Origin of the sequence: Actinomadura physcomitrii (genome assembly GCF_008923205.2) — a bacterium.
GTDB classification, from domain to species: Bacteria; Actinomycetota; Actinomycetes; order Streptosporangiales; family Streptosporangiaceae; genus Spirillospora; species Spirillospora physcomitrii.
Genome location: NZ_WBMS02000025.1, coordinates 79,066 through 123,457 on the forward strand (window position 1 = coordinate 79,066; position 44,392 = coordinate 123,457).

General features: G+C 73.5%; 40 protein-coding genes. 16 read left to right on the top strand and 24 right to left on the bottom strand.

All coding sequences use genetic code 11. The features are described from left to right. Positions 1-23 precede the first annotated feature (23 nt). On the bottom strand, positions 24-533 hold the full coding sequence (locus tag F8568_RS51150) for a TIGR03086 family metal-binding protein (RefSeq protein WP_407924491.1): 510 nt from the start codon (positions 531-533) through the stop codon (positions 24-26). Here F8568_RS51150 and F8568_RS48685 point away from each other — a divergent pair. Then, entirely contained in the window at positions 429-722 is a 294-nt protein-coding gene (locus F8568_RS48685) for a putative quinol monooxygenase (RefSeq protein WP_328601055.1), read from the top strand. The genes F8568_RS51150 and F8568_RS48685 overlap by 105 nt on opposite strands. 6 nt (positions 723-728) lie before the next feature. On the opposite strand, the gene F8568_RS28360 is transcribed toward F8568_RS48685, so the two are convergent. After that, a complete protein-coding gene (locus tag F8568_RS28360; RefSeq protein WP_151596748.1) occupies positions 729-1,316 on the bottom strand; it encodes an NADPH-dependent FMN reductase in 588 nt (195 codons plus the stop codon). Positions 1,317-1,405: 89 nt separating this feature from the next. Between F8568_RS28360 and F8568_RS28365 the strand changes: the two genes are divergently transcribed. Next, positions 1,406-1,864 carry a MarR family winged helix-turn-helix transcriptional regulator gene (locus F8568_RS28365; protein ID WP_151596749.1) on the top strand — a complete coding sequence of 153 codons (459 nt, stop codon included), beginning with the start codon at positions 1,406-1,408 and terminating at the stop codon, positions 1,862-1,864. Here F8568_RS28365 and F8568_RS28370 read toward each other — a convergent pair. Then, positions 1,851-2,648 carry an aminotransferase class IV family protein gene (locus F8568_RS28370; protein ID WP_151596750.1) on the bottom strand — a complete coding sequence of 266 codons (798 nt, stop codon included), beginning with the start codon at positions 2,646-2,648 and terminating at the stop codon, positions 1,851-1,853. The genes F8568_RS28365 and F8568_RS28370 overlap by 14 nt on opposite strands. An 85-nt stretch (positions 2,649-2,733) precedes the next feature. Between F8568_RS28370 and F8568_RS28375 the strand changes: the two genes are divergently transcribed. Beyond that, positions 2,734-3,081, top strand: a complete 348-nt coding sequence (locus F8568_RS28375) for a MerR family transcriptional regulator (RefSeq protein ID WP_151596751.1) — start codon at positions 2,734-2,736, stop codon at positions 3,079-3,081. Between the two features lie 50 nt (positions 3,082-3,131). Here F8568_RS28375 and F8568_RS49840 read toward each other — a convergent pair whose 3' ends face one another. Next, positions 3,132-3,335 carry a TetR/AcrR family transcriptional regulator gene (locus tag F8568_RS49840; protein WP_160573788.1) on the bottom strand — a complete coding sequence of 68 codons (204 nt, stop codon included), beginning with the start codon at positions 3,333-3,335 and terminating at the stop codon, positions 3,132-3,134. Between F8568_RS49840 and F8568_RS28385 the strand changes: the two genes are divergently transcribed. From F8568_RS28385 to F8568_RS28395, 3 genes are all read left to right on the top strand, one after another. Continuing rightward, on the top strand, positions 3,334-3,483 hold the full coding sequence (locus F8568_RS28385; protein ID WP_160573789.1) for a nuclear transport factor 2 family protein: 150 nt from the start codon (positions 3,334-3,336) through the stop codon (positions 3,481-3,483). The two genes, F8568_RS49840 and F8568_RS28385, sit on opposite strands and share 2 nt — an antisense overlap. Positions 3,484-3,569: 86 nt before the next feature. After that, the gene (locus F8568_RS28390) at positions 3,570-6,209 is read left to right on the top strand and encodes a DUF4132 domain-containing protein (protein WP_151596753.1); all 2,640 of its coding nucleotides are present in this window, start codon (positions 3,570-3,572) and stop codon (positions 6,207-6,209) included. Positions 6,210-6,360: 151 nt separating this feature from the next. Next, positions 6,361-7,746 (top strand): DUF6882 domain-containing protein, encoded by a 1,386-nt coding sequence (locus F8568_RS28395; protein WP_151596754.1) that lies wholly within the window; start codon positions 6,361-6,363, stop codon positions 7,744-7,746. 138 nt (positions 7,747-7,884) lie between these two features. Here F8568_RS28395 and F8568_RS28400 read toward each other — a convergent pair whose 3' ends face one another. Beyond that, positions 7,885-8,370: an Lrp/AsnC family transcriptional regulator gene (locus tag F8568_RS28400; protein ID WP_151596755.1), complete on the bottom strand. Its 486-nt coding sequence runs from the start codon at positions 8,368-8,370 to the stop codon at positions 7,885-7,887. A 131-nt stretch (positions 8,371-8,501) separates the two neighbouring features. Here F8568_RS28400 and F8568_RS28405 point away from each other — a divergent pair, with 131 nt between their 5' ends. Beyond that, positions 8,502-11,987: an indolepyruvate ferredoxin oxidoreductase family protein gene (locus F8568_RS28405; RefSeq protein WP_151596756.1), complete on the top strand. Its 3,486-nt coding sequence runs from the start codon at positions 8,502-8,504 to the stop codon at positions 11,985-11,987. Positions 11,988-12,143: 156 nt separating this feature from the next. Further along, complete coding sequence (locus F8568_RS28410; protein WP_151596757.1) at positions 12,144-12,683, top strand: hypothetical protein; 540 nt, start codon at positions 12,144-12,146, stop codon at positions 12,681-12,683. A gap of 36 nt (positions 12,684-12,719) precedes the next feature. Here F8568_RS28410 and F8568_RS28415 read toward each other — a convergent pair whose 3' ends face one another. Both F8568_RS28415 and F8568_RS28420 read right to left on the bottom strand, forming a co-directional pair. Further along, complete coding sequence (locus tag F8568_RS28415; RefSeq protein ID WP_151596758.1) at positions 12,720-13,064, bottom strand: YciI family protein; 345 nt, start codon at positions 13,062-13,064, stop codon at positions 12,720-12,722. 155 nt (positions 13,065-13,219) lie between these two features. Further along, positions 13,220-14,641 carry an MFS transporter gene (locus F8568_RS28420; RefSeq protein ID WP_151596759.1) on the bottom strand — a complete coding sequence of 474 codons (1,422 nt, stop codon included), beginning with the start codon at positions 14,639-14,641 and terminating at the stop codon, positions 13,220-13,222. 67 nt (positions 14,642-14,708) lie between these two features. Here F8568_RS28420 and F8568_RS28425 point away from each other — a divergent pair, with 67 nt between their 5' ends. Further along, positions 14,709-15,206 carry a winged helix-turn-helix transcriptional regulator gene (locus F8568_RS28425; protein ID WP_202125441.1) on the top strand — a complete coding sequence of 166 codons (498 nt, stop codon included), beginning with the start codon at positions 14,709-14,711 and terminating at the stop codon, positions 15,204-15,206. A gap of 74 nt (positions 15,207-15,280) precedes the next feature. On the opposite strand, the gene F8568_RS28430 is transcribed toward F8568_RS28425, so the two are convergent. Beyond that, complete coding sequence (locus tag F8568_RS28430) at positions 15,281-15,958, bottom strand: GTP-binding protein (protein ID WP_151596760.1); 678 nt, start codon at positions 15,956-15,958, stop codon at positions 15,281-15,283. After that, positions 15,939-16,415 (bottom strand): DUF742 domain-containing protein, encoded by a 477-nt coding sequence (locus tag F8568_RS28435; protein WP_328601056.1) that lies wholly within the window; start codon positions 16,413-16,415, stop codon positions 15,939-15,941. The genes F8568_RS28430 and F8568_RS28435 overlap by 20 nt, the downstream gene beginning before the upstream one ends. A gap of 445 nt (positions 16,416-16,860) precedes the next feature. Between F8568_RS28435 and F8568_RS28440 the strand changes: the two genes are divergently transcribed. Next, positions 16,861-18,390: a transposase gene (locus F8568_RS28440; protein ID WP_236009258.1), complete on the top strand. Its 1,530-nt coding sequence runs from the start codon at positions 16,861-16,863 to the stop codon at positions 18,388-18,390. A gap of 16 nt (positions 18,391-18,406) precedes the next feature. Here F8568_RS28440 and F8568_RS28445 read toward each other — a convergent pair whose 3' ends face one another. The 11 genes from F8568_RS28445 to F8568_RS28495 all read right to left on the bottom strand — a co-directional run bounded on the left by F8568_RS28445 (position 18,407) and on the right by F8568_RS28495 (position 30,042). Further along, positions 18,407-18,826, bottom strand: a complete 420-nt coding sequence (locus tag F8568_RS28445) for a roadblock/LC7 domain-containing protein (protein WP_151596762.1) — start codon at positions 18,824-18,826, stop codon at positions 18,407-18,409. Continuing rightward, the gene (locus F8568_RS28450; protein ID WP_151596763.1) at positions 18,823-21,480 is read right to left on the bottom strand and encodes a sensor histidine kinase; all 2,658 of its coding nucleotides are present in this window, start codon (positions 21,478-21,480) and stop codon (positions 18,823-18,825) included. Before F8568_RS28450 ends, F8568_RS28445 begins: the two co-directional genes overlap by 4 nt. A 77-nt stretch (positions 21,481-21,557) precedes the next feature. Then, positions 21,558-21,905 (bottom strand): hypothetical protein, encoded by a 348-nt coding sequence (locus F8568_RS28455; RefSeq protein WP_151540642.1) that lies wholly within the window; start codon positions 21,903-21,905, stop codon positions 21,558-21,560. A gap of 150 nt (positions 21,906-22,055) precedes the next feature. After that, positions 22,056-22,568 (bottom strand): ATP-binding protein, encoded by a 513-nt coding sequence (locus tag F8568_RS28460; protein ID WP_151596764.1) that lies wholly within the window; start codon positions 22,566-22,568, stop codon positions 22,056-22,058. A gap of 204 nt (positions 22,569-22,772) precedes the next feature. Further along, a complete protein-coding gene (locus tag F8568_RS28465) occupies positions 22,773-23,354 on the bottom strand; it encodes a PadR family transcriptional regulator (protein ID WP_151596765.1) in 582 nt (193 codons plus the stop codon). Positions 23,355-23,413: 59 nt separating this feature from the next. Continuing rightward, positions 23,414-25,261, bottom strand: a complete 1,848-nt coding sequence (locus F8568_RS28470; protein WP_151596766.1) for a fatty acyl-AMP ligase — start codon at positions 25,259-25,261, stop codon at positions 23,414-23,416. 7 nt (positions 25,262-25,268) lie between these two features. After that, on the bottom strand, positions 25,269-27,017 hold the full coding sequence (locus F8568_RS28475) for an acyl-CoA dehydrogenase family protein (RefSeq protein ID WP_151596767.1): 1,749 nt from the start codon (positions 27,015-27,017) through the stop codon (positions 25,269-25,271). Positions 27,018-27,171: 154 nt separating this feature from the next. After that, positions 27,172-27,591: a nuclear transport factor 2 family protein gene (locus F8568_RS28480; protein ID WP_151596768.1), complete on the bottom strand. Its 420-nt coding sequence runs from the start codon at positions 27,589-27,591 to the stop codon at positions 27,172-27,174. Positions 27,592-27,719: 128 nt separating this feature from the next. Further along, the gene (locus tag F8568_RS28485; RefSeq protein ID WP_151596769.1) at positions 27,720-28,343 is read right to left on the bottom strand and encodes an SGNH/GDSL hydrolase family protein; all 624 of its coding nucleotides are present in this window, start codon (positions 28,341-28,343) and stop codon (positions 27,720-27,722) included. After that, positions 28,343-28,600 carry an acyl carrier protein gene (locus tag F8568_RS28490; RefSeq protein WP_202125442.1) on the bottom strand — a complete coding sequence of 86 codons (258 nt, stop codon included), beginning with the start codon at positions 28,598-28,600 and terminating at the stop codon, positions 28,343-28,345. The genes F8568_RS28485 and F8568_RS28490 overlap by 1 nt, the downstream gene beginning before the upstream one ends. Positions 28,601-29,010: 410 nt before the next feature. Next, on the bottom strand, positions 29,011-30,042 hold the full coding sequence (locus F8568_RS28495; protein WP_151596770.1) for a sulfotransferase family protein: 1,032 nt from the start codon (positions 30,040-30,042) through the stop codon (positions 29,011-29,013). A 541-nt stretch (positions 30,043-30,583) separates the two neighbouring features. Here F8568_RS28495 and F8568_RS28500 point away from each other — a divergent pair. From F8568_RS28500 to F8568_RS28510, 3 genes are all read left to right on the top strand, one after another. Then, entirely contained in the window at positions 30,584-31,384 is an 801-nt protein-coding gene (locus F8568_RS28500; protein ID WP_151596771.1) for a hypothetical protein, read from the top strand. Between the two features lie 56 nt (positions 31,385-31,440). Then, positions 31,441-33,477 carry a flotillin family protein gene (locus F8568_RS28505; protein ID WP_151596772.1) on the top strand — a complete coding sequence of 679 codons (2,037 nt, stop codon included), beginning with the start codon at positions 31,441-31,443 and terminating at the stop codon, positions 33,475-33,477. 96 nt (positions 33,478-33,573) lie between these two features. Then, positions 33,574-38,382, top strand: a complete 4,809-nt coding sequence (locus tag F8568_RS28510) for a DNA repair ATPase (RefSeq protein WP_151596773.1) — start codon at positions 33,574-33,576, stop codon at positions 38,380-38,382. A 200-nt stretch (positions 38,383-38,582) separates the two neighbouring features. Here F8568_RS28510 and F8568_RS28515 read toward each other — a convergent pair whose 3' ends face one another. The 3 genes from F8568_RS28515 to F8568_RS28525 are packed head-to-tail and all read right to left on the bottom strand — an operon-like array spanning position 38,583 to position 40,405. Continuing rightward, positions 38,583-38,732: a hypothetical protein gene (locus F8568_RS28515; protein ID WP_160573790.1), complete on the bottom strand. Its 150-nt coding sequence runs from the start codon at positions 38,730-38,732 to the stop codon at positions 38,583-38,585. Between the two features lie 3 nt (positions 38,733-38,735). Continuing rightward, a complete protein-coding gene (locus tag F8568_RS28520; RefSeq protein WP_151596774.1) occupies positions 38,736-39,614 on the bottom strand; it encodes a hypothetical protein in 879 nt (292 codons plus the stop codon). Beyond that, positions 39,602-40,405, bottom strand: a complete 804-nt coding sequence (locus F8568_RS28525; protein WP_151596775.1) for a DUF6084 family protein — start codon at positions 40,403-40,405, stop codon at positions 39,602-39,604. The genes F8568_RS28520 and F8568_RS28525 overlap by 13 nt, the downstream gene beginning before the upstream one ends. A gap of 401 nt (positions 40,406-40,806) precedes the next feature. Between F8568_RS28525 and F8568_RS28530 the strand changes: the two genes are divergently transcribed. Together F8568_RS28530 and F8568_RS28535 are read left to right on the top strand one after the other, a co-directional pair. Continuing rightward, the gene (locus F8568_RS28530) at positions 40,807-41,847 is read left to right on the top strand and encodes an aldo/keto reductase (protein ID WP_151596776.1); all 1,041 of its coding nucleotides are present in this window, start codon (positions 40,807-40,809) and stop codon (positions 41,845-41,847) included. Next, entirely contained in the window at positions 41,844-42,302 is a 459-nt protein-coding gene (locus F8568_RS28535) for a VOC family protein (protein ID WP_151596777.1), read from the top strand. Before F8568_RS28530 ends, F8568_RS28535 begins: the two co-directional genes overlap by 4 nt. Positions 42,303-42,424: 122 nt before the next feature. On the opposite strand, the gene F8568_RS28540 is transcribed toward F8568_RS28535, so the two are convergent. Then, on the bottom strand, positions 42,425-43,120 hold the full coding sequence (locus F8568_RS28540) for an SDR family oxidoreductase (RefSeq protein ID WP_151596778.1): 696 nt from the start codon (positions 43,118-43,120) through the stop codon (positions 42,425-42,427). 160 nt (positions 43,121-43,280) lie between these two features. Between F8568_RS28540 and F8568_RS28545 the strand changes: the two genes are divergently transcribed. Next, the gene (locus F8568_RS28545; RefSeq protein WP_151596779.1) at positions 43,281-44,222 is read left to right on the top strand and encodes a helix-turn-helix transcriptional regulator; all 942 of its coding nucleotides are present in this window, start codon (positions 43,281-43,283) and stop codon (positions 44,220-44,222) included. Positions 44,223-44,392: the final 170 nt, after the last annotated feature.

The window sequence follows — 44,392 nt, forward strand, 5'->3', positions numbered from 1 at the left end:
CCCGCGGGCGTCTCCCGGCGCTTTTAGTTGGGGGGTGTGGTGTTTCCCCCCGCGCTCATAACCACGACACGCCACAAGTCAACGGGGTGGTGGGGTGCGGCCGGTGATGCCGAGGACGTGGTGCAGGAGGGGGCGTCGTCGGGGACGGGGACGGTGGGGCCCCAGAGGTCTGGGAAGGGGGCCTTCGGGACGAAGTCGGCGACGTGGTCGAGGCAGGCGCGCAGCGTCGCGTCCGGCAGGTCGAACGGTCGGCCGGTGGCGGTGGCGAGGTCCCAGCCGTGCACGACGATCTCGGTGAACGCGATCTTGCCCCACAGCTCGTTGGACAGTTTCGTGCCGCCCGTCTCCGTCTCGCCCTCCCAGGCCGCCGGGTCGGTCCAGGCCTCGCCGAGCGCCCGGACGTGCTCGGCGACGCGCTTCTGCCATCCGTGACCGAAGCCGGCGGGTTCGGGGAGCCGCCCGCGGGCGAGGCCGGTGGCGCCGCGCGCGACCTCGTCGAGCCCGGCTGCGAGCTGTACCTCGTCAACCGCCAGGCGGACGCGCCCGACACCGTCTGGGTGACGGAACTCTGGCGGGACCAGAGCGCGCTCCAGGCCGTCCTGGAGCGGATCAAGGGCAGCCCCGAGACGGCGGCCGCCATGAAGCTCGTCGCCGCCGCCGAGATGATCGAGCTCGCCCACCAGGGCGGCAAGGGCCCCGTCCCGGCCGGCGAGCGTTCCTGAGGCGGCTCATGCGGCCGTGGAGGTCTGCTTCTTGGCCTGGCGCACCGCCCGCAGGGCGCCCGCCCAGGCGATCACCTGGTCGAGCATCCCGTTCACGGCGGTGTCGAGTCCCTCTTGGGGGACGAAGGCGCCGGTGTGGAACGAGGGGTGCGTCGCGATGGTGGGCTGGGTGCGGACCGTGGCCACCTGGAGTTCGGAGAGGACGAGCCGCAGCGCCTCGGCGGCCCGGGCCCCGGCGACCCAGCCGCCGTAGCTGATGATCCCGGCGGCCTTGTCGTTCCACTCCCGGTAGACGTAGTCCAGCGCGTTCTTCAGCGCTCCGGGGTAGGAGTGGTTGTACTCCGGGACGAGGAACACATAGCCGTCGAAGCCGTCGATGAGTTCGCCCCAGGCGCGGGTGTGCTCGTGCTGGTACTGCTGGAAGTTCGGGTTGCCGGGCTCGTCGAGGTTGCCGAGGTCGTGGTCGGCGAGGTCGATGAGTTCGTAGTCGGCGCCGCCGTGGGCGCGGGCGGCCTCCAGCGCCCACGTGGCGATCTGTTCGCCGCGGCGTCCGGGGCGGGTGCTTCCGAGGATGAGCGCGATGCGAAGCGTCATGGTGGTCCTTCCAGCTGAGTTGATACGTCAACTCTAAGGCGAGACGAGTTGATGTGACAACTTACCTGGTCACGACTATGCTCAGCGGCATGGCCGAGCCTCGATCGCTGGAACCGGAGGAGTGGGCCTTCTGGGATGCCTGGATGCGCGCGCAGCGGCTGCTCACCAGCGACCTGGAGCGCGGCCTGCAGCGTGAGTGCGACATCTCGAAGGCCGAGTTCAGCGTCCTGGTGACGCTGTGGCAGGCCGGCGGCCGCGAGATGCGGGTCGGCGAACTCTCCGAGTCGCTCGACTGGGACAAGAGCCGCGTCTCACATCAGCTGACGCGGATGGAGAAGCGCGGCTTCGTCAAGCGCACCCAGTACGGGGCCGACGGGCGCCGCGCCGGGATCGGGCTGACCGACGAGGGCCGCCGCGCCGCCGAGAAGGCCGTCCAGGTGCACGGCCGCAACATCCGCCGCCACTTCTTCGACTCGCTGACCCCCGAGCAGGCATCGGCCATCCGGGCATGGAGCGAGCAGACAGTAGACCGCCTCAGGGCGCGGTGAGGGGTTCGGCCTCGTAGGCCTGGTGGAGCAGGTCGAGGAAGCGGGGCGCGCCGGGGACGGGCGCCGGGCCGATCCGGTGGACGGCGATGCCCGGCGTCCAGGAGTTCATGACCACGGCGCCCGACAACGACGGGACGTCGGCCGGCGTCACCTCCCGGACGCGCTGGGGCACGCCGAGCCGGTCCAGTCGGCGGCGGACGATGCCCATCGTGGTGCCGGCCAGCATGGGCGCGTCGGGCCACACGACGGCGTCGCCGTCCCAGAAGGCGAGGTTCCAGATCGTGGCCTCGCTGAACCGGCCGCGCCGGTCGACGAACGCGGCGTCGTCGAAGCCGTCCCTGACGGCCCGCCGCATGAAGTAGGTCTTGGCCACCTCGCCGACGTGCTTCACGGCGGGCAGGACCCGCTCGTACTCGACCGTCGCCAGGGCCAGCGGGCCCGCGGGGCCGGACGCGGGCGGGCGGGTGCGGACCAGGACGTCGAGGTCTTCGGTCTCGCCCGCGCCGGACCGTCCCGGCGCCGCGTACACGGTGGCCGTCAGCGAGACGTCCGGCGGGCTCGCCTCCAGCGCCGTCCGCAGGAAGGACCGCACCCGGCCATCGGGAAGCGCCCGGCCGAACAGCTCCGCCGACGCGAACCGCAGCCGCTCCAGGTGCAGGTCGAGGCCCCGGATCCGCCCCCCGCGCACCTGCATGGCGGTGAAATGGGCGTAGCCCGCGAAGGCGAGCGGCGCGAGCTCTCCGGCGGTCGCCGCGCGGCCGTTGCGGTGCGCGAGTGCGGTCATCGGTGCCTCCACCGGTCCGGAATGATCGTTGGCGAGGCGACGTTACGGCTTCACACCGGTGAGAGGGTCAAGCGGGGACGGTGACATGCTGATCGGGGAGTTGTCCCGGCGGACCGGGGTCAGCACGCGGCTGCTGCGGTACTACGAGGAGCAGGGCCTGCTCGCGGCCGGGCGCGACGCGAACGGCTACCGGCGCTACTCCGAGGAATCCGTGGCGACCGTGCGGAAGATCCGCGTGCTGCTGGAGGCGGGCCTGTCCACCGCGGTGATCCGGCAGGTGCTCCCCTGCACGCGGGACGCCCGTCCGGCCTTCGACTGGTGCTCCGGCATCCGCGACGTCCTGGGCCGGGAGCTGGCGGCGCTGGACGACCGCATCGAGGGGCTCCAGCGCAACCGCGGCGCGATCGCCGGGTTCCTGGCCGGCGACCGCTAGGCGGACGGGCCGGTCCGTCACCGTGGACGCCGGCGACGCGCCCCGCTCCGTCACTCGGGGCGGTCGGCCTTGGTGACGGCGCGGACGGCCGGGCGGAGGATGTCGACGACCCGGTCCGGGTCGGCGTCGGCCAGGTGGTCGAGCGCCAGGAGGTGGCGGCCGAGGGCGACCCCGATCAGCACCGCGCTGATGACGGCGGCGCGCAGGTCGGCGTCCGCCCTCCACCGGACCACCGACCCGGAGGTCGTGATCATGGAACTCACCAGCGTCGGCCGGGTCGTCGCGACCGGCGAGCCGTTCGAGGTGCCCTGCGTCCAGGTCTTCCGGATCCGCGACGGCCGGATCGTGCTCTTCCGCGACTACGTCGGCGCCGGTGCGCTGCCGGCCCCCGACCCGGCCTGATCCGGGCGCTGCGCGCGATCGGGCACCTGGCACGGCCGCGTCATCTGGACCCACGGTGTCGGTGCCCCGCGCTAACGTTCAGCCGCATGGTCGATCATCCCACCGCCTTCCCTGACGAGAACGTTCTGGCCGTCCCCGACGCGTGGCTGGAGGACCTGGTCCCCCGGCACGGGGGCCTGGCACCGGTGCCCCGGACCGCCCCGGATCCGGAGGCGCACGCCGCCGTCCGCGCGAGCCTGGCGACCGCCGAGCCCCTCGTCCGCGAGGTGCTGGAGCACCGGGGCACCGCGCCGGATCTCGCCGAGGCGGGGCTCGCCTTCCTGAAGGGCGAGGCCACCCCGCTGGGGGCGGCAGTGGTCGCGCGGGTGGAGACGATGGCGCGGACGAGGTCGAGCCTCACCTGCGACCCCGGCTGGGCCGACCACCTCGCGGCCGAGCACGGGCTCGCCTTGGCCGCCTGCGCGTTCGCCGAGATCGAGGGAGTCCATGTCCGCGGCGACGGCGGGTCGATAGGGCTCAACGAGAAGCCGGTCAGCGTCGTGGCCGGCGCGGGCGGCCTCGACCACGCCCACTGGGCCCCGCGCCGCGCGGGCCGCCGGATGCGGGCGCTTCTGGCCGCGGCCGGCGAGGACGACCGCGACGCGGCCGCACGGGCGCTTGCCGGGCACCGCCAAGGACCGGTCCGGCGGCTGATCACGGCCTTCCTTATGCCGGACCGGACGGACTGGGTCGACGAGTGCTGCCAGGACCCGCCGGAGCGCCCGTCGTACTACACCTCGTCCGGCGCCAAGATGCTGTGGTTGTCGCTGGGGACCGCCGCGCAGGTCGAGACGCTCGGCGACTGGGCCGTCCTGCGGTTCGGCGAGCGGGAACCCGGCGTGATCCACACCCTGGTCGACGGGCTGGGCGAGGCCGTGGCGCCGGTGCTGGCGCGGTCGCTGGACGGCGACGCGGAACCGAAGGAACGGCGCCTCATCGTGGACGCGCTCGCGCGGATCCCCGGCGACGAGGCGTTCCAGATCATGGGCGGCCGGCTCGACGCGGTGCACGTCCTGCCCGCGATGGAGGCGATGATCGAGCGGTTCCCGGTCCGGGCGCTGCGGCTCCTGCCGGAGCTCGGCACCGGCACCGCCCGGCGGTCGTCGATGGCGGCGGGCCTGCTCAACGCGCACCTGGAGGCGCACCCCGACCTGGTCGCAGCGGCGGACCTGAGCCCGCGGGCCCGGGAGGCGCTCGACGCCCTCCAAGCGGCGCGGGTGGCTGAGGCACCGCTCGACAAGGTGCCCGCGGCCCTCCGGAAGGGTGGGCCCAAGGGGGCGCCGGGGTGGGCGCGCCCGGCCGCGCTGCCGCAGGTCCTGCTGCGGGGCCGCGAGCACGCGCTGCCCACGGAGGCGAGCGGCCACCTGGTCGAGGCCCTGAGCAAGGCGAGCCCGCGGCGCCCGCCCGCCCAGAAGCTCCGGGGCGCACTCGACGCGCTCGACCCCGGGTCGCTGGCCGAGTTCGGCTGGAGCCTGTTCGAGCGGTGGCGGGCGTCCGGCGAGGCGACGCGGATCGGCTGGGCGCTGGCGCAGCTCGGCTGGACCGGCGACGACGAGATCGCGCGGCGGCTCGGCGGGCTGGCGCGTTCCTGGCCCGGGCAGAACGGGATCCAGCTGCCGCTGAAGGCGCTCGACGTGCTCGCCGGGATCGGCACGGACGTGGCGGTCATGCAGCTGCATCTCGTCGCGGAGAAGGCCCGGCCCAAGCGGCTCAAGAAGCGGGCGGGGCAGCTGCTGACCGAGGTCGCCGCCGAGCGCGGCCTCACGATGGAGCAGCTCGGCGACCGGATCGTCCCCGACTTCGGCCTGGACGAGCGCGGCGGCATGACGCTCGACTACGGTCCCCGGACGTTCACGGTGGGCTTCGACGAGCAGCTGAGACCGGTGGTGTTCGACGGCCGGGGGACGCTCCGCAAGGCGCTGCCCAAGCCCGGCGCCAAGGACGACCCGGAGGCCGCGCCCGCCGCGTACCGGGCGTTCACCGGGCTGAAGAAGGACGTCCGCACGGTCGCCGCCGACCAGATCGGCCGCCTGGAGCGGGCCATGGCCGCGCAGCGGCGGTGGACGACCGGCGACTTCCGGCGGCTGTTCGTCCGGCACCCGCTGCTGTGGCACCTCGTCAGGCGCCTGGTCTGGCTCTGCGACGGGGAGGGCGCCGCTCCCGTCGCGTTCCGGATCGCCGAGGACCGCACGTTCGCGGGCGTGGACGACGAGGCGCTGCTGCTCCCGGAGTCCGGCGAGGTCCGGATCGCCCACCCGCTGCACCTGGGCGAGGACGTATCGGCCTGGTCGGCGGTCTTCGCCGACTACGAGATCCTCCAGCCGTTCCCGCAGCTCGGCCGCGCCGTCCACGCGTTCACGGCGGAGGAGGCCGCCGGCAACCGGCTCGACCGGGTCGCGGGCACCGTGGTCGGCGTCGGGAAGGTGCTGGGCCTGGAGCGCCGGGGCTGGCAGCGCGGGACGCCGGAGGACGCGGGCGTCCAGCACTGCCTGGCCCGCGGCGTGGCAGGGCGGACGGTCGTCCTGGACGTGAGCCCGGGATTCCCGGTGATGTCCCCCGCCGAGTGGCCCGAGCAGACCCTCGGCAGCGTGTGGATCGCCGAGTCGGAGGCGTCCTTCGGGGAGCTGGACGAGGTCGAGGCGTCCGAACTGCTCCTAACCCTGCACGATCTCGCCGCTAGCCGTTGAGTTGTGGGGGGGGGGGGGGGGGGGGGGGGGGGGGGGGGGGGGGGGGACCCACCCCCCCCCCCCCCCCCCCCCCCCACAACTCAACGAGGGCGGGGGTGCGGGCGATCCTTTACGCTCTGGTGCTCACGGTCGGCCGGGATGCGGGGTTGGTGTGGATTCGTTCAGTGATGCGCTGCTGGCGCTGGCGGCGCCGCGGCTGGGTGTGGCCGCGGAGCGCTCGATGCGGCTCAACCGCGCCCTCGAAGGGACGACCTTCCGCAGGGACCTGGAGGCGGGCGTCGCGTGGTCGGACGACCGGCGGATGGCCGCCGGGATCCTCGGCAGCCACGCCGAGGACAACACCTTCCAGTGGAGCTGGGTCGTCCCGGGCTTCGCCGGGACGCCGGCCGCCGCGCACGCCGAGCGGCTCAGGGAGATCGGTGAGCGGCACGGCGTCCCCGAGCTGACCGAGCCCCTCGTCGACCTCGGCGAATTCTACGATCCGCGGGCCGCCGCCGACGACCTCGCCCTGATGGCGGTCGCGCTGCTGGAGGCGAGCGCCGCGATCCGGCACGGGCACGGCGGCCGGGCGCTGACGTTCATCGTCGCCGACGCGCCCGAGCTCGCGTCCGGCGGGCCCGACGCGGAGCGCGCCGCGGACTGCCTGCGGCGCGCCGCCGACCTCCTCGGCGACCACGGCGCCCGGCGCCACACGGAGGCGATGGTGCGCGGCTACGCCGAGCACCACGGCCTCGCGGTGCGGGAGACGGAGATCGAGCTGCCGGGCGGGGCCGTCCCCTTCCCCGGCAGCGAGGACGGCCGGTCCGACCTGCTGCTCGTCAACGAGCTCGACGTGAACGAGCCCGTCCCGCCGGCCATCCTGGCGACGGCTGCTCCGGCGCTGGCGTGCGCGCTGGCCGGGCAGAACGCGCTGATCGACCGGCTTTCCGAGGACGGCGTGGACTGGCGGACGCCCGCCTGGGACCCGGAGGCCCGGACGCTGCGCTTCGGCGACGCCGTCACCGTGCAGGCCCGCGAGCTCGGCGTCCTACGGCAGGACGGCACCTGGGCATGGGCGGAAGGCGACGGCACGGCGCAGGCGAAGGAGCTGGTCGCCGGGGGCGGCGAGGCGTCGTGGGCCGCCGCCGAGGTGGACCTGAGCGGGCATCCCCGGCCCGCGCACGTCGCGGAGCTGCTGGCCTGCACGGCCGCGCGGCTCGGCGGCGGCTGGGGCGCGTGGTCGGTGCCGGGGCCCGGCGGCGAGCGGCGGTTCGCGCTCACCGATCCCGAGGGGCCGGACATCGGCGCGGACGCCATGCTGGCCGCGCTGCACACCGCCGCCAACATCGTCCAGCAGCTCGTCCTGCGCAGGGACCGCCGCGAGGTGACGCGCGCGATGGGGCTCGGGCTGTTCGAGCACTGCGGCTACGTCCCGTGGGGCGCCGGCGAGCCCGAGTTCCTGATGGGCGTGCGGGGCCTGTACCAGGCGCGGGCCTACGTCAGCGCGGACGGCACCATCTACCGCCTGTCCTCGGGCCTGTTCGGCCAGCCGGGCTGACGCGCGCCACCGCCGCGGGCCGCGCCCTGCTCGCCGAGGACGAGCGGTGGCGCGAGCTGAGCGAGTCCACCACCGCGGACGGCGCGGCCGCCGAGCACCTCGACCCGCTCGGGCACGACCGCGACTGACGCCCCGCCCTCAGCGGGCGCGGCGTTCCTCGTCCTCCAGCAGCGGGCCCAGCCGGAACGGGACCTGCTCGGTCAGGACGATCGAGGTCGTGCTGCGGCGCACGCCCGGGCACACGAGGATCGCGTCGATCACCTCGTGCAGCTGCTTGCCGTTGGGCGCGACCGCCCGCACGAGCAGGTCGCCCTGGCCGGTGATGCCGAGCACCTCCAGCACGCGCGGGATCGCCGCGAGCGCCTGCGCGGCCTCGCGGAGCCGGCCCTGCGCGACCTCCAGGGTGACGAACGCGGTCAGCTCGAAGCCGAGGGCGCCGAGGTCGACCTCCCGGCCCCGGTGCCCGATGACGCCGTCGCGTTCCAGCCGCTCGACGCGGGCGTGCGCGGTGTTGCGGGCGATGCCGAGCTTGGCGGCCAGTTCGGTGATGCCGATGCGGGGCTGCTCGACCAGCCGGCGCAGGATCTGGATATCGAGAAGGGCAACACGCGTCACAACGCTCATCTCCGGCGGGTAACTCGGTTCCGACTTGAGCAATCCGCTCAATTGTCGCCCCATCATCTTGCACTCCGCTCAGACAAGGGTGCTCAATGTGGGCGAACGAGTCCGATACCGCCGGGAGAGGGGCACGCATCATGACCGGTACCTCGACGTCCGCGCTCCGCGACCGCCTGGAGCTGGAGCGGGGCCGGATCGCGCTGGGCGGCGTCCAGGCGCTGGTCCGGCTGCTGCTGGAGCAGCGGCGCGCCGACGCCCAGCGCGGCTGGACGACCGCCGGCTTCGTGTCCGGGTACCGGGGATCCCCGCTCGGCGGGCTCGACCAGCAGCTGATGCGCGAGGCGAAGCTGCTGGACGCCCACGACATCCGGTTCATCCCGGGCGTCAACGAGGAGCTGGCCGCGACGGCGGTGTACGGGTCGCAGCTCGTCGACCACCTGCCCGACCCGCGCTACCAGGGCGTCTTCGGCCTCTGGTACGGCAAGGCGCCCGGCGTCGACCGCTCGCTCGACGCGTTCAAGCACGCGAACTGGCTCGGCACGGCCGAGCGCGGCGGCGTCCTCGCGGTCGTGGGCGACGACCCGTCCTGCAAGTCCTCGACGCTGCCGTCCGCGACGGAGGGCGCGCTCGCCGAGGCGTTCATGCCGGTGCTCGCGCCCGGATCGATCACCGACGTGCTGCGGCTCGGCCGGCACGGGTTCGAGATGTCCCGGTTCAGCGGCGCGTGGACCGGGTTCAAGGTCGTCACCGACGTCGCCGACTCGCTGGAGGTCGTCGACGTCGCGCCCGTGCCGGACCCGGTCGTCCCGGAACTGGAGTGGCGTGGCCGTCCCTGGAAGCCGACGCGGCGGCCCGGCGTCGACCTCAAGGACACGACGTCCCTGGAGGCCGAGGTCCTGCACGGACGGCTCCGCGCCGCGGCCGCCTACGCGTCCGCGAACGGCCTGGACGTCATCGAAGGCGCCACCGGTGACGCCGCCATCGGGCTCGTCGCGTCCGGCCGCACCTACCTCGAACTGCGCGAAGCCCTCGACCGGCTCGGCCTCGACGACGGCGCGCTCGCCCGGCGCGGCGTCCGGCTGCTCAAGCTCGCCCTGATCCACCCGCTCGACCCGGTGCGGCTCCGCGCGTTCGCCGCCGGTCTCCGCGAGATCGTCGTCGTCGAGGAGAAGCGCGCGTTCGTCGAGACGCAGATCCGCGACCTGCTGTACGACGCGCCGGAGCGGCCCGCCGTGCTCGGCAAGAACGGGCCCGACGGCGCGCCCCTCGTCCCGGCGGACGGCGGCCTCACCGCCGACCGGATCGTCAAGGCGCTCGCCCGGCTCCTCGCCGACCGTGTCGGCGAGGACCACGTCGACCTGCGCGACCCGGCGCTGCTCCCCCGCAAGCCCGCGATCAACCTGCTCGCGCCCGCCCGCACCCCCTACTTCTGCTCCGGCTGCCCGCACAACCGGTCCACGGTCGTCCCCGACGGGTCGATGGCCGCGAGCGGCATCGGCTGCCACGTCATGACCGTCTTCCAGGACCGCAGCATCGGCACCACCCAGATGGGCGGCGAGGGCGCGATGTGGGTCGGCGCCGCACCGTTCACCGCGACCCCGCACATGTTCCAGAACCTCGGCGACGGCACGTTCTTCCACTCCGGCAGCCTCGCGATCCGGCAGGCCGTCGCCGCCGGCACCAACATCACCTTCAAGCTCCTCTACAACGCGGCCGTCGCGATGACCGGCGGGCAGGACGCCGACGGCGGCACCGACCCCGCGTCCATCACCCGCATGCTGCACGCCGAGGGCGTCGCGAAGATCGTCGTGGTGGCGGACGACCCGTCCCGCTACCCGCGCGGCACGCGGTGGGCGCCGGGCGTCCGCGTCCGGCACCGCGACGACCTCGACGCCGTCCAGCGGGAACTGCGCGACGTCCCCGGCGTCACCGTGCTCCTCTACGACCAGGCGTGCGCCGCCGAGACCCGCCGCAAGCGCAAGCGCGGCCTCGCCCCCGACCCGCAGACCCGCGTGCTGATCAACGAGGCGGTCTGCGAGGGCTGCGGCGACTGCGGCACCAAGTCCAACTGCCTCAGCGTCGAGCCCGTCGACACCGAGTTCGGCCGCAAGACGCAGATCAACCAGACGTCCTGCAACAAGGACTACTCCTGCGTCGACGGCGACTGCCCGTCGTTCGTCACCGTGACCCCCGGCGAGCGGAAGGCGTCCGCGCCGCCGCTGCCGCAGATCGGCGACCTGGCCGAGCCCGCCTCCCGGCCGGACGCGGCGGACGTCCTGCTCGTCGGCATCGGCGGCACCGGCGTCGTCACCGTCAACCAGGTCCTCGCCACCGCCGCGCTGCTGGACGGCCGGCACGCCCGCGCCCTCGACCAGACGGGCCTCAGCCAGAAGGCCGGCGCCGTCGTGTCGCACCTGCGGATCGGCGCCGCCCCCGCCGAGCGCCCCGGCATGATCGGGGACGGCGGCGCCGACGCCTACCTGGTGTTCGACGCGCTCGCCGGCACCGCCGAGACCAACCTGCGCCGCTGCGCGCCCGGCCGCACCGCCGCCGTCGTGTCCACCAGCGAGGTGCCGACCGGCCGGATGATCACCGATGTGACCGTGTCGCTGCCGCCGAGCGCGTCCCTGGTGCGGCAGATCGCCGGCCGCACCGACGCCGCCCGGCTCGTCGCGCTCGACGCGCTGGAGCTGGCCGAACGCTGGTTCGGGAGCACCACCACCGCGAACTTCGTCGTCGTCGGCGCCGCCTACCAGGCCGGGCTGCTGCCGCTGTCGGCCCGCGCGATCGAGGAGGCGCTCGCGCTCAACGGCGTCCAGGTCGAGGCGAACGTCCAGGCGTTCCGGGCAGGCCGGCGGCTCGTCCTGGAGCCCGGCTGGGCCGAACCGGCCGCCGCCACCGGCGCCGTCCAGCGGCCCCTCACCGCCAACGCGCCCGCCGCGATGAACCTCGTGGACGCCTCCGGCGCGGACGGCGAGCTGGCCCGCGTGCTGCGGATCCGCGTCCCCGACCTCGCCGCCTACCAGGACCTCGCGCTCGCCAAGCGGTACCTCGGCACCGTCCTGCGCGTCGCCGCCGCCGAACGCGACGCCGTCGCCTCCGGGCAGCGCCTCGCCGTCGCCGTCGCCCGCCACCTGCACAAGCTGATGGCCTACAAGGACGAGTACGAGGTCGCCCGCCTCCACCTCGACCCCGCGCTCACCCGCCAGGTCGAGGAGCAGTTCGGCGCGGGCGCCACCGTCCGGTACCTGCTGCACCCGCCGCTGCTGCGCGCGATCGGCGTCGACCGCAAGATCGCGCTCGGCCGGACGGCCCGCCCCGCGTTCCACGCGCTGCGCGCCATGCGGCGGCTGCGCGGCACCCCGCTCGACCCGTTCGGCGCGACCGCCCAGCGCCGCGCCGAGCGCCGCCTCGTCGCCGAGTGCCTCGCGGTCGTCGACGAGCTGATCGCCGGCCTCGACAAGGACAACCACGACCTCGCCGTCGAGATCGCCGAACTGCCCGACATGATCCGCGGCTACGAGGACGTCAAGACCACCAACGTCGCCCGCTACCGCGACAGGCTGCGCGACCTCCTCGCCTCCTGGCGCGCGGAGCAGCCGCTCCCCGCAGGGAACAGGTAGGACCGGCCCGGGGGGGGGCGCCCCCCCCCCCCCCCCGGGGGGCGGGGGGGCCCGCGCCCGGCTGCATTCCCCGGCGTCGAACCGCGGCGGCCCGCCCGGCGTACTCCCGGACACAGCGCACGGCAGGTGCCCGTCACCACCCGACCTGGAGGGACCATGACCGCCGAGCCCGCGGGAGCCGAGTGGCGGCACGCCCTGCCCCGGCCGCGGCCCCGCAGCCGGCCGCGCTTCCCGTGGCTCGCGCTCGCCGGGCTCGTCGCGACGGTCGCCGCCGCGACGACCCTCGTCCTCGGGCTCGGCGACACCCTCAGCGGCCCCGGCCGCCCGCGCGGCCGGCTCCTCCCCCTCCAGGCCGCGTCGCCGACCGCCTCCGCGACCGCCCCGGCGACCCGTCCCGCTCCCCCCGACGGCCGGCGGACCCCGGACCCCGACCCGGTGCCGTCCGTCTCGTTCCGCCAGGCCCTGCTCCGCCTGCGCTTCGCGGTGGGTCAGGGCGTCGCGGCCGGGGACGTCCGCGCGGACGTGGGCCTCGACCTCAACAACGTCATCCGGGGCATGCTCGCCCACCCCCGGCACGGCGGCGCCGACATCGCCGACCTGCGGCACAAGATCTCCACCCGGACCCGCGAGGGCGCCATCGCCCCCGGCCGCTCGACCGAGCTCCACCAGATCCTCAGCCAAGCCACCCCGCCCTGACGCCGGCACGACCGCCGGCGCGGCCGACCGGCGGGGTCAGGCGTCGCCGGGCAGCGCGTCGCCGGGGAAGCCGCGGACGGGGTGGACCTCATAGGTGAACACGCCGGCCCGCACGCCCGGGTCGTCGTCCATCAGCTCGCGCGTCCGCTCGACGGACGCGTCGAAGATGCCGACGCCGCACAGCTCGCCGTCGTCGGCGACCGGGCAGACGATGGACAGCAGGCCCTCGGCGCGCAGCCGGAAGTTGCGCCGGCCGTGCTCCCAGCCGACCGCGTCCGCGCCGGGCCGCCCGTACCCTTCGGCCGCCTTCAGCAGGACGACCGTGTATCCCCTGGTCAGCGCGAGCTGGGTCCGCATGTGCTCGTCGGTGATCTCGGTCATCGCCGGCCTCCTCCTTGGAAAGCACGACGGGCATCCCGTCCGGATCGGGATGCCCATCATGTGGTGGGGCGGTGGGCGGACCGGGTCGTCATCGATCCGGGTCAAGGTTCCGTCCGCGCCCGCGTTCCTGTGTCAAGCATGTCAAGCAGGGAGAGTTAGGTGCCGGCGACCACTTCCTTCTCGGTTTCGGGGACGGGGGTGACGGGCCGGTGGCTGCGCGGGGTCATGCCGAGGGCGGCGATCGCGGCGATGACCATGAACGCGCCGACCATCAGCCAGGCGTGCACGTAGGCGCGGTGGGCGTCCACGTAGCCGTGGGGGGAGCCGAGGACGGCGACGGCGAGGCTGACGCCGAGGACGGCGCCGATCTGCCGGCTCATGTTGACGACGGCGCTGCCCGTCGCGAACCGGTGGTCGGGCAGGTCCGCGGCGGCGGCGGACAGGATGGTGGGGAGCGCGAGGCCGACGCCGACGCCGCCGACGAGCCAGCCGGGCAGCATCTGCGAGGCGTAGGCGGGGGCGGCGTCGAGGCTCGCCGCGATCATGACGACGCCGAACGCGCAGAGCATGCAGCCGACGGCGGTGATCAGGCCGACCGGGACGCGCCGCGCGGCCATCTTCCCGGCGATCAGCGCCATGACCGGGACCATCAGGGGCCCGGGCGCGACGCCGAGGCCGGTGCGGACCGGCGAGTAGTGCCACACCTGCTGCATCCACAGCACGCCGAGCAGCAGTTCGGCGGCGAACGCGACGGTGAACAGCAGCACGGCGGCGTTCGACCAGGCGAAGGTGCGGACACCGAGCAGCTCGGGCTCGATGACGGGCGCGGGGTGCCGGCGGGAGCGTCCCCAGAAGAAGGCGAGCGCGATCACGGCCGTGCCGATCACGATCGCGGTGCGCTGCCCCGGCCAGTCGTTGATCTTCACCACGCCGAGCGCGAGCAGCGCGATCGCGCCGGTCAGCACGGCGGCGCCGGGCAGGTCGAGGACGCGGGCGGCGGCGCCCTCGCGGCTGCCGGGCACGAGCCGCAGCGCCAGCAGCGTCGTGAGGATCCCGATCGGCACGTTCACCTCGAACACCCAGCGCCAGGACGAGTCGACCAGGACCCCGCCGACGGCGGGCCCGGCGGCGGCGGCGAGCGCGGACGCCGAGGACCAGATGCGCACGGCGCCGGCGCGGCGTCCGGGCGGGAAGACCGACAGCAGCAGGCCGAGGCTGGTGGGGATGAGCGCGGCGGCGCCGGCGGCCTGGACGACGCGGAAGGCGACGAGCCACCACAGCGACGGCGCGACGGCGCAGGCCTGGGAGGCGAGGGTGAACACGGTGAGGCCGAGGAGGAGCCCGGCCTTGCGGCCGTAGCGGTCGGCGAGCCGGCCGAGCGGGACGAGCAGCGCCGCGAACACGATCGCGAAGCCGTTCAGCACCCAGGACAGGTCGGCCAGGGACGTCCCGGCGAAGTCGCGGCCGATGTCGTCGAACGCGACGTTGACGATGAACAGGTCCAGGCCCGCCATGAAGGAGGCGACGGACAGCACCGCGAGCGAGGCACCCGGGCGCACCTGACTTTGTTTCACCATAGTCAGGGACGCTAACCCCGCCACCTGACTTTGGTCAAGCGAAGTCAGCAGGTTTATAGTGGTTGCCGTGACGATCGCACTTGAGGGGCATTTCGCCGACCGCGACACCTGGTCGATGCAGAACTGCCCGGTCGCGCGGACGCTCTCCGCGCTCGGCCCGCCGTCGGCGGTGCTGGTGCTCAGCGAGGCGTACTTCGGGACGAACCGGTTCGGCGACTTCGTGAAGAACCTCGAGATGACCGAGTCCGCCGTCACCGCCCGGCTGCGCCACCTCGTGGACGCGGGGCTGCTCGTCCGCGAGCCCTACCAGGAGCCCGGGCAGCGCACCCGCTACGAGTACCACCTGACCAAGATGGGGCTGGACCTCGCGCCCACGCTGGTCAGCCTCATGGAGTGGGGCGAGACCTACCTGCCCGGCGAGGAGGGGCGCCAGGTCGCGCTCCGGCACGCCGGCTGCGGCGAGGGCGTGACCGCGCAGGTCCGCTGCGCCGCCGGGCACGACGTCGCCGTCGACGAGATCGTGATGGGTTCGCCGTCGGCCGCGCCCGACGGCGAACCCGCGTAGCCGCCTCCGCGCGCGGTGGCTGACTCCCCAGCCGCCCACCCGCGCGCGGAGGCGAACCCACTGGCCGCCCCGGGCTAACCCTCCGCCCGGGCGGGGGCGGGCCAGGGCCGCGGCCCCGGCTCGGACGGGGCGCGCGACGACGCCGCACCCGCGATCCGCAGCGCGTGCTCCACCAGCGCGACCAGCACCTCCTTCGCCGACCCGGTCCGCCGCGCGTCGCACAGCAGCACGGGCACGTGCGGGTCGATGTCCAGCGCCGTGCGGATCTCCGGCGGGTCGTAGCGGTCGGCGTCGTCGAAGCAGTTCACCGCCACCACGAACGGCGTGCCCTTCTGCTCGAAGTAGTCGATGGACGCGAAGCTCGCCATCAGCCGCCGCGTGTCCGCCAGCACGACGGCGCCGAGCGCGCCGCGCGACAGCTCGTTCCACATGAACCAGAAGCGCTCCTGCCCGGGCGTGCCGAACAGGTAGATGGCGACGCCGTCGCGCAGCGTGATGCGCCCGAAGTCCATCGCCACGGTGGTGGTGGTCTTGGCGGCGACGCCGTCGAGGTCGTCGACGGCGGCGCCGACGTCGGTGAGCGCCTCCTCGGTGCGCAGCGGCCGGATCTCGCTGACCGCGCCGACCAGGGTCGTCTTGCCGACCCCGAACCCGCCGGCGACCAGGATCTTCAAGGCGACCCGCGGGCCGTCGGCCCGCGGGTCGTGCTCGCCGGCGGGATCGGGCGGAAGATCAGAGCGCGCGGAGTTCATCGAGCACCCTCCTGAGCAGGTTCGGGTCGTTGTGCGGCTGGACGGACGGGGTGGCGGGGGCCCAGCGCTGCACGCTCACCAGGCCGGAGTCGACCAGGTCGCCGGCCAGCACCCGGATCACGCCGAACGGCAGGTCCAGGTCGGAGGCCAGGTCGGCCAGGGCGTGCGGGCGGCGGCACAGCGCGAGCAGCCGCCGCTGGTGCCGCGACAGCCGGCCCGGCTCGGCGGGCTGCCGGCCGGTCGCGACGAGGATCGCCACGATGTCGAGCGGCTCGCCGCGCGGCCGGGTCCGGCCGCGCGTCACCGCGTAGGGGCGGACGATCGGACCGGCGGCGGCGTCGATCCACCGCTCCTGGGCCGGGGCGAACGGGCCGCCGCTCGCGCCGGGCTCCTCGAACCCGCCCGCCGCCGGGTCGCCGGGCCCCGGCGCAGCGAAGTGTGCGGGCCCGCGGGGCACGCCGGGGCCACCTGGCTCCCCAGCCCCAGAGGTCGGAATTGCTGGCATTTGAGTGTCCAATGGTGGTCAAAAGAGGCTCACAGTGATGTCGACGTGATGGCGAGCAGGACCACGTTCGCGGGCGCGCTGCAGAGCGATGAGAAGTGCGAACGCCGGCCGCATGAGTGGCGCGCGATCGAAGGGATATCGATTGCACATTCGAACAATGTGACCTGAGGTATTCACCATGTCACGGTCCGCTTCCTCCTGTCGGACGGAGACCGCTGAGGCATCGGCACGGCGGCGTCCACGCGATCACGACCGCCCGTTTCGGGACGAAGTCGATACCCGCAGCCCCAACGCCACGTGCCAGGCGGTCCCGTGGACTGCGCCGTTTGTCGTGCCGGGTCCGTCGCGCGTGGCAGTCCGTGATCGCCTGAAGAGGCTCTCGGCCGAGGACGAGCGGATGCTGCAACTGGTGGGCGCGCATTTGGGCTCTATGGCCGGCCGTGATCTCAAGGCCCGATGTGCAGATGGACTCAATCACGACGCCGACCGCTGGGCAGCGCGTAAGCGGGACTTGACGTTCGAGTCGTCGGCGAGATGGGCCGGGAGCATTACCAAGGCCACCCACGACCGGTGGGCGCTCGCAAGGCGGAGCCAGCTCGCGCACATCCAGTCTTTGGAAGCCGGCATCAGCGTGATCGAGCACCGGCTGTCGCGGCCGATCAACGAGAAGGGAACCGAGCGAGCACCGGGCGGCTACCGCTCCAAGCAGGAATGGTTCGTCAAGTCCCGCCGTCTGGGCGTGCTCAGGGACCGACTCGCAACCGAACGATCCGACTGGGAAGCCGGACGGGTGCGGGCAGTGCGGGGTGGACGCCGTTCGCTGGCCACCCGCCACAACCTGGATGCCGTTGGGCTGGAAGAGGAGCAATGGCGGCATCGGTGGGAGGCCAGGCGATGGTTCCTGCAGGCCGACGGCGAGTCGGGCAAACGGTACGGCAACGAGACCATCCGCATCAGCCCTGAAGGAGAGGTATCGATCCGGCTGCCCTCGTCGCTGACCCACCTGGCGAACGCGGGCCATGGGCGGTACGTGCTGTCGGCTCGCGTCGCCTTCCAACACCGGGGCGTTGAATGGGCCGACCGGGTCACCGCCAACCGCGCGGTCGCCTACCGCATCCACCTCGATACCGATCGGAACCGCTGGTACGTCACCGCGTCCTGGCAACGCGCCGCCGCGCCGATACTCCCACTGGAAACAGTGCGCGCACACGGGATGGTCGGTGTCGACACCAACGCAGACCATCTGGCCGCGTGGCGCTTGGACCGGTATGGCAACCCCATGGGACAACCGCGCCGGTTCGGTTACGACCTGCGTGGCACAGCCCAGCACCGCGATGCCCAAGTTCGGCACGCCATCACCCGCCTGTTGCATTGGGCCACCACCTGCGGAGTCGCCGCGATCGCCATCGAAGACCTGGACTTCGACAAGGAGAAGACGCGGGAGAAGCACGGCCGCCGCAAGCGGTTCCGGCAGCTGATCTCCAACATGCCGACCGGGAGGCTGCGGGCCCGGCTGGTGGCGATGGCCGCCGAGTCCGGGCTGGCGATCGTGGCCGTGGACCCCGCCTATACGTCGAAGTGGGGCGCACAGCACTGGCGCAAGCCGATGACCAGCAAGACCAGGAAGGTTTCCCGGCATGATGCGGCGAGCATCGCGATCGGGAGACGCGCCCTGGGGCACCCGATCCGGCGACGGACGGCACCGCCCCCACGCGACCGGAGCGATCGCGCGGGGCATCGGACCGCCCAGGCCGGCCCGGGTCTCCCAGGACGCGAGGGAACCCGCCGCCCCGTCACGGAACGCGCACACGATGCACACCCCCCGACGAAGGCGACGAGAACGCGGGCGACCAGCGCATCCAACACCGTTCGGGATGTGCGCAGTACCGGGACGTGGGTCCAGTACTCACTCCTGGACACTGCCTAGGAACGGTCATGGCGGCTCACCCGGATCCGGGCCCCGGGCCCGGCTGTCTCAGGCCGGTGGACAGCTGCTTGCCGACCCGTTTGACCAGCATCGTCATCTCGTAGGCGACCAGCCCGGCGTTCGCGCCGACCTCGCTGAGCAGCGCCAGGCAGCTGTTCGCGCCGGCGGGCACGACGAAGAACAGCCCCCGCTCCATCTCGACCATCGTCTGCCGGACGTCGCCGGAGTCCATCTGCGGACGGGCGCCGACGGCCAGGCTGTGGAACCCGGCGGCGAGCGCCGCGAGGTACTCCGCGTCCTCCCGCATGACGCCCCGGGACATGCCCATCACCAGGCCGTCCCGCGACAGCACGACGACCTTGCGGATCTGCGGGACCCGGTCGACGAGGTCGTCGAGCAGCCAGTTCAGCTCGTTGGTCGTTCCCTGCCCGGTCATGTCCGCTCCCTGCCGTCCGGTGCCTCGTCCTCGTCGCGTCCGCGCAGCCAGCCCGCCTGCAGTGCGGCGAACAGGTCGCGGGACGCCTCCGCCGACCGCTCCTCCCACGCGACGAGCGCGTCGTCGGGGGCCGGTGCCGTGCGCGGCGTCGCGCGCGGGTCGTCGCGCAGCTGCGGCGCCAGGTTGCCGCCGCGGACCCGGCGCGGCAGCGGCGCGCGCCCGCCGCCCGCCGGTACCTCGCCGAACGAGGCGGGCGCCTCGAACGCCTGCGTCTCGTACGGGCCCGACTCGTATGGGCCCGGCTCGAACGCCCGCGGCTCGGCGGGGCCCGCGTCCAGGTGCGGGGTCTCCAGCCGCCACGCCTCCTGGAACGGCTGGGTCTCCTGCGGGGCCGGCGCGCCGGCGTGCGGGTCCGGGGCGTCCGGTGCCGGCGGCGCCTCGACATCGAACGGCGTCGGCGCGTTCAGCATCGCGGTGCCGTTCCCCGGCGCCGGCCCGGCCGCGCCGGACGGCCACGGACGCAGCGCCCCGTTGCCGGCACCGTTCGCGGCGCCGTTCGCTGAGCCGTTGGCCATGCCGTTCCCGGGTGCGGACGCCGACGGGCGCGCGACCGGCGCGTCGTCCTCGTCGTCCGGTCCCTCGGCCTCGACGATCAGCCGGCGCGGGATCAGCACCACCGCGCTCACGCCGCCGTAGAGCGACGGCTGCAGCGCGACCCTGATGCCGTGCCGGTGGGCGAGCCGCCCGACGACGAACAGCCCGAGCCGGTCGGTGACCGCGAGGTCGAACTCCGGCGGCTGCGACAGCCGCAGGTTCAGCGCGTCCAGCTCGGACTGGTCGAGGCCGATGCCGCGGTCGATGATGTCGACCGCGAACCCGTTGGCGCCCATCTCGCCGCGCACCAGCACCTCGGTCGGCGCCGGGGAGAACACCGTGGCGTTCTCGATCAGCTCGGCGAGCAGGTGCACGATGTCGGCGACGGCCTCGCCGATCACCGCGGCCCGCCCGGACACCACCACGACCTCGACGCGGGTGTAGTCCTCGACCTCCGAGATCGCCGACCGCAGCACGTCCTCGACGTGCACGGGCCTGCTCCAGCCCCGGCCGGGCGCCGTCCCGGACAGGATGACCAGGCCCTCGGCGTGCCGGCGCATGCGGGTGGTGAGGTGGTCGAGGCGGAACAGGTCCTCCAGCGCCTTCGGGTCGGACGCGCCGCGCTCCATCTCGTCCAGCATCCGCAGCTGCCGGTGCAGCAGCGACTGGCTGCGGAACGCGACGTTCAGGAACACCCGGCTGATGCCCTGCCGCAGGTAGGACTCGCGGACGGCGGTCTCGATCGCGGTGTGCTGGACGCGGGTGAAGGCGTCCCCGACCCGGGACACCTCCCGGGTCTTGCCGATGACCAGCGGCGGCGCCTCGGCCTCCACGTCCACCTCCTCGCCGCGGCGCAGCCGCGCCACCACCCGCGGCAGCCGGTTGCCGGCGAGGTCGAGGGCGGCGCGCTGCAGCCCGCGCAGCTCGCGGGACAGGCTGCGCGCGGCGAGCAGCGACAGCACGATCGACGCGATCACGGCGAGCAGCCCGAAGCCGCCCGCGATGACCAGCCGCACGATGATGCGGTGGCCGATCGGTTTCGCCATGTCGTCCAGCGCCAGGCTCGCCTGGGTGACCCGCTGGTCCCACGCCTGCCCGAGCAGCTGCGTGGTGGCCGTCCAGTCGCCCGCCTCGGCGGGCAGCCGGTCGCCGGGCGCGCTGACGATCGCCGACTCGGCCGCGCGGTAGCGCTGGAAGCCGGGGGACTGGGCGAGCTGCTGGAGCGGTCCCCGGATGCTCGCGTTGAGGTCGGCGAGCCCGGCGACGAACGCCTGCCGGCCCTGCGCCGCGAACTGGATGAACGCGACGTGCTCGGCCGGGGTGAAGCGGCCCCCGCGGCCCATCGCGGAGATGACCAGCGAGTCCTCCTTCAGCATGGACGCGCGGGCGTTGCCGAGGCTGATCAGCGCGCGGCCCTGGGTGAAGATGTTGACGTCGTCGACCGCGACGAAGCCGTTGAACACGGCGACGAGGTCGTCGAGGACGACGCTGTAGGAGTTGATGAGGTCGAGCGTCTCGGTGCGCCGGGCGTCGACCCTGGCGCGCAGCTGCGGCAGCTTCGCCAGGTCGCGGACGGCGACGGTGAGCCGCTGCTTGGTCTCGGTCTTCGCGGCGTCCTGCGCGTCCTTCGACAGCGCCGACCGCTTGAAGGCGGCCTCGAGCCCGTCGACGCGGGCGCGCTGCTGCCCGAGCTTCTGCTTGTACTGGGGCTGCTGCGTGACCAGCGCGGCGACGCTGAGGGAACGTTCCGCCTGGAGCTGGCTCACCAGCGTGATGCCGGGCAGCCCGATCTTCTCGTAGGTGGTGGAGAAGTCGTACTTGTCGAACGCGTCGCCCAGCGTGATGTTCGCGGCGAACGCCCACAGGGCTATCAGGGACACCAGCGGGACGAGCAGCAGCGCGGTGATGCGCATGCGGATCGGCCGCCGCTTCTTCGGGCGGGTGCTCTGCTCGCCGGTGCGTCTCGTGCGTCGCGCGCTCTCCGCGGCGAAGTCTCCGTCGCCGGGTTCCTCCCGGGCCGGGGCCGCGTGCGGGGCCGTCGGCCGGCCTTCGGTGTCCATCGGATCACCCACTCGTCGGGGTCGGGCCCGTTGCGGGCCCGCCGCAGGATTTCTCGAACTCGGTCGGGACGGGGCGGTCACGGGCGCGCCTCGTCCAGTGCGGCGCGGGCGACGAGGCCGCGCAGCCGGCCGGTGATCATCGCCACCGCTTCGGCATGGCCGCGGGCCGCCTTCTCCCGCGTGCTGTAGCGCCCGACGTCGGCGTGCATCGACAGGTCGGACACGATCGTCTGCCAGAGCAGGGGTCTCCCGTTCGCCGCGAACCCGAGGTCGATCACGGTGAACCAGGTGGAGACGACCACCACGACGCCGCCGACGCGGATGACGTCCTGCGCGAGCAGCCTCGACCGCGCGTCGAGCAGCAGCCGCTGCGCCTCGTCCGCCGTGGCGCGTATCCCATCGGCCCGGTAGTACTCCACGGACATGGCAATCCCCATCGCCGCCGGTATGGGCGTCCGTCGGCGCGCGCGTGAGCCCCGCCGGCCGGCCGGCCGGCGGTACGGGGCGGCGCCGCGCCGCGCAGGGTGCACCGCGCCCGTGCCCGCACGGGTGCGCGGGCCGGGACGGTGCCCCGGTCAGTGCGGGTGCCGCTCGTCGTGCGGCCGGCCGCCGAGCTCGCACCAGACCGTCTTGCCGGCGGCGGTGAGGTCGGTGCCGTGCCGTTCGGCGAGGGCCGCGACGAGGAACCAGCCGCGGCCGGTCTCCTCCATGAGGTCGACGGGCCTGGCGTGCGGCAGCGCGGCGCCGCGGTCGTGCACCTCGATGCGCAGCCGGGACCCGGCCCGCAGCAGCCGCAGGCACAGCAGGGTGCCGGTGCCGGCGGCGTGCCGGACGGCGCCCGTGACCAGTTCGGAGATCAGGACCTCCGCGTCGTCGCCGGCGTGCGCGGCGCCGGCGGAGCCGAGGACGGCGCGGCCGAACGCGCGGGCCCGCGGGACCGACGCGCGCTCGGCGGGCAGGGTCAGCTCGCCGAGCAGGACGGGGTCCGGCCCCTCCATCGTGGTGAGGCCCTGCGGGTGGGCGGGGAGAGTGCGGTGGGGGGTGGCCAGGGTGCTAGGCAACTCGATGGTGCGGTGTTCGCCCGACATGTGGAACGCCTCCTTGACTAAGGCGTGGCGGCCCGTCCCGGCCCGGCCTTGACTCCTGGCCGGGGAGGTCGCTGGGGGTGAAGGCCCGTATCGCCGTCCGGGGCTCCCCGAGGGGCTCCCCGCGCCGCCCGGCCGGCCTCGCCGGCCCGGGTGCGTACGGCGGCACGGTGTGCGAAGGGGCCGCGGCCGTGCGGCCGGCGCCGGTCACGACGCCTCGCCCCCTTCGGCGTGGGCGCCCGCCCTGGCGCGCAGCAGCCGGGCGGTGCTGGTGAACCACTCGTGGTGCTCCTGCTCGAACCGGCGGCCCCGCAGGCACGTCAGGTACGGGCCGATCGGCGTGGCGCTGCGCAGGAACGTGTGCTCGTCCAGGTCGCCGCGCAGGCGTACGAGCATGCGCTCGAACAGTTCGACCTTCGCCGCGGACATGCGGGCGCGCTCCTCGAGCTGCGCGATCACCGCGTCCGCGGAGATGTGGTCGACGGCCTGCACCATGACGAGGATGTTCTCGCGGATGGTCCCGGGTTTCGCGGGGGTGCTGGCGAAGCGCTCCAGCTCGTCTATGCCGGCCCGGGTGACGGTGTAGACGCGCTTGTTGGGGCGGTCGTGCTGGATGACCTGCCGTCCGCTGATCAGTCCTTGGGTCTCCAACCTCGACAGCTCCGAGTAGAGCTGCTGCGGGACGGCGTGCCAGAAGTTGGAGACCGACAAATCGAAGATCTTGGCCAGCTGGTAGCCGCTGTACTCGCCGTCGAGCAACGCCGCCAGGACCGCGTGACGCAAGGCCATCGGACTTCTCTCCCTGCTTGACTCAGGGTGATGCCCGACTTTATCAGACAACAACATGATTAGTCATGCTTTTGACTAGGGTGAGTATGGACGAATTTCGCGACGCCCGGCTCGAGGTCCGCGCCCAGCGCTCTGACCTCGCCGTCCAGCAGCGCCTGCCGGGTCGGGCCGCGCCGCAGCTTGCCGCTCGTCGTCCGGCGGACCGTGCCGCGCCCCGTCAGCACCACGCTCAGCGCGGGCAGCTCGTGCGCGCGCGCCACGGCGGCCTTGATGAGCCCCGCCAGCTCGTCCGGCGGCGTCCCGCCCGCGGCCCGCGTGCTGATCTCCTGCACGAGCACGACCTGCTCCCGGCCGTCCTCGGTCGTGACGCCGTCGAGCATGAACGCGGCGCCGATCAGCGCGGCGGGATGCGCCGCCTGCGCGGTCTCCTCGATGTCGTGGGCGTGGACGTTGCGCCCGTTGACGATGATCAGGTCCTTGCTGCGGCCGGTGACGAACACCTCGCCGCCGTCCACGAACCCGAGGTCGCCGGTGCGCAGGAACGGGCCGTCGCCGTCGGCCGTGTACGCCTGGAACGTCACGCGCGTCGCCGTGGGGCTGCGCCAGTAGCCCGCGGCGACGCTGCCGCCGCGCACCCACAGCTCACCCGTCCGCCCGTCAGGGAGCGCCTCAAGGGTCTCCGGGTCGACGACGCGGACGTCCAGGGTGACCGGGCGGCCGCTGCTCACCAGCCGCCGCACCGCCGCGTCCGGGCCGTCCGGCGCGTCCCCGCCCGGCCCCTCGCGCTCCTCGCTCTCCTCCGCCGGCACGGCCCGGCCGCGCGACAGGGCGGCGGCGTCGAAGTCGCGGATCACCGGGCCCGTGCCCCACGGGGCGGCGCTGATGAGCAGCGTCGCCTCCGCCATTCCGTAGCACGGCATCCACATCCGCGGCTCGAACCCGGCGGGCGCGAACCGCTCGCTCCACCGCTCCAGCGTCGCCGCCCGGACCGGCTCTGCGCCGTTCTTCACCGTCTGCAGCGACGACAGGTCCAGCGTCTCGATCTGCCGGTCGGTGACGCGGCGCAGCGCCAGCTCGTACCCGAAGTTCGGCGCGACGGTGATCGTCGCGCGGTGCCGGGTGATCAGCTCCAGCCACAGCACCGGCCGCTTGATGAAGGTGATCGGCGACGTCAGCACGTACCGCATGCCGAGGTACAGCGGCTCCAGGAACTGGCCGACGAGGCCCATGTCGTGGAAGTGCGGCACCCAGCCGACGCCGATCGACTCGGCCGTCCCCTCGATGCGCCGCCGGATCTCCTCGGCGTTGTACACCAGGTTCCGGTGGGTGACCATCACGCCCTTCGGCTCGCTCGTCGAACCGGACGTGTACTGCAGGAACGCGAGCGTGTCCGGGCCGAACTCCGGCATCGTCCACGCGTCCGCGTCCCCGAGCGGGTCCCCGTTCCCGGCCGTTTCGGTGTCGAGGCACTGCACCTTTCCGGCGAGCCCCGCCTCCTTCAGCCACCCCTCGATCGCGCCGAGATGGGCGCCGTCGGTGAGGATCCAGGTGATGTCGGCGTCGTCGATGATCCGGCGCGTGCGGTCGAAGCGCCCCGCGTCCAGCACCGGAAGCGGCGCCGGGACGGCCACGACCCGCGCGTACAGGCAGCCGACGAACGCCGATATGAACTCCAGGCCCTCCGGATACAGCAGCAGGACGGCCCGGTCCCGCAGGCCGCGCTCCTCCAGCCGGCGGGCCAGCGCCCTGGCCCGCCGGTCCAGCTCGGCGAGGCCGAGCGCGTCCTCCCGGTAGGCGCGGCCGGGGCCCGGCTCCTCCTTGACGAAGGTGAAGCCCCGCGCGTCCCCGTACGTCCGCGCGGTCTCCCGGACGGCCGACACGAAATCGGTGTGCTTGCCCATGCTCATGGCGCCGTCACACGTCCTCGCCCAGCGACGCCAGCGTGAACCAGCGGCCCTCGCCGGACGTGCGGAACATCGCGTCCTCGAACGCCGGCAGGAAGTCCTCCGACAGGATGGTGTCGGGGTAGGTGCGCTGCAGCAGCCGCTGCAGGCACAGCACGAGCCACTGCCCGTCCGCGAACGCTCCGCCGAACTCGCGGTGGTTGTGCAGCCACGTGAGCATGCACGACACCATCGCGTGCAGCTCGCAGTACTTGCGCGCCCGCATCAGCGCCGCCACCGACGAGGTGTCGCCCTCGCTGTCCCGGATGCCCTCGTCGACCTTCGCGCGCAGCGCGCCGATGCTCGACAGCAGGTCCTTCAGCTCGGCGGCGACACCCGGCGCGGCGTGCGCGTTCGCCGCCGACAGCAGCTCCTCGGAGATCTGCTCGAACCGCTGCCCGACCTCGTCGCGGCCCTCGTTGGTGAGCTGGAGCCGGCGGCCGTCCGGCTGCCAGGTCGGCGGCGTCCGGGTCCAGGAGAACAGCTCGGCGAGCAGCGCGTCCTCCTCGCCCGTCTCCTCCGGCGGGCGGCACAGGAACGGCAGCTGCGCGGCGACGTTCGCGAGGTTGACGTGCGTGGTGCCCTCGAAGATGCTCGCGATCGCGTGGTCGCGCTGCAGCTTCTGGAACACCCCGTGCGCGACGCCCTCGCGCAGGTAGCCGCGCGCCGCCAGGACCGTTCCCATGCTCGCGACGACCTCGTCGCCCTGCACCGGGACGAAGTACTTGATGATCGACGACCACAGGCTCAGCCGCCCCGGCGCGACCGTCAGCGCGCGCGCCACCGGGATCGCGACGCACTCGGCGACCAGCAGGTCCAGGTGCGCCTTCAGCAGATGGTCGCGGATCACCGGGATCTGGTAGATGTCCGCGCCGTACAGGGTGCGCTGGTGCGCGTACTCCATCGCTATCCGCACCACCGCGTCCATCGTCCCGACCGACAGCGCCGCGATCGCCGTCCGGGTGATCTGCAGCGTCTTCAGCGTCTGGACGAGCCCGGCCCCGCGCCGCCCGATCACGCAGTCCGCCGGCAGCCGCGCGCCGTCGAACACGACGCCGCTCAGGTCGTGGCCGCGCAGCCCGAGCGTCCGGACGGGCGGCAGCGTCGACCAGGTGTCCGGGTCTAGGGTCGTCTTGTCGACCAGCAGCAGCGAGAAGTCACGCGAGCCGGTCTTGACGTACGTCGTGACGAACCGGCCGCGCGTCGCGTTGCCGACCGGCCACTTCGTCCCAGTAAGCACCAGCTCGTCGCCCTTGCTCACCGCCTCGGACTCGCTCGCCATCACGTCGCTGCCGTGGTCGGCCTCCGACACCCCGAAGCAGGCGAGGTCGCCGTTCAGCACGCCGTCGGCGACCGTCCGGCGCTGCCGCTCGTCGCCCCACAGCCACACCGGGTTCACCGCCAGCAGGCCCGACCCGTACATCACCGCGACCGTGACGCTGCGCCGCGAGATGCCGCGGGTGACGAAGAACAGCTCCTCCAGCGTCGTCAGCCGCCCGCCCAGCCCGGACGGCACCAGGTACTTCGGGAAACCCCAGGCCCGGACGGCGTCCACCGCGCCGGGCGGCAGCTCGTCGCGCTCCTCGGCCTCGACGATCGCCTTGTAGGAGAACGGGCCGGCCTCGTCGTCCATGGGGTCGCCGAGGAATCTGTCCAGATCGGCCGCTATGCCGTGCGCCGGCGACAGGCCGGTGCGTGCGGGGACCATTCCGCTGTCCATCTTCCACTCCCTGTAGCCGAACTTGTCGCGGTGCCCGCGCGCCCTCACCGACGCGCGGCGCCGCCGGGCCGGAGCCGGGCGGAGGCGGCCCCCACGCCCCCGGCCCGCGCGGCCCGTCACGAAGGGGATCCCCCGTCATGAAGGGGTCGCCCCGTCACGCCCCCTGGTCCTCCATGCGGTGGCCGACCACGCGGGCCAGCGTCATCGCCGCGGGCAGCGGCCGGACCATCACCGTCAGCCCGGTGACCAGCCCGGTGTCGCCGAACCTGAGCAGGTCCAGGCCCTGCAGCGCCTTGCCCATCACGCGCGCGCTGAACACCAGCGCCTGCGTGGGCGGCTGTGCGAGCGGCTGTGCGAGCCCGCCCGGCGGGTCCGTCCCGGCGAGCTCGTCGGTGTAGCGGAAGTCCTCGAACACCTCCAGCAGGACGCGCAGCAGCCCGGTGACCGCGTCGCGGCCGTGGTAGGGCTTCACCATCACCGGGCTGTGGAACTCGATGCCCGGGTCCAGCGCCCGGGTGATGGCGGCGAGGTCCTTGGCCTCCACCGCCGCTCGGAACGTTCCGGGAACCGTCATCTCGCCCCCTCCCCGGCGCCGGCGCCCGCGCACTGGATCGGTGCCGGTGAACGCGGGACACGGGCCGGCGATAATGGTCTCTTCATCGTCATCCCGACTCTTCGACTGCCCCCGAGACTGCCCCGATCTCAGTTCGCCCGCTCGCCGAGCAGCTCGGCGGCCAGCTCCGCCATCACCTCCGCGACATAATCGTGCCCGGCCGGGCTGAGATGGATTCCGTCCCCGCTCCACATGGCGGGATCGGCGATTCTCGTCACCGTTTCCCGGGCCGGGAACGCCATTCCGAAGTCGCGTGCGGCACGTTCCAGCTCGGCATTGAAGACGGCGATGCGCTGCAGCACGCGTTTCTTGCGGAACTGCGAGATGGGAGACCGTTCGAGCAGCGGCGGGCGGGGCACCGGAATCGCCAGCAGGCCGGTCCCGGCGTCGCGCGCCCAGCGGTGCACCTCGTCCAGCCGGGCACCCGCCGCGGCCGGCTCGAACCCGGTCAGCGCGTCGTTCATGCCGCAGCCGAGCACCGCCAGGCGCGGCCGCGCGGCGCGCACGGCGGGCAGCTGGTCGCGCACCACGTCCTCGATCGTGGCGCCCGCGTCGGAGACGTTCAGCAGGTCGCCGGGGGCCACGCCGAGGCGCCGGGCGAGCCGGCCGGCCCAGCCGAGCCAGCCGCCCGCCGGGGCGGGGTCGTCGCGGCCCTCGGCCACGCTGTCGCCGAGCACCACCAGGGCGGCGCCCGCGGCCGGCGGGCCGGCCATCACGCGACGAGGTCGAGGAGGTAGGCGGTGAGGTCGGCGACCGTCTCGCGGCGCCGCGCCTCGGCCACGTCCACCTCCACCTGCAGGTGGTCCTCGATGTCGCTGATGATGCTGATCGCGTACACCGAATCGACGCCGTAGCGGGCCAGCTCGACCGCGGGGTCGATATTTTCCGTCGGCCTGTCGAGGTAGAAGGCGATGCGGTCAAGAAGCCACATCTGGAGCTCGTCGTAGGAAATTGTTTGCGATCCGCTCACCGCACTCCCCTTTTTGTCAGAGGATCTTCTGAACCAAACCCCGATGGCCATCCGTAGCTGAGCACATGGCACGGTACATGCATATGTACGGCATGTCACAGATCCGACTGTGAACTATCGGACACGAGCATGTCACTTTTCCGTAAATTAAGTAAGCGGGGCGGTAAAACGGAGCCTGTGTACCGGACGGTAACCGTTTCCGTAAGGGGCCCACCACAGCGCCGTCAGGCGACCGCCGCCCCGGCCGCCCCATCCGGCCGCTCCTCCCCCGCCCGCCGTCCCGCGGCACGCGACCTGCACCGTTCCCCACGACCGCGCAGCCGCCCCCGCACCGCCCCGGCACGGCGCGCCGGGCACGTTCCATGAGAATTTCGGACAGCCGACCAGGCGGCCTCGCGGCCGCCGTCCGATCAGTGATCGGGCCGGAGGTGAACGATCGACGCGCCGGTCGCCGGCCCGGTCAGCAACGAACCAACGGGATTCGGCTCCTGCCGGCGGGCCATCCGGTCCCGGACCGAAATAGCGCGCTGCGCCCGCCAGCGGTGCGCCGCCGTCCGCTGGAACCGCGCCACGTGGGCCGCCGCCGGACGGTCCCGTCCCGTCAGCGCGTACCCGTGCCGCCGCAGCCGGTCCCTCAGGACGTGCTCGACGAGGTCGGCCTCCCACGGCTGCATCCGCACCGCCCACGCGCCGACGTTGCGGTCGTTGACGGCCTCGTGCGTGCGCAGGTGCCACCGGCGCTCGGACGGCACCGTCCGGCGCGCGTGGTGGTGCGGCTCGGCCATCGCCTCGTCGTACTCCTCCTCGAGGAACCCGCACAGGGCCGCAAGCGACCGCTCCGGGTCGGCGACCAGGTCCTCGTAGCGCATCTCGAAGTACCGGCCGGGGCCGAGCCGCCGCGCGAGCCTGCTTCCGGTGTCGACGGCCTCCCGCCACGTCAGCGCGGCGGAGTGGACGTCGCCCTCGTACCAGGGCATCCGGACGAGCGAGCTGACCGCGTCCCGTCCGTCGCGGACGAGGTGGACGAACTGCGCGTCGGGGAACATCCGCAGCAGCATCGGCACCTTGCGGAAGTAGCTCGGCCGCTTGTCGCCCCACCGCGCCTTGCCGTGCTCGCGCGCGTAGCGGCGGAACACGGCGGCGAGCGCCGAGCCGAGCGTCGGCGGTCCGTGCACGATGTCGTCGACGACCTCGCCGGCGTCCAGGCCGAGGACGCCGAACCTCGTCCCGCCGCCCGTGGTGATCCACTCGCCGAGCGCGCGCCGGTTCGCCTCCGCCCGCAGGTCGCCGAAGTCGAGCCGCCGCTCGTAGGCGACGTGCACGAACCTCGTCTCGGACGGCACCGCCAGGCGCCGGTGCGAGTGCAGCATCTGCTGCAGCAGCGTCGTGCCGGAGCGCGGGCAGCCGAGGACGAACACGGGCCGGTGGGACTGCGAGGTCATGGCGCGTGAAGGTACGGACACCGCCTGAACCCGACCTCAGACGAACCTCTAAGTTCGCTGAAAGTGTTCGCGACGTCACTATGTGCAATATCGCCTTTTGTGCCGGAGAAGCGCCTCCCGTCCCGCCGTTTTCCGGAACCGGCGCCGGAGCACGAGAAACACCGGCATCTCCGTCAGGCCCCAACAAAAGGCTTCCCTGGCCGGGAGAACCGGAGTAATGTAACCCCCGGTGTGCCGGGAAGTCTGGTCGGCGAGGCAGGTTCTGTCTCCGACCAGGAGGATTTCAGATGACCCCCCGGCCCTTCTCCTCGGCCCCGCCCCCGCCGCGGCGCCGCATCTCGCGTCCGACCCCGCGCAGCCTCCGGCTTCGGGCCGGCCTGACCTCCGCGACCTGGGCGGACTCATATCCGGATACATGACCGGCCGTATCCGGCCGGGAACCGGATACGGCAGCGCATTCTCCTGAACCCCTTTTCCACCGGTTACCGCATTCGGCGGCCCGGACGGTGAATGACGCCTCGAGGCGGGAGCGTGCACGGCCATGCGTGAATTCGTCGACACCGCGATCGGCTTTCCCACCGCGCTTTTCAGCTTCTCTCTGGTGGTGGTCGCCGCGTACTGGACGCTCGTCCTGCTCGGCGGTCTGGGGCACTTCCACGCCGGCACCGATGGCCATACGGGGGCCGGTGCCGGTGTGGGCGGCCACGGGCACGGCGGCGGCTTCCACGGCCACGGCGGCTTCCACGGTCACGGAGTCGTGGACGCGCACGCGGGCGCGCACGGCCACGGCGGCGGGCACGATCCGTCCGGGGGGCACGGGGACGGCCACGGGTCGGGCGGGCCGCTGGGCGCGATCGGGCTCGGCGGCGTCCCCGCCACCATCACGCTGTCGCTGCTGATCGCGCTGGCCTGGTTCGCGAGCCTGGCCGGGTCGGTGCTGGCGGGCGGCGGCACGCCGGCCCCGCCGCTCGCCGGCGCCGTGCTGGCCGTGGCGCTCGCGGCGGCCTGGCTCGGGACGCGGGTCGCGATCGTCCCGCTGCGCCGGGTGTTCCGCGAGGAGCCGGCGGCGTCGCTGCGCGACTTCGTCGGCCGCACCTGCGTCATCCGCACCGGGCGGGTCGGCGTGGACTTCGGCCAGGCCGAGGTCACCGCCGATGACGGCTCGTCCGCCATCGTGCAGGTCCGCCGGCACGCGCTGGACGCCGCCGCCGGCGGCGCCCCCGCCGGCGCCCCGCCCGGCGCGGGAGGGCCCGCGCTCACCGCCGGCAGCACCGCGCTGATCTTCGACTTCGATCCGGACGGCCAGTTCTTCTGGGTCATGCCCTACGAGCAGGCCCCCTGACCTCCGATCGTCCCCGACCCCCGCATCCCACATCACCCCAGTAGACAGGGATCCCGATGGACGCCATCACGATCGGAGCGGGCGTGCTGATCGCGCTCGCACTGCTCATCGCGCTCGGCCTCGCGCTGATGATGACCCGGCTGTTCCGCAAGGTCGACCAGGGCAGCGCGCTGATCATCTCCAAGCTGAAGAGGGTCGACGTCACCTTCACCGGCGCGGTGGTCCTGCCGGTCCTGCACAAGGCCGAGCTGATGGACATCTCGGTGAAGACGATCGAGATCGAGCGGACCGGCCGGGACGGACTGATCTGCAAGGACAACATCCGCGCGGACATCCGCATCACGTTCTTCGTCCGGGTGAACAAGACCGTCGAGGACGTGATCAAGGTGGCGCAGGCGATCGGCACCGACCGCGCCAGCCACCAGGACACGCTGCAGGCGCTGTTCGCGGCGAAGTTCTCCGAGGCGCTGAAGACGGTCGGCAAGCACCTGGACTTCACCGACCTCTACACGCGCCGGCACGAGTTCCGCGACCACATCATCGAGCTGATCGGCACCGACCTGAACGGCTACAGCCTGGAGGACGCGGCGATCGACTACCTGGAGCAGACGCCGCTGCTGTCGCTGGACAAGTCCAACATCCTGGACGCGCAGGGCATCCGGAAGATCACCGAGCTGACCGCGATCGAGCACGTCCGGACCAACGAGTACACCCGCACCGAGGAGAAGGAGATCACCCGCCAGAACGTGGAGGCGCGCGAGGCGATCCTGGAGCTGGAGCGCCGCCAGGCGGACGCGGAGCTGCGCCAGCAGCGCGAGATCGAGACGGTCCGGGCGCGGGAGAAGGCGGAGACCGAGCGGGTGCAGGCGGAGGAGCGGCTGCGCGCGCGGACCGCGGACATCCGCACCGACGAGCAGCTCGGCGTGCAGCAGGAGAACCGCGACCGCGAGGTGGCGGTGGCCGCGAAGAACAAGGAGCGGGTCATCGCGGTCGAGAACGAGCGGATCGAGAAGGACCGGATGCTGGAGGTCATCGCCCGCGAGCGCGCGACCGAGCTGACCCGCATCGCCGCGAACAAGGAGGTCGAGGCGGAGAAGCGGGAGATCGCGAACGTGATCCGGGAGCGCATCGCGGTCGAGCGGACGGTCGCCGAGCAGGAGGAGTCCATCAAGCGGGTGCGGGTGGTCGAGGAGGCCGAGCGGACCCGCCAGGCGGTGGTCATCCAGGCCGAGGCGGAGGCGCAGGAGAGCCTCGTCAAGGACATCAAGGCGGCCGAGGCCGCGGAAGCGGCGGCGCAGCACCGCGCCCGCGAGCAGCTGACGATGGCCGAGTCGCGGCGGCAGGCGGCCGAGCTGGACGCGGAGGCCAAGATCCGGCTGGCCGAGGGGATCCGCGCGGAGGCCGCGGCGGAGGGCCTCGCGGAGGTCGAGGTCCGGGAGCGGGACGCGGCGGCGATCGAGAAGGTCGGCCGCGCCGAGGCGGCGGTCGCCGAGCAGAAGGCGCTCGCCGAGGCGGTCCGGATCAAGGGCGCGCTGAAGGCGGAGGCGGAGGGGCTCACCGACAAGGCGGCGGCGATGGCGGCGCTGGACGACGCGACGCGCGGGCACGAGGAGTACCGGCTGCGGCTGCAGGCGGAGAAGGACGTCCGGCTGGCCGGGATCCAGGTGCAGCGGGAGGTCGCGGAGGCGCAGGCGGCGGTGCTCGCGGCGGGGCTGGAGAAGGCCGACATCGACATCGTCGGCGGCGACAGCGTGTTCTTGGACAAGCTCGTCGGCTCGATCGCGCTCGGCAAGACCGTGGACGGGTTCGTCGGGGGCTCGCAGACCGTCCGGGCGCTCGGCGGGTCGTGGCTGGACGGGACGGGCTCGTTCAGCGGCGACCTGACCCGGGTGCTGGAGTCGGCGGGCGGCGGGGGCGTCGGCGACCTGACGATCGCGGCGCTGCTGACGCGGCTCGCCTCGTCCGGCGGCTCGAACGCATCCGCGCTCAGCAGTCTGCTGGACGCCGCGCAGCGCCTCGGCGTGGCGGACGCGCCGCTCGCGGCGGGGCCGGCCGCGGCGTCGAACGGGACCCCGCCGGCTTCGGCGGGCTGACCGCCGGCCGCCTCGACCCGCGGCGCACCGCCCGCAGCGACCCCTCACGGGGCGGCGCGCCGCGACCGGACTCCCGACCAGGATGGAAGTGGACGCGTGAGCGGGCTCGACCAGGGGACGTACGAGGTGCTGCGGGCGCGGCTCGCGGACCGGGCCGCGGAGGCGGCGCGGCGGGCGGAGGCGCTGAACGCCCGCCGGCTGGAGGTGTTCGGCGGCGCAGAGCTGCGGCTGACCGGCACCGAGCAGGTCCGGACGGAGCGCGCGGTCGTGCCCCGCGACGCGGTCGCGCTCGGCGGGATGCTGCTGCTCGGCTGCAACCCGCCGGGGACGGCGGGCACGGCGTCCGTCGAGGACGTGTTCTCCCTGCACCGGTTCGGCGACGGCGGCGCGCTCGGACCGGCGGGCGCGGACGCGGTGCCGGGGCTGCTGGACGACCCGCGCTTCCGCCGCGACTTCGCCGACATGTTCCGGTACTACCGGCAGGCGCGGCTGCTGCAGCTGCGGCTGGTGGAGGGGCGGCTGCTCGCGGTGTTCCAGACCGGGCCGCAGCTGTCGGACCTGCGCGTCCTGCGCTGGCGGACCGCCCCGGACGGCACCGTCGCCTACGAGGACAACCAGGGCGAGCGCGACCATTCCTTCCCGCCTGCGCACGAGGTGGAGTGGATCGAGACGACCCGCGACGACCACGTCCGCGGCCTGCACCCGCACATCTCGGTCGCGGGCGAGGTGTTCGTCGACACGGTCGGCGGGGCGCTGACGGTCAAGGCGGAGAACGACACGTCCACCGGCGAGGGGATCCACTCCGAGCCGGTGGACGAGCCGCTCCAGGCGCTCGCGGACGCCGACGTGCGGTACGCGCGGGTCGGCGCGCTGGTCGTGCTGCGGATCCGGCCGTACAACGAGCCGGCGTGGCGGCACCTGGTGTTCAACGTGCGGACGAAGGAGGTCGTGCGGCTCGACGGGATCGGGCAGGCGTGCCGGCGGCTGCCGGACGACCACGGGATCGTCTTCCCGGGCGGCTACTGCCTGGACACCGGCGCGGTGAAGACGTTCGACACCGACGTGGCGGGGCTGGAGTACGAGCGGGTCGTCCGGTCGCCGAACGGCGAGGACGTGCTGTACGTGTTCCACTCGCGGGCGGACGGGCGGTCGCTGCTGCTGCCGTACAACGTGATCCGCAAGCGGGTGGCGTCGCCGATCACGTGCCACGGGTACGCGCTGTTCGGGGACGGGACGCTGGCGGTGCTGCGGGCGGCGCCGGCGGAGCCGGTCCGGGCGCATCCGGTGCAGGTGTGGGCGACGCCGTTCGTGTCGGACGAGCACGCCGCCGCGCAGCCGGTCGGGACGGGCCCGCTGGAGCGGGTCGGGAACGCCGACCTGGTCCGGGGGATCTCCGAGTGCCTGTCGGTCACCCGGATGGTGGACGAGATGTCGCCGTCCGCGCGGGTGTTCGAGGCGCTGATCGCGGCGTGCACGCGGGCGATCGACCTGTTCCACTGGCTGGCGGACGCGGAGCTGGGCGACCTCGCGGCGCCGCTCGCGGACGTCCGGGCGACGGCTCGGCAGGTGCTGGAGGAGTACGAGAAGGTCCGCGCGCTCACCGAGCAGGCGGCGGCCGCGGTGGACGAGGCGGGCGAGGACGTCACCGCGCTGGTCCGCAGGGTGAGCGCCGAGGAGCCCGCGACGGCGGACGGCTGGGTCGCGCAGCTCGCGGAGATGCGCCGGGCGCTCGGCCGCCTGGAGACGCTCCGCGACGTTCGGTACGCCGACACCGCCCGCATCGACGAGCTCTCGGAGACGGTGGAGACGGAGCTGCGCGGTCTGGGCGAGCGGTCCGTCCGGTTCCTGCGGGGTGAGGGCGCCTTCACCGGCTACCACGCCGAGGTGGCGCGGATCGCCGAGGCGGCCGGGGCGATCGCGACGGCCGCCGACGCGGCGCCGCTCGCCGAGCTCCTCGACGCGCAGAACGAGGGCCTGGAGGTCGTCACCGAGATCGTCGGGGACCTCGACATCACCGACGCGACGGCCCGCACCGCGATCCTGGAGCGCGTCGGGGAGGTGCTCGGCGGGCTCAACCGGGCCCGCGCCGTCCTCGGCAACCGGCGGCGCGAGCTGCTGGAGCACGAGGGGCGGGCCGCGTTCGCCGCCGAGCTGGCGCTGCTGGACCAGGCGGTCGCGGGCGCGCTGGCCGGCGCGTCCACCCCGGAGCGCTGCGACGATCGGCTCGGCCGGCTGCTGCTCCGGCTGGAGACGCTGCAGGCGCGGTTCGCCGAGCCGGAGGAGTTCGCGGCGGGGCTGGAGACCAAGCGGACCGAGCTGTACGAGGCGTTCTCGTCGCGCAAGCAGACGCTGCTGGACGAGCGGGCGCGCCGCGCCGGCCGGCTCACCGCGTCCGCCGACCGGATCCTCGCCGGGGTGCGGCGGCGCGCCGCGGAGCTCGCCTCGCCCGACGAGGTGAACGCCTACTTCGCGGCGGACTCGATGGTGGCGCGGGTCCGCGCGATCGCGGGCGAGCTGCGGGAACTCGGCGACGACGGGCGCGCCGAGGAGCTGGACGGGCGGGTGAACGCGGCCCGGCAGCAGGCGGCGCGGGCGCTGCGGGACCGGCTCGACCTGTACGGCGACGACGGCGCGACGATCCGCCTCGGCCGGCACCGGTTCGCGGTGAACACCCGCCCGATCGAGCTGACGCTCGTCCCGCACGACGGCGGGCTCGCGTTCACCGTCACCGGGACCGGCTACCGGGCGCCGGTCCGCGACGAGGCGTTCGCCGCGACCCGCGGCCTGTGGGACCAGACCCTCGTCTCGGAGACACCGGAGACGTACCGCGCCGAGTACCTGGCGACGTCGATCCTCGCCGCCCGGCCGTTGGCGGAGCTGCGGGGCGCCGACCTGCTGCGGGTGGTCCGGGAGGAGGCGGCCGACCGCTTCGACGAGGGCTACGAGCGCGGCGTCCACGACCACGACGCCGCCCGCATCCTCGACGTGCTGGTGCGCCTGTACGCGGACGCGGGCCTGCTGCGCTACCCGTCGTCCGCCCGCGCCGCCGCCCAGCTGTTCTGGACGCACGGCGCCGACGCCGTCGGCCGCACGACCTGGGCGACCCGCATGCGCTCCCTCGTCCGGGCCCGCCGCTCGTTCGGGCGCGCGCCCGCCCTGGACGACCTCGCCGCCGAGCTGGCCGCGGCGGTCGAGGAGTTCGCGGCGCGCACCGGGCTCCCCGCGCCGGACGGCCCCTCGGCCGCCGAATACCTGATCGAGGAGCTGACCACCGCGCCGGTCGGGTTCGTCATCGGCACCGGCGCCCGCGACCTGCTGAAGTCGTTCGGCCCGCACCTCGCCGACCTGGAGGACGACCTGCGGGGGCTCGGCGGCGACCTCGCCGCCCGCCACCAGCTCGCCGAAGCGTGGCTCGGCTCCCACCTCGCCACCGTCCCGGACGCCGACCCCGCGGACCTGCCCGAGGCCGTCGCGTCCGTGCTGTGCGCCTCCGCCCGCTACGACTCCCCCGCCGCGCTCACCGCCACCGTCGACGACCTGCTCGGCACCCACCCGCGCATCACCGGCGGCCGCCTGGACGTCCGGCTCGACGAACTGCTCCCGCGCACGCAGCGGTTCCGGACCGAGCGAGTCCCCGCGTTCCGCGCTTACCAGAAGCGGCGCAACGACCTCGTCGCCGCCGAGTCGCGGCGGCTCGGGCTCGCCGCCCTAAAGCCCCGCACCATGAGCACCTTCGTGCGCGGCCGGCTCGTCGACGAGGTGTACCTGCCGATCATCGGCGACAACCTCGCCAAGCAGCTCGGCGCCGCCGGCGACGCCGAGCGCACCGACCGGATGGGCCTGCTCCTGCTCGTCTCGCCGCCCGGCTACGGCAAGACGACCCTGATCGAGTACGTCGCGGACCGGCTCGGCCTCGCCCTCGTCAAGGTGGACGGCCCGGCCCTCGGCCGCGACGTCACGTCCCTCGACCCGGCGAAGGCGCCGAACGCCACCGCCGCCCGCGAGCTCGAGAAGATCGGCTTCGCGCTGGAGATGGGCGACAACGTCCTGCTCCACCTCGACGACGTCCAGCACACTTCGCCGGAGTTCCTGCAGAAGTTCATCCCGCTCTGCGACGCGCAGCGCCGCGTCGAAGGCGCCTCCCGCACCTACGACCTGCGCGGCAGGCGCTTCGCCGTCTGCATGGCCGGCAACCCCTACACCGAGTCCGGGCAGCGCTTCCGGATCCCCGACATGCTCGCCAACCGCGCCGACGTGTGGAACCTCGGCGACGTCCTGTCCGGCAAGGACGAGCTGTTCGCGCTCAGCTACGTCGAGAACGCGCTGACCTCCAACCCGGTGCTCGCGCCGCTCGCCGGCCGCGACCGCGGCGACGTCGAGCTCCTCGTCCGGCTGGCGTCCGGCGACCGGGACGTCCGCCCGGACCGCCTCGCGCACCCCTACTCGCAGGCCGAACTCGACCAGATCCTGCCGGTCATGGCGAAGCTCCGGCACGTCCAGCAAGTGGTGCTGACCGTGAACCGCGCCTACATCGCCTCCGCCGCGCAGGACGACGCGTCCCGCACCGAGCCGCCGTTCCGGCTCCAGGGCTCCTACCGCGACATGAACAGGCTCGCCGAGCGCGTCCTGCCGGTGATGAACGCCGCCGAACTCGAAGCGCTCATCGACGACCACTACCGCGCCGAGGCGCAGACGCTCGCCTCCGACACCGAGTCGAACCTGCTGAAGCTGGCGGAGCTGCGGAACGTCCTCACCCCGGAGCAGGAGGCCCGCTGGACGGAGATCAAGGCCGCCTACGTACGCGGCCGGACCCTCGCCGGCCACGCGGACGACCCGTCCACCGGCGCCCTCCTCCACGTCGCCGACCAGCTCTCCGCCATCGAGAAGGCCCTCCGCGACCGCTGACCCGACCGTCCGGCAAAGCACGCGTGGAAGACGCGGGCCGCGCGGACGACACGCGCAGGACGCGCAGAGGACCGGCGCGCAGAGACCGGCGTGCAGAGGAGAGGCGCGCCCGATCGTCGGGCGCGCCTCCGTGCAGTCGCGGGGGCAAGGATCGAACCCGCAGCGCCGGGCTTACGAGACCCGCATGATCCTCGTCCCGGTCACTCCTGCTCGGGCCGGGCGCGGCGCATCAGCGCCGGCATCATCTTGATCAGGACGGCGGCCATCGCGGCCACCAGCATCCCGACCATCATGCGGCCCGCCATGGCCCGCATGCCGCGCTTGCGCGCGCCCATGCTCTGCTTCCTCATCGCTCAACTCCTTCCTGTTCCGGTGGTGGCGCGGTCTGCGCCGCGCGGGTCGCCGGCCGCGAGCTCGGCCGGCAGCCGGTCGAGACCGGCGCCGCCGAGCAGGTCGGCCGGAGTCTGCGGGGCCACCTGCGGCCAGTCGTAGAGGACGATCGGCGCGGCGAGCACCGTGCCGTGCCCGCCGGGCGGACCCGCGAGGACGGGCCAGAGGCCGTCGCTGCGGCAGGCCGCCGCCGCGCCCGCGAGATGCGCGGGCGGGTCGGCCGGGGAGACGAACGCGCCGCCGGACGCGTCCGCGACGAGGTGCGCCGCGAGCATCGCGGTGCGGGCCGCCTCGTCCCGGTCCGCGGCGGCGCCGGTGTTGGCGAGCACGGCGCGGAGCCGGACGGCGCCGGGCGCGGCCCGCTCCGCCGACAGCACGACGGTGCCGGTCACCCGGTCCCACGTGCGGACGATCCGCGCCGTCCCCCCGAGCGGCTTCTCGTCGAGCCCCGCGGCGATCGCGACGGGCACGCGGACGGGCGAGCGCAGCAGCCGCGCCACGCGCAGCCGGCCGCTGGTGATCTCGCGTTCGCGGGCCTCCTGCCGCGTCCGGTACGTCCCCGGGCCGGATTTCAGCTCGTGGACGGGCGCGTCACCGTCCATCATCTGCCGGTGCACCGCGTGCAGGAACCGCAGCGTGACCTCGACGGTCGATGCCGGGCCGTCCTCCAGCAGGAATTCCGCGGACACCGTCCAGCGGCCGCCGGACCGTTCCGCGTCCTCCTTCGGATGGACGCCGCCGACCGTCCAGCGTTTTCCGTGCCGCGCCGCCGAGGGCCGGTAAGGCCACAGCAGATGCCCCTCGTAAAGGATGGTGTCGGCGATCGCCCTCACGGCGTCCATGGGCCGCCCTCCTCGGGCCGCGAGGCCATTTCCGGGCTCAGCGCGGAATCGCGCAGGACGGCGCCGGTGTCGTCCGGCTCGGTGTCGTCGTGGAGGTCCTCGGCGGCGCGGAGCAGCTCGTCCACGGTGTCGTCGAAGGAGGTGTGGGCGCGGCGGGCGCGGTAGGCGGCGAGGCGGTCGAAGCGGTCCTCGTCGAGGCGCAGCCACCGGACGGCGCCGTAGTAGCGGTCGACGAGGCTCCGCCACACCGCGACGGACAGCTCGCCGGTCGTGCGGTGCCGGCACGGGAGCTGCGCGGTGCGCAGCACGCCGTCCTCGCCGGGGTAGAAGACCGTGCCGTCGAAGGCGAGGTCGAGCGGGATCTCGCCGCCGGACAGGGCGCGCAGGTATCGGTCCGCGGCGACCTGCATGTCGTGCCCGCAGGGCAGCGCGACGGTCACCTCGGTCGCGCCGCGGAACGTCGGGACGGTCACGCCGATCCGCGCCCACAGCAGCCCGCCCGGCGGCGCGTCCGGGGACTCGTTTGGCGGGTCGCCGGACAGTGCGGCGGCGCCGAGCCGCCGTTCGAGCCGGTCGCGTTCGGCGGGCTCGTAGCCGCGCCGCGCGGCCGCGATCGTCACGGTGGTGGTGAGCAGGACGCACTGGACGGGCCCGCCGTCGGGGCGCCGCAGCCCGATGCGCAGGTTCAGCGTGGGCGCCGCGGCGAAGGGCTCGGGCTCGATGCCGAGCAGTTCCAGCGCCAGTTCCGGGACCGCGTTCACGCGGGCATCGCGGGCGTCGCGGGCGTTCACGTGGGCCTCGCGCCGTATTCGCCGGGTGTGGTCATGGCCTTCCCCCAGAGATCATCGACCAATTCGGCCTGCCCGCCGGGATTGCACTGCAAACACCGCCGGAACCGCCTTCAAAACAATTTCATGATTGTGCAAAGCCGGTGTTTCACAGCGGCGGATCCGGGCGGTACGGCCCGTGCCGCCGAGCGATCGGAACGGCTGGAAAAGCGTGCCTCAATGGGCCGCCGAACCGGCCAGCGTCCGCAGTATGACGCGATTGCCCGATATGGAAGTGTGGGCGCCCGGCCCGGCGATCGGAAAATTTGCCCGAGTCATGCCGGCCGCGCCCCGGCCCGAGGCTTGACCTGGAGCGTGCTCCAGCTTCTAGCGTTCTGCCCGTCCGTCACGAGAAGGAGCCCACTTTGCAGTACCGGAAGCTCGGTCGAACCGGCGTCGAGGTCAGCACCCAGTGCCTCGGCGCGATGATGTTCGGCAGGGTCGGCAACCCCGACCACGAGGACTGCGAGCGCATCATCCACCGCGCGCTCGACGCCGGGATCAACTTCGTCGACACCGCCGACATGTACTCCGCCGGGGAGAGCGAGGAGATCGTCGGCCGCGCCCTCAAGGGCCGCCGCGACGACGTCGTCCTCGCCAGCAAGTTCTTCTTCCCGCTCGGGAACGAGCGCAACGCGCGCGGCGGGTCGCGCCGCTACCTCGTGCGCGCCGTCGAGGCCAGCCTCCGCCGCCTCGGCACCGACCACATCGACCTCTACCAGATGCACCGCCCCGACTGGGACACCGATCTGGAGGAGACCCTCGACGCCCTCACCGACCTCGTCCGCCAGGGCAAGGTCCGCTACATCGGCTCGTCGTCCTTCCCCGCCGACCTGATCGTCGAGGCGCAGTGGGCCGCCGCGCGCCGCGGCGGCGCCCGGTTCGTCTGCGAGCAGCCCCAGTACTCGATCTTCGCCCGCTCGATCGAGGACGCGATGCTGCCCGCCGCGCGGCGGCACGGCATGGGCGTCATCCCGTGGAGCCCGCTCGCCGGCGGCTGGCTGACCGGCAAGTACCGGCGCGACGAGGCGGCGCCCGCCGGTTCCCGCTTCGCGCCGTCCGACGACTCGAACTGGAAGGGCCGCACCGTCGACACCGACCCGAGCGCGCCCGTCCGCTTCGACGCCGTCGAGCGGCTCACCAAGATCGCCGACGAGGCGGGCCTGCCGCTGACCCACATGGCGCTGGCCTTCGTCGGCGAGCACCCGGCGATCACCTCGACCATCATCGGGCCGAAGACGATGCCGCAGCTCGAGGACCTGCTCGCCGCCGCCGACGTCCGGCTCGACCCCGCCGTCCTGGACGCGATCGACGAGGTCGTCCCGCCCGGCACCGACATCGCGGGCATCAAGCACCTCACCGGGAACCCGTCGCTGGAGGCCGCGAACCGCCGCCGTCCGCGATGAGCTTCTACCACGTCTGCTTCACGGTGCCCGACCTCGCGGCGGCGATGCGCGACCTCACCGCCGCCGCGGGCCTGGCCTGGCGCGACCCCGCCGGCGGGCGGCTCGGGGACTCGGACTACCGGATCGTCTTCTCCGCCGGTGGAGCGCCGTTCGTCGAACTGATCGAGGCCGCGCCGGGCGGGCCGTGGGGCGACACCTCCCGGCCGGGCTTGCACCACCTCGGGTTCTGGACGTCCGACATCGCGGCGGGGACGGCCGGGCTCGACGCCGCCGGGCTGCCCGAATCCTTCTCCGGCTGCCCGTACGGCCGCGCGTTCGCCTACCACCGCGTCGACTCGATCGGCGCGCACGTGGAACTCGTCGACCAGAGCCTCCAGGCGTCCTTCCTGGACACCTGGGATCCCGGCGGCCCGCCGATGCCCGCCATCGACAATCCCACCGAGCCGCCTGCCTGAGCCGGGGCCGAGCGCGCCGAGCGGACGGAGCTGAGCCGGGCGGGCCGAGCTGAGCCAGGCGGGTCGACTGAGCTGTCGCTCGCTTGGGGCCGCGCCGGGTTTCGTACCGGGCCGTTCTCAGGTCAGACGGGCTGACCGATCGGGCGGACGGTCAGGGTGTTGAGGTCGACGCCCGCCGGCTGGTCGAGGGCGTAGCAGATGGCGTCGGCGACGGGCTGGGGAGGCAGCGCGAAGGGCGGGGCGCCGGCGTCCCGCCAGAAGGGCGTGTCGATCATGCCGGGGTTGACGACGGTGACGCCGATGCCGCGGGCCGTGGCGTGCAGGCGCAGGTTCTCGGCGAGCCCGGTGACGGCCCACTTGGTGGCCGAGTAAAGATTGCCGGGAGAGTTCTTCAGCCCGGCGACGCTGCCGACGAGCACCAGCCGTCCGCCGGTGGCCTCGAGGTGGGGCAGGACGGCATGAGCCAGAAGGGCGGGGCCGAGAACGTTGGTGAGGACCATCGGCGCCCACGACTCCGGATCGCCGTCCCCGATGGAGTCACCGGTCATGAAACCGGCGTTCGCCACCGCCGCGTCAAGGGCACCGAATTGCTCCACGGTGCGGGTCACGACCGACTCGGTCGCCGCCCAGTCCGCCGCGTCCGCGACGAGGCCGAGCAGCCGGTCGTAGCGGCCGGTCTCGTTCAGAAATGTCTTCAGCTTGGTCTCGTCGCGGCCGGTGACAGCCACGCGATGGCCGCGGTCGAGCAGCGCCCGCGCGGTGTGCGCTCCGATGCCGCTGGTCGCGCCGGTGATCAATACGGTCTTGGCGGTCGTCATGTCGTGCTCCTGAGGTGTGAGTGTCCGGACGGCGAAGAGGGAATGCCGTCCGGACCGCCGGTTCCACGAAACCGGCGCCGTCAGGGGCGAACAAGGTCGCGTTTATAGGGGGTATAAGGTCAACCCCCCTTGCCCGCCGGCCCGTGAGTACCGTGGACGAATGGAGTCTCCGCCCGAGAGCCGTCCCGGCGATCGCACCGACAACCGCTCGGATATCCGCGACTTCCTGACAAGCCGGCGCGCCAGGCTCGCCCCGGAACGGGTCGGGCTGCCCACGAGCCGGCGGCGCCGGGTTCCTGGCTTGCGCCGCGAGGAGGTCGCGGCCCTCGCCGGCGTGAGCACCGAGTGGTACACGCGCCTGGAGAGGGGCCACATCGGCGGCGTCTCCGAGGACGTACTGGATGCGGTCGCCCGGGCATTGCGCCTCGACGAGGACGAGCGCACCTACCTGTTCGATCTGGCCAGAGCGGCTCGCCCCGCCCGTCGTGCCTCCCGCGCTGCGCACCGCCGCCGCAAGGACGCCGAGATCCCGCCCTCCGTCCAGTGGATGGTCGACTCCATGACCATGGCGCCCGCCTTCGTGCGCAGCGGCCACCTGGACATCGTCGCGAGCAACGCGCTGTGCAGAGCCCTCTATTCGCCGATGTTCGACAGCGACACCACCGCCGACCGGGGCTGCGCCAACTTCCCCCGTTTTTTCTTCCTCGACCCCGGCTCTCGCCAATTCTTCGTCGATTGGGAGGAAGGCGCGAAGGCGACCGTCGCCGTGCTCCGCGCCGAAGCCGGACGCGAACCGCACGACCGGGCCCTGCGTGAGCTCGTCGGCGAACTGTCCACGCTCAGCCCCGAATTTCGCACCATGTGGGCCAGTCACGACGTCCGGATCCACCACGGGGGCGTCAAACGGCTGGACCATCCGGAGGTCGGTCGGATGGAGTTGGCGTTCCGCTCCTTGGACCTGCCCCTGGCTCAGCGGGTTTCACACGACCTGACCGTCTATGCGGCCGAGCCGGGCACCCCCTCGGAGGACCGCCTCAAACTCCTCGCCAGCTGGACGGCGCCCCCGGCCTCGGCCACGCGACCGCCCCGCCCTCCCCGCTGACGTCGCCAGGGCGCGAAACCAATGTTCATCGGCGTCCCAGCGTGCATCGGCAGGAAGGGTGTTCGGGTGGTGGGGTGGCGCTTGCGTACGGGGCCGGTGATGGGGGCAGGCTCCGCCTGCCCCGCCCCGGGTCGCGCCACCCCACCACCCCCCACCCGCCGGAACACCCT

Bases quoted from the DNA above. Each gene is read 5' to 3' on its own strand.
- F8568_RS28360 (WP_151596748.1), bottom strand. From the start codon at position 1,316: ATGACGCTTCGCATCGCGCTCATCCTCGGAAGCACCCGCCCCGGACGC.
- F8568_RS28365 (WP_151596749.1), top strand. From the start codon at position 1,406: ATGGCCGAGCCTCGATCGCTGGAACCGGAGGAGTGGGCCTTCTGGGAT.
- F8568_RS28370 (WP_151596750.1), bottom strand. From the start codon at position 2,648: ATGACCGCACTCGCGCACCGCAACGGCCGCGCGGCGACCGCCGGAGAG.
- F8568_RS28375 (WP_151596751.1), top strand. From the start codon at position 2,734: ATGCTGATCGGGGAGTTGTCCCGGCGGACCGGGGTCAGCACGCGGCTG.
- F8568_RS28385 (WP_160573789.1), top strand. From the start codon at position 3,334: ATGGAACTCACCAGCGTCGGCCGGGTCGTCGCGACCGGCGAGCCGTTC.
- F8568_RS49840 (WP_160573788.1), bottom strand. From the start codon at position 3,335: ATGATCACGACCTCCGGGTCGGTGGTCCGGTGGAGGGCGGACGCCGAC.
- F8568_RS28390 (WP_151596753.1), top strand. From the start codon at position 3,570: ATGGTCGATCATCCCACCGCCTTCCCTGACGAGAACGTTCTGGCCGTC.
- F8568_RS28400 (WP_151596755.1), bottom strand. From the start codon at position 8,370: ATGAGCGTTGTGACGCGTGTTGCCCTTCTCGATATCCAGATCCTGCGC.
- F8568_RS28405 (WP_151596756.1), top strand. From the start codon at position 8,502: ATGACCGGTACCTCGACGTCCGCGCTCCGCGACCGCCTGGAGCTGGAG.
- F8568_RS28410 (WP_151596757.1), top strand. From the start codon at position 12,144: ATGACCGCCGAGCCCGCGGGAGCCGAGTGGCGGCACGCCCTGCCCCGG.
- F8568_RS28415 (WP_151596758.1), bottom strand. From the start codon at position 13,064: ATGACCGAGATCACCGACGAGCACATGCGGACCCAGCTCGCGCTGACC.
- F8568_RS28420 (WP_151596759.1), bottom strand. From the start codon at position 14,641: ATGGTGAAACAAAGTCAGGTGCGCCCGGGTGCCTCGCTCGCGGTGCTG.
- F8568_RS28430 (WP_151596760.1), bottom strand. From the start codon at position 15,958: ATGAACTCCGCGCGCTCTGATCTTCCGCCCGATCCCGCCGGCGAGCAC.
- F8568_RS28440 (WP_236009258.1), top strand. From the start codon at position 16,861: ATGCTGCAACTGGTGGGCGCGCATTTGGGCTCTATGGCCGGCCGTGAT.
- F8568_RS28445 (WP_151596762.1), bottom strand. From the start codon at position 18,826: ATGACCGGGCAGGGAACGACCAACGAGCTGAACTGGCTGCTCGACGAC.
- F8568_RS28450 (WP_151596763.1), bottom strand. From the start codon at position 21,480: ATGGACACCGAAGGCCGGCCGACGGCCCCGCACGCGGCCCCGGCCCGG.
- F8568_RS28455 (WP_151540642.1), bottom strand. From the start codon at position 21,905: ATGTCCGTGGAGTACTACCGGGCCGATGGGATACGCGCCACGGCGGAC.
- F8568_RS28460 (WP_151596764.1), bottom strand. From the start codon at position 22,568: ATGTCGGGCGAACACCGCACCATCGAGTTGCCTAGCACCCTGGCCACC.
- F8568_RS28465 (WP_151596765.1), bottom strand. From the start codon at position 23,354: ATGGCCTTGCGTCACGCGGTCCTGGCGGCGTTGCTCGACGGCGAGTAC.
- F8568_RS28470 (WP_151596766.1), bottom strand. From the start codon at position 25,261: ATGAGCATGGGCAAGCACACCGATTTCGTGTCGGCCGTCCGGGAGACC.
- F8568_RS28475 (WP_151596767.1), bottom strand. From the start codon at position 27,017: ATGGACAGCGGAATGGTCCCCGCACGCACCGGCCTGTCGCCGGCGCAC.
- F8568_RS28480 (WP_151596768.1), bottom strand. From the start codon at position 27,591: ATGACGGTTCCCGGAACGTTCCGAGCGGCGGTGGAGGCCAAGGACCTC.
- F8568_RS28485 (WP_151596769.1), bottom strand. From the start codon at position 28,343: ATGGCCGGCCCGCCGGCCGCGGGCGCCGCCCTGGTGGTGCTCGGCGAC.
- F8568_RS28495 (WP_151596770.1), bottom strand. From the start codon at position 30,042: ATGACCTCGCAGTCCCACCGGCCCGTGTTCGTCCTCGGCTGCCCGCGC.
- F8568_RS28500 (WP_151596771.1), top strand. From the start codon at position 30,584: ATGCGTGAATTCGTCGACACCGCGATCGGCTTTCCCACCGCGCTTTTC.
- F8568_RS28505 (WP_151596772.1), top strand. From the start codon at position 31,441: ATGGACGCCATCACGATCGGAGCGGGCGTGCTGATCGCGCTCGCACTG.
- F8568_RS28515 (WP_160573790.1), bottom strand. From the start codon at position 38,732: ATGAGGAAGCAGAGCATGGGCGCGCGCAAGCGCGGCATGCGGGCCATG.
- F8568_RS28520 (WP_151596774.1), bottom strand. From the start codon at position 39,614: ATGGACGCCGTGAGGGCGATCGCCGACACCATCCTTTACGAGGGGCAT.
- F8568_RS28535 (WP_151596777.1), top strand. From the start codon at position 41,844: ATGAGCTTCTACCACGTCTGCTTCACGGTGCCCGACCTCGCGGCGGCG.
- F8568_RS28540 (WP_151596778.1), bottom strand. From the start codon at position 43,120: ATGACGACCGCCAAGACCGTATTGATCACCGGCGCGACCAGCGGCATC.
- F8568_RS28545 (WP_151596779.1), top strand. From the start codon at position 43,281: ATGGAGTCTCCGCCCGAGAGCCGTCCCGGCGATCGCACCGACAACCGC.